We start from the raw sequence: 57,671 nt of genomic DNA on the forward strand, positions 1-57,671 counted from the left end.
TCTTTTTCAATTGTGCTGCATAAGCGTACAATTCTCTGATATCGGCATGCGCATCATCCGTTTCCAAAAAAAGCTGTTCAAGAGGAGTCGCTACAAGCGTTTCATCTAACTTTCCCGTGAGAATTGATGAACCAAACGAAAGGTAATATCCTTTTTTAAGCAATTGCTCAGCAAGTTTTTGATTCTTATTAAATCCATGAAAAATGATGTGACCTGTGAAATTTTCACTTTTTAAAACTTGCTGTACTTCGTCAAAAGCACGGACACAATGAATGATCAATGGCTTACCGTATTCTTTTGCTAAGCTAACTTGTTTTTGAAAAACGTCTTGCTGCACATTTAAGGGCACAGATATTACTTTATCCATACCACATTCCCCGACAGCTAGAATTTCATGATCACGAAGCAATTCTTGCAGGATCGATATGCCTTTAAAAGGGTCACTTTCATTGATGTGCCATGGGTGTAACCCCGCGGTTACTGGCGGTAAATAATGATCATCTGGATCAGCATTCAGTATAAGATTAAATACGTCAAAGCGTTCAGTCTCTGACGAGTGATGCTGATGGGTATGGATATCAATGTATATCTGTGTCATAATCAGGCGCAAATTTCAGAAAAAAAAATGATGTTTGAGAATTTTATCTACTAAAGATATAGATATTTATTGAATATGTGTATCAAGAACTTGCAACATACCATTTGCTTTTAACAAGCATTCTTGATATTCGTCTTCAGCATTTGCCTGAACGGTAATAGCACCGCCTGTCTGAAAAGACAGATATTTACTTTGTGCATTGTATAAAATGGTCCGGATCACAACATTGAAATCAAAATCACCTTCAGGACCGAAATAACCGATGGATCCTGCATATAACGAGCGTCTTGTTGCTTCAACTTGATCACAGATCTGCATGGCAGCAATTTTAGGAGCACCGGTCATTGAACCAGCAGGGAAGGTATTTTTAATAACTTCAACATCCGCTACTTTTTCATCGATTTCACAGGTAATGGTCGAAATCATCTGATGAACGAGTTTAAATGTCTGAATTTCGAACAGACGATCTGCTTTGACAGATTTTGGTACTGCGCTTTTCGTTAGATCATTGCGAACTAAATCTACAATCATCACATTTTCAGCAATTTCTTTTGTAGAGTTTAACATGCCTTGGACGATCTTTTGATCTTCTTCAGCAGTTTTTCCTCGTTTTGCAGTTCCTTTTATAGGTTGGGAAATGAGCTGTTGATTCCTTTTCGCCAGAAATCTTTCTGGAGATGCGGAAAGGATGTAATTCTTGTTGAATTTAAAAAATGCCGCAAACGGCGTAGGGGAGATGCTGTTCAATTTTTCAAATGCCGCTACGGGATTTAAGTTGACCTGGTCAGCATAAAACTCCTGGCAGAGGTTGACTTCGTAAATATCTCCTCTTTGGATATGATCTTGCATTTTATTAAATGCAAGCATGTATTCAGCCTTAGACCATCTGGTCTGTATCTGGCCATCAAAACCCACAGAAGCGGTCTGCCATGTAAAATCTAAAATGGTTTGATAGATTTGAGCAGGATTTTCAGCTGTTATCCAAACGGTATTTCCAATTGTTTTGATCGTAACTGCAGGAACAAAGAAATAGGCTAATGGAAATCCTAAAGGATCATCATGATGTGTTTCCAGTTCTTCGATTTCATTTTTCAGATCGTACGAAAAAAAACCAGGAATATAAGTATCTGGATATGTGTCTATAAATTTTTGAACATCCTGAAGTGTATTACCGGAAGTCGAGGTGTAAGAGGAAGTTGCTTTTACTGCAATTAAGCAGTCAAATGCACTCCACTGATCGCTATGTCCATTGGAATGGAGATAAGCTACTTCATCAAATTGCGCTGCCCATTGCAGCGCTTTTTGATGAAAATTATTCGTTGAATCTATAACAAAATTGTCTTCGACCCGCATTAACTATTTAGTCAATTTTAATGTTTGTTTACGATCTGGACCAACAGATAGGAACGTGATAGGCACTTCTAGTGCTTTCTCTAGATACGTAATGTAATTTTGTAATGCTGCAGGGATTTCACTTTGTTGAGTGATACCAGTCAGATCTTGATTCCAGCCGTCGATTTCTTCAAGAATAGGCTCAGCCTCGTTCGTGATAATCTCATATGGCATGTAATCGATTACTTTTCCTTCATGTTTGTAGTGTGTACAAACTTTGATTTTTTCGAAAGTATCCAACACATCAGCTTTCATCATGATCAATTCGGTAACACCGTTTAACATGATGGCATATTTTAAAGCAGGAATATCAATCCAACCAGTACGACGTGCGCGACCTGTTGTTGCGCCAAATTCATGACCTAATTTACGTAAGTTTTCACCTACTTCATCATGTAATTCAGTCGGGAATGGGCCTCCACCTACGCGAGTAGCATAAGCTTTGAAGATACCATATACTGCACCAATTTTATTTGGAGCAATACCTAAACCTGTACATGCGCCCGCTGTAGTTGTATTTGAAGATGTAACGAATGGATAAGAACCAAAGTCAACATCTAACAAAGTACCTTGAGCACCTTCTGCCAATACTTTTTTACCATCCTTTAAATATTGATTCACTAAATGTTCTGAATCAACATGTGGAATAGTTTTAATGAATTCGATAGCAGCTAAGAAAGCTTCTTCTTTTTCAGAGAAATCAGGGATTTCACCGTAGTGTGATAAAATAGAAAGGTGTTTTTCTCTCAATTTTTCGTAACGCTCTTTGAAATCTGGCAATGTAGTATCACCCACACGTAGGCCATTACGACCTGTTTTATCCATATAGGTAGGACCAATACCTTTTAAGGTAGAACCAATTTTACCGTCACCCATTTTAGATTCTGAAGCAGCATCTAGTAACTGGTGAGTAGGAAGGATTAAATGCGCTTTACGAGCTAACACTAAATTTCCTTTACCTACTGGATCAAATCCAGCAGTTTTCAAATTGTCTAGTTCTCTCTTTAAGATAATCGGGTCGATAACAACACCATTTCCGATTAGGTTAAGAGTTCCTTCATTGAAGATACCCGAAGGGATCGTGTTTAAAACGAATTTTTTGTTATCAAACTCCAATGTGTGTCCGGCGTTAGGGCCGCCTTGGAAACGAGCAATTAAATCGTATTGTGGACAAAATACATCAACGATTTTACCTTTACCTTCGTCTCCCCATTGTAAGCCCAAAAGCACATCAACTTGCATAGCTTTTAAAGTATTGTGATTAAGAATTTATGTTAATTTTTTGAATTATCTAAAAACAAAATGTTCAGAAAAATGAGCAAATCATTTTCTGAACAAATGTACTATTATATTTTGCCAATCCTGAGATTAATTTGAAATAACCTCTTCTTTTGCTTTTGAGGCAGCGATTTTTTGTTGACAATCATTACAAACACCATACAGATTTAACGAGTGATGTTTGATATCGAATTTTAATAAATCACCCATTAAGCTTTGAATCTGGTTGATACGTGGGTCACAAAATTCCACCACGATATTACATTCAATACAAATGACGTGATCGTGTTGTTTAAAGCCATAGGATTTTTCAAATTGAGCCATATTGCGCCCAAATTGATGTTTAGTAACTAAGTCACAGGATACCAACAATTCTAACGTGTTGTATACAGTGGCACGGCTAACTCGGTATTTTTTATTCTTCATATGGATGTACAATGATTCTACATCAAAGTGATCTGTACGGGAATAAATTTCTTCTAAAATAGCATAACGCTCTGGAGTTTTTCTTAGATTTTTATTTTCTAAGTAAGCTTCAAAGATCTTTTTTACTGTTGCGTAATTTTCAGCTGCGTTCATATTAATCAATAAGATTCTTTACAAATTTACCAATTTTGATTCAATTATTGTAGTATTAAAAAAATGTGATATTCAGCTGATGTTTAACTCTCAGATTCATATCGTGAAACAGTGGTAATGCCGCGCACTTGTTTAAGCGTTTTCATTAGATTTTCCAATTGTTCTGTATCATTTACAAAGACCATAATATGCCCTTCAAAGATTCCCTCGTTACTGGTAATACTTAAGGAGCGAATATTAACTTTAAACTCCTGAGATATGACGGTGGTGATCTTATTGACCAAACCAACATCATCGATACCGACAATACGTAATCCGGTCAAGAAAGATACATCTGTTTGGGATGTCCACTTAGCCTTCATAATGCGGTAACCGTAGTTCGCCATTAATTTGGATGCATTTGGACAGCTGGTACGGTGTATTTTTATACCATCGTTTACAGTTAAAAATCCAAATACATCATCTCCAGGTATTGGGTTACAACAAGGAGCAAGGGTGTAATCGATTTTCTGCAAATCATCACCTAACAAGAGGGTATCCTGATCTTTTTTACTGAATTTCTCTACTAAACCACCAATATGTGTATTAAATTGGGTGTTTTGGGTACTCAGTGTCGCATCGTTGTTTTTTTCGTGCGCCACAAATTCGCGCAATTGTTTAATATCAACGAGTCCTTTGGCTACATTATAAAACAGATCCTGCGAACTTGGAAATTTAAGGAAATTCGCAATTTTATTAATATTATCAGTGTTATAGGTAATCTTTAACGTTTTCAGCTTACGCTCCAGAATTTCTTTACCATCTTCCGCCACACGACGTCTTTCTTCTTTCAGTGAAGAACGGATTTTGGATTTTGCTTTTGCTGTCACGACAAAATTCAACCAGTCTTCTTTTGGTGTCTGTTTGCTCGATGTTATGATCTCTACTTGATCACCATTTTGCAAAACATGACTTAAAGGCACCAATTTATGGTTGACTTTTGCACCGATACAGGTTGCTCCGATATCCGAGTGGATTTCAAAGGCAAAATCTAATGCAGTGGCTTCATGTGGCAATTGAATAAGGGCTCCTTTTGGCGTGAAAATAAAGATCTCATCGGAGAACAAATTCATTTTAAAGTCGTCCACAAAGTCCAGTGCATTCTGTTCCGGATTGCTCAGTACATCTCTAATTTTTTTGATCCACTGGTCTAACCCACTGTCCGAATTGGATTCTTTATATTTCCAGTGTGCCGCAAAACCTTTCTCCGCAATTTCATTCATGCGGCTGGTTCTAATCTGAACTTCAACCCATTGACCACGAGGTCCCATAACCGTGGTATGCAGGGATTCATATCCATTACCTTTAGGTGATGATACCCAGTCTCTTAGGCGGTCGGGGTTTGGTCGGTACAGGTCGGTTACAATAGAATACACTTTCCAACACTCTGTTTTTTCACGCTCATCATCGGTATCGATGACAATACGGATCGCAAATAAATCGTAAACCTCTTCGAAAGGAATCGATTTTTTACGCATCTTGGTCCAGATGGAATGAATGGATTTGGGTCTGCCGAAAATTTGCGCCGTTATACCTTGTTCCTGTAATATTTCTTGCACAGGCTGAATAAAGTCGGAGATAAATTTCTCTCTTTCCGCCTTTTTTTCGTTAAGTTTTCGAGCGATAAACTTGTAGGTGTCGGGATCTGTGAACTTCATGGATAAGTCTTCCAGTTCAGACTTGATCGCATATAAACCCAGTCTATGTGCCAATGGCGCATATAAATAACTGGTTTCTGAAGCAATTTTCAATTGCTTATCACGTGCCATAAATTCCATGGTACGCATGTTATGCAGGCGATCCGCTAGTTTGATCAATATAACACGGACATCATCTGCCAATGTTAATAACATCTTACGGAAATTTTCTGCCTGCATGGAACTGTTCGGATCAAAAATTCCTGAAATTTTTGTCAGTCCATCAATAATACGACGCACTTTTTTACCAAACATCTGCTCGATCTCATCGAGTGTAATGTTGGTATCTTCAACCACATCGTGTAAGAGGGCACAAACTATTGAAGTTGTACCTAAACCAATTTCTTCTGCAGCAATCTGAGCTACGGCAATCGGGTGGAAAATATAAGGTTCGCCAGATTTTCGACGCATTTCTTTGTGACTTTCTAATGCGAGATCAAATGCTTTTCTGATCATCTGCTTGTCACCTCGTTGCATCGTTGGTTTACATGCGCGTAGTAATGCTCGGTATCTTTTACGTATTTCTTTATTTTCTGCTTCTATATCAATCACATAATCTTTCATAAACTTGCAGTTGCATTATGATTTTAAAAATACATTTCTTAAATTAGTTATTGTTAATTTAAAGGAATAAATAGTAAACCCGATTTATTTTTATTAAATGTAATAATTTTTTAATACTATTGACAAAAAAAGACAATTTTTAAATTGTAATGATCAGAATAAACTTACGCTGGATACTATCTTTACTTGCTTTTATCCCTTTTTTGGGGATGTCTCAAGCACTGACAGTACCGCTCTACGGGGAGGGGCAGCAACAAGTAATTGAAGAGTATAATATGACCACATTAGAGAGTGGCGAGCGGCTTCCTTGGTTCTTAATTCCAGAGGTCAAAATATCAAAACCAAGAATATGGACTTCGGAAGATGCTAAAAAACAGTACCTAAGGCTAAGACGAAATGTGTTAAGGGTATTGCCTTATGCTATTTTTGCTCAAAAAAGATATGATCAGTTGGACCGGGAACTTGCATTGGTTTCTGATAAAAAAGAACAGAAAAAGCTGATCGAAACATGTGAGAATGAAGTGAAGTCGATGTTTAATCGGGAAATTAAAAATATGAGTATTACACAGGGGAAAATTCTCATTAAACTTATAGACCGACAAACAGGACATTCGAGCTATGAAATGGTGAAACAGATGAAAGGTGGGTTATCTGCTTTTTTATACCAAGGGGTAGCTAAAATATTTGGACATAACCTAAAAAGTACTTACGAACCGAGAGAAGATTTTGAAATAGAAAATATCATTAGAGAATTTCAAAAAACGAGAAGAGATCCACAGTATTTTTAAAAATTATTAATTTATGAAGACAGTTTATGATTTTAAAGCCCTACAGTTCAATGGTCAAGAAAAATCATTAGCTGACTATAAGGGAAAAGTATTGCTCATTGTAAATACGGCCAGCCAATGCCTGTTTACGAGCCAATTTAAATCCTTAGAAAAACTTTACCAGACCTATAAAAATGATGGTTTTGAAATTCTTGCTTTCCCATCTAATAATTTTGGAAAACAGGAACCACTAACTGGTTATACGTTAGAGACTTTTTGTAAAATTAACCAACAAGTTCATTTTTCTGTTTTTAAACGTACACATGTGATTGGCGAATATGCCTCGCCCTTGTATCGTTATCTTGCTCAAAAGGAGGAAAATGGACATGTTTCGAGTAAACCACTATGGAATTTTCACAAATATCTGATCAATAAAAATGGAGAGGTAGTCGACTATTTTTACTCAACAACCTCACCAACGGCGTCTAGAATCAAAAAACGTGTTGAGCAATTATTATCTGAAGGGTAGAAAGAACGAAATGTTTACTACTTTTGTCTATATTTAGTTGGTTAAACATTGAAAATAGACTCGCATGATAAAACTTGATTTATTAGTAATTACTGTGCATCCGGATGATGCAGAATTAGGGGCCGGAGGTACAATAGCAAAATATGTTGCTGCGGGTAAAAAAGTAGGTATTGTAGATCTTACGAGAGGGGAACTTGGTACTCGCGGTACTGCTGAAACCAGAGATCGTGAAGCAAACGATGCAGCAGCAATATTGGGCTTAACGGTAAGAGATAACTTAGCGCTACGTGATGGTTTTTTCAATAATAGTGAAGAAGATAAGCTTGCTGTCATTCAGGCGATCCGTAAATATCAACCAGAAATTATAATCACAAATGCCATTACTGACCGCCATCCTGATCATGGCAGAGCAGGTCACATGGTGAATGAAGCATGCTTTTTGGCAGGTCTAAGGAAAATAGAAACGATAGCAGACGGAATTTTACAAGAAGCTCACCGTCCTAGATTGGTGCTGCAGATGATTCAGGATTATTATATTAAACCTGATATTGTACTGGATATTACGGATTATTATACGATTAAGGAAAAATCAATATTAGCGTATAAAACACAGTTTTATACAGGCGAAGAAACGAATCTCGACGAACCGCAGACCTATATTTCGAATCCCGATTTTATGGAATCTACAGCTGCAAGGGCGCGAGAATTTGGTAGATCGATACAGGTAAAATATGCTGAAGGGTTTACGGCAAAGAAAATATTAGGTGTTGATGATATATTTCATCTGATTTAATTTAAAATAATCAAATAAAAGCCGTTTCTTTATTATATTAAGAAACGGCTTTTGCTTTTACAGCATATATTACATGAAAAATCAACAATTCTCGCTACAGGATCGAATAAAAAGTTTTGCATATGCATTCAATGGTTTCAAAATACTGTTGATAGAAGAACATAATGCGCGTATTCATGTAGCGGCAACTATTGTGACCATTGTTGCTGGAATTTACTTTGATATCGCTGCGATTGAATGGATGATCATCTTACTCTGTATTGGTGCTGTTTTTGCGCTTGAAATAATTAATTCCGCTATTGAAAATCTTGCGGATCTGGTTTGTCAGGAAAAGAATGATTTTGTAAAAAAAGCGAAAGATCTAGCAGCTGCCGCAGTATTAACAGCAGCGATCGTTTCTGTGGTTATAGCAATGTTCATTTTTGTTCCAAAAATAATGGCGATATGGTTTTAATTAGGGCTTATGAGCTACGGGATCGGGATGTCGTACTCAATATTATGCAAGAAAATATTCCAGCTTACTTTGCTCAGGATGAAAAAGAGGATTTGAAGTATTATCTGGATTTTGAGATGCAGCAGTTTTTTGTTCTTGAAGTAGAAAATAGAGTGGTGGCATGCAGTGGCATTACCGTAGAGCCGGAAGAGCATAGGGCTGTAATCTGTTGGGATATGGTCCTTCCTGCAGAACAGGGTAAGGGATATGGCAAAAAGTTGCTGGAACACCGCATAGCAATTTTAAAAGAGCTGAAAACGATCGACCGCATCATTGTCCGTACTTCGCAACGTACTTATCTATTTTATCAGAAAAATGGCTTTGTTTTAAACCAGATTGTAAAAGATTATTGGGCGAAAGATTTTGACTTATACAGTATGGAATTGCTCTCTTAATCAAGTAAATTAAATAAAAAAGAGATCAATATAAAAAGAGGGATAATTAGAGCGGCAATGATATTGAATCTGAATTTTGGAATTTCGTTTTTACGGTATAAGAAAACAGATTCTACTATTAAATAGATAATCCATAGCAGCAAAAAGATTCCCATATAAAAAATTATAGCTAAGCTATCGGCTGTACCGCAACGTCTATTTGGATCTAACTGGGACAAACCGATGGGAATGGCCATAAATAAAAGAATGATCAATGCGACTATTCTGATTAGAACGTGTTTTGTCATACAATCTTTTTTTATTAATACACATACATAAAAAAAGGTAACCTTTCTAGTTACCTTTAGCTGTTTTTTACAATCTAAATTTTTATTTCTTTTTGTCAATTTTGTAAAGACGTCCTAAATCTGTAATGGCATAAAGCGCTCCATCTTTACCTTGTGTGATATCTCTGAAGCGTTGTCCTTCTTTTGCTAATAACCTTTCTTCGCCTACGACTTTATTATCTTTAATAACTAGACGGGCAATATGCGTACTGCTTAGTCCACTGATGAATAGATTGTTTTTCCATTCAGGAATGGCATCTCCTGTATAGAATGTAATACCGCTAGGTGATAATACGGGATCCCAGTAATAAACCGGTTGCTCTAATCCTTCTTTTTGTTGGATAGGTTCTCCAATTTTTTCACCACTGTATTCTAAACCGTAAGTAATGATTGGCCAGCCGTAGTTTTTGCCAGGCTCGATACGGTTTAGTTCATCTCCACCGCGAGGACCAAATTCTGTCTCCCATAAATCACCCGTTTCAGGATGAAGTGCCAATCCTTGAACATTTCTATGTCCATAACTGTAAATTTCTGGTCTTACATCTGCTTTCCCTGCAAACGGATTACCCGCTGCTGGAGCGCCATCTGTTGTTATTCTAACAATCTTGCCTAATCCTGATTTTAGATCTTGTGCCTGAGGTCTGGTGGCTAAATCTGAACGTTCACCCGTACTTACAATTAAATTGCCAGATTTATCAAATAGGATACGCCCACCATAATGTAGTTTACCTTTGTACTTTGGTGTAGCGCGGTAAATAACTGCGACATTTTCAACTGTCTTCTCATCTGCGGCTAATTTTCCTTTACCGACAGCTGTTAGGTTTCCTTCAGCACTTGGCTCAGAAAAAACAAAATAGATCATTCGGTTTGTTTCAAAATTAGGATCTATCGTTAGTCCCAATAAACCACCTTGACCATCTGTATCCACTTTAGGTAGACCTGTTATCGGTTCAGAAACTTTACCGTCAGCAGTTGCTATTCTAAAGGTTCCTTCTTTTTCGGTAATGAGTAAACGTCCGTCCGGCAAAGACGCAATTCCCCAAGGAGACTTCAATGTTGTATTGAGTACAACTCCTTCAAATGGTGTAGTGGTTTTTACACCGGCGATACGGGTCTGGCCTTCAAAGGCAGGTTTATATTTTGTATTTGCCGCATTCGTTTCTACAGCAGGATATATACTATCTACCGTATTATTGTTCGTTTCAGCACCTGTAGTACCGTTAGAACAAGAATATAATGCGAAAGAACTAATCAGGATTGTGGCTAATTTACTTTTCATAGACAAATTGAATTGTTTCATATCATATAAAAATATAAATAATTTATTTAAAAATTACATGCAAAGCATTTTATCATGAAATAAAGCCTTTTACATACTGACGTGTAATTTCATGTTTGGGATTTAACAGTACTTCTTCTGTTTTTCCAAATTCAAGAATTTCGCCGCCATAAACAAAAATGATATAATCCGAAACACGGCGTGCTTGTCTCAGAATATGCGTAACCAACACAATGGTATAATCTTTCTTGAGTTCAATAAGTAGATTTTCGATCGTCTGCGTCGATATTGGATCTAATGCAGAGGTTGATTCATCGCCTAATATAATCTCAGGCTTGACGGCAAGCCCACGTGCCAGGCATAGACGCTGCTGCTGCCCAATGGAAAGTCGTGTCGCGGATTGATCCAGCCGATCTTTCACCTCTTCCCAAAGTCCGACATTCTTCAACTGTGTTTCTACGATCTCATTTAATTCCTTTTTTCCTCTTGTCCCATGGATACGAGGGCCATAAGCGACATTGTCATATATCGACATCGGCAACGGAAATGGTTTTTGAGAAAGTAGGCCCATTTTTTTTCGAATATGTGTTACTTCGGCATTTGGGGCATATATATCTTCGCCATTGACAAATACAGAGCCTGAAACCTGAACTCCTTTCGTATCATCAATAAGTCGGTTTAAGGTTTTCAGTAACGTCGTTTTCCCACAACCAGAAGGACCGATGATCGAGGTAATGCTGTTATTCGGCAATGACAAATTGATGTTTTTCAAAATATGATGACCGTCAATATGAATATTCAAATCCTGTATCTGAATATGCGGTTGAATAGCCGGTCTTACAATTTGTGTTTGTTCTGTTTCGATGATAGGATGTGCGTGCATATGACAATAATTAGAATAATAAAAGTTAAGATAAGTGCTGATGCGTAAGCACGGCCTTGAACTTCTGGAATAGGACTGCTCAACTGGAAGAAGATCGCTAATGGCAATGTTGCGGCGGGTTCGTCAATATAACGGGGTAAATTGTCGCTAAATCCTGTTGTTAACAAAACTCCGGCAACATCTCCGATAGATCTTCCAAATGCAAGTAAGATTGCTGTAAATATTCCTTGTTTAATGTGTAAAATAAAAACTTTTGCGACTTCCCATTTGGTCGCACCTAAAGATAAAGTAACATGTTTTAAGTCTGTGGGAACTGTTTTGATGATTTCATCGACTGTTCGCACCACAATTGGTATTGTTAGCAGTGTAATGGTAATAATTCCACCTAAAAGGGATGCGCGGATGCCAAAATAAACCATAATGGTAAATCCTACAGCTCCGTATACGATAGAAGGAATTCCGTACAGGATATCAAACATTAATTTCGAGTACTGCGCTAGTCTCGATGATGTTTTGATGTATATATTTAAATATAAGGCGATCGGCACACCGATTAAGGTTGCCAATATAGTTGCTACACCTGCAAGGTAAAGAGATCCTAATATCGCATTTAAAATACCACCTTCTTTACCCATGTAAAAGCCGCCCTTTGGTAATTGACTCACCATTTCCCAAGATAGATAAGGTAACCCTTTATATAGGATGGTGCCGATTATAAAAAAAAGTGAACCGGTGACCAACATTCCGGAAAGATGCATAAAACCTTTTGCAACTTTCTCTTTAAAAAGTCTTGTTTTAAGATTATCCATTATGCTTGCCCTCCAATCTGTTTAATATGATGCGTGAAATGAGATTGAATCCGAAAATAATAACAAAAAGGAGTAAGGCTGAAAACATCAGTGCCGAATCGTATAATGGTATTGACATCATTTCCCCAAAATTGTTTGCAATGAGTGCGGGAATAGGATAACCAGCATCAAATATGGATGTCGGTATTTTAGGAACATTACCGCAGACCATCAAAACTGCAATTGTTTCGCCGAATGCTCTGGAGATCGCCAATACAATTGCGGCTATTATACCAGGTTTTGCTCTTCTAAGTATGACTTTTTGGGCAGTTTCCCATTTGGTAGCGCCCAAAGACAATGATGCTGCTTTAAGTTCTGCCGGTACCGTTTTTAAAACCTCGACCATAATACTGATCATGATCGGGAAAATCATCACTGCGAGTACGATTCCTCCAGCTAAAACAGTGTAACCCGAAGTAGAAACCGCAAAAATGGGCGCAATATAAGATTGTATTGCAGGTACGATAAATAATACACCCCAAACCCCGTATAACACAGGAGGAATGGCTGCCAGAACATTGATAAGCGGTAATATGACATTTTTCAAGGTGTCTGACGCATACTCTGTTAAGTAAATAGAGGTTAAGATACAAAGTGGGCATGAAATCAATAGCGCAACCAATGTGACACTGAGTGTGCCCATAATAAAGGGTAGGAAACCAAAACTTCCTTTCATAGGTGCCCACACATGATTTGTCAATAGTTCAAGAATGTTAAACGATTCAAATAAGGGTACTGATTTAAAAGTCAGTCCGATACCGATTATAATGACCACTGAAAGTGAAATGAGCAACAAAACAAAACTGACCTGTTTTGCGATTGCATTTTTTAATAACCTTGTTTTTAGCATATTACAGTTTAATCAGTTCTTTATTAATTAACGACTCTGTTAATGGCACATATCCATTTTCCAATAAATAACTCTGCGATTTTTTCTTTAGCACAAATGAAATGAATTCTTTAACGAGCAAATTATCAGGCTTCCCTTTTGTGATAAACGAAAGATCTCTGGCTGGTGGGCTAGGGTAATGGTTGTTACTGACAGCATCCGTTAAATCATCTATGGTACTATAAAAATCTTCGTTTTCACTGATCTGCCCATCTGCATTTAGATCGATTGGCAAGACATCAATTTTATCCATTACTTTTTTTGTTTTTAAGTCATAGACGTAATTGATGTTGTTAAATCCTATGGCATTTTTATCGTCTTTAATTGCCTGTGCAATTCCTGGATCACCAAAGATTCCCACGCCTTTTAAATCCTCCTGCTTACTTTTAAAGAAATTGGCCCAAGTTTCGGCGGCACCGGCGGCATCAGCACGTGTGTACACGATCACCGGATCTTTTGAAAATCGCGCGTCGATCTCGTTCCAGGTTTTATATTTTTTATTGATAAATATATTTTTGAGTTCCGCATGGGTCAAACCACGTTCTTTAAGTAAGGTATAATTTGGATTTTCAGCATTAATGGTACAGATCACAGCATCTTTAGCAACATGGATAGGAAAGGCGCCTTTTGCTATTTCCTGTGGATGAAGATCGCGGGAAATAAGTCCGATGTCGACCATACCGGTCAATGCATCTGCAATTCCTTTGCCTGCTCCGCCAGCTGAAATATTAAAACGCACATGTGGATGTTCCTTTTTAAACTCTTCACTCCATAAGACTACTAAAGGATAGAGTGCAAACGCTCCAGATAAGGAAATATTACCTTCAAATCCTCTTTCTTTTGTATAGCCATTCTCTATTTTAGGAGCACACGCGTTATTCGTAAGTAACAACAATAAGCTTAATATAAGTATATTACGGTTGTTTTTTTTCATTTTATCTATCTCTATAGGATTGGTCTACAATAATATTTTTGACAAATATATATTAATTTAATAGATTTTATAGATTATATAGTTTTTTTTTCTACTTTTGAACCAAATAGAAGAGAATACAGACCAATAAATAGAATTTCAGCATATGCAAAGTTTCCGTACAGAGCTTGAAAACCCTGTGGTTGAGCAAGAGATTATTGATTTAGAAAAGAAAATTAGACTTTTTCAGGAAGGGAAAATTACGGATGAAAAATTTCGTTCATTGCGCCTTGCAAGAGGGGTTTACGGTCAACGTCAACCTGGAGTGCAAATGGTGCGTATTAAATTACCTTTTGGAAAAGCAACTTTCAAACAAGTGATTAAAATATCTGATGTATCGGATGAATATGCGATTCGCAATCTGCATATCACGACCCGTCAGGATATTCAGATACACTTTGTTAGTCTAGATCGCACACCAGAGTTATGGGCCAAATTGGCAGAGGATGATATTACTTTACGTGAAGCCTGTGGTAATACTGTGCGTAACGTAACGGCATCACCTACAGCCGGAATAGACCCAAAAGAACCTTTTGATGTTTCTCCGTATGCGCAGGCCGTTTTCGAATTTTGTTTAAGAAACCCGATCTGTGCGGAAATGGGTCGTAAATTTAAGATGTCATTTTCTTCATCAGATGATGATACTGCTTTTTCATATATCCATGATCTTGGCTTTATTCCTAAAATACAGGTTATTGATGGTAAAGAAGAACGTGGTTTTAAAGTTCTGTTAGGTGGTGGATTGGGTTCTCAACCTTTTCTAGCGCACTTGGTACATGAATTTTTACATGAAGATCAGTTGATTCCGTTTGTTGAGTCTTCTTTACGTGTATTTGACCGCTATGGCGAGCGTAATAATAGAAATAAAGCACGCTTTAAATACCTGATCCAAAAATTGGGTATTGATGAAGTGTTAAGATTAATTGCTGAGGAACGCGTTGCTAATAATGTAAAATCTTTTCAGATCAACCGCGATACGATCACGCAACCGACTCCACCGGATACGGATGCCGTGGAAAGTTTATCTTTGGATTTAGATCCGGATTACCTGATCTGGAAGTCAACAAATACTTTTGAGCAAAAGCAGCAAGGTTTTTATGGTGTATTTGCTAAAATATCTACTGGTGATCTTCCAACTGAAAAAGCACGAGTTTTGGTTGCTGGACTGGAAGGTCTGGTTGCCGATGAAATTCGTTTCACTCAGAATCAGGGATTGTTGCTTAAGTATGCTACCGAGAAAACGCTTCCTCATATTTTTAAATTATTGACGAAGCTTGAGTTGGCTTCTCCTGGATTTGAAAGCACGTCTGATGTGACGACCTGCCCAGGTACGGACACATGTAATCTGGGTATTTCAAACAGTACAGAGATGGCACGGGTTATTGAGTCATACATTCGTGATTTTTACGCAGATTTTGTTTACAACCGTGAACTGAAGATCAAAATTTCAGGCTGTATGAACTCTTGTGGACAGCATGGATTGGCGCATCTGGGTTTTCATGGAAGTTCTGTAAAAGCAAACGGTAAAGTCGTTCCTGCTGCACAGGTCATGATCGGTGGTGGTACTGTTGGTGATGGTGTAGGTCGTGTGGCCGAAAGAATTATCAAAGTACCTACCAAAAGAGTACTGCACGTGGTTGACCTGGTTTTAACGGATTATAAAAAGAATGTTCAGGAAGGTGAAAACTTTCATGCTTACTATGACCGTCAGACTAAAAACTATTTCTACACCTTATTGAAACCTCTTGCTGATCTAACAACACTATCTGATGATGAATATATTGATTGGGGTCATCAGGAGACTTTTGAAACAGCGATCGGTGTGGGTGAATGTGCGGGTGTCATGATTGACCTTGTTGCTACTTTGATCTTTGAAGCTGAAGAAAAAAGAGCTTGGGCGGTTTCTGCTCTTGAGGAGAAAAAGTATGCGGATGCTATTTATCATGCCTACAGTACTTTTATAGGTTGTGCTAAAGCATTATTATTGGATAAAGGTGTTAATGTGAGTTCACAGCATGCTGTGATCCAGGAGTTCCAAGCGCAATTTGTGGAACAACATATTTTTGAATTGGAAACTACGTTCCCAGAACTGGTTTTGCAAATAAATAAGAATGAGCCTACTCCAGAGTTTGCTGAAAACTACCTTGAGAGCTTGAATACATTCTTTAACGCTGTGTATGAGTATAGAAATGCGGTGAAAGTTAATTAATGAGGAGGATAGAAGATGAATATTAAACCAAAAGTAACTTTGGTCGGAGCGGGTCCTGGTGATCCTGAATTGATCAGCTTAAAAGGTATAAAAGCGATAAAGGCAGCGGATGTAATTTTATACGATGCTTTAGTGGATGAGAGTTTATTGGATTTTGCCAGTGCAAACTGCACGAAGGTATATGTTGGGAAAAGAGCGGAACAGCTTTCTACTTCACAGGATCAGATCAACCAGTTACTGGTCGATTATGCGCTGACTCATGGTCATGTGGTGCGATTAAAAGGCGGAGATCCATTTGTATTTGGACGTGGTGGTGAAGAACTTGATTTTATTAATCAATATGATATCGAAACAGCGGTTATTCCGGGTATTTCCTCTAGTATCGGATTAACGGGCCTCCAAAAGATTCCTTTAACTTATCGCGGTATAAGTGAAAGTTTTTGGGTGATAACTGGCTCTACAACTGAAGGAAAACTCTCAGAGGACTTATATGCAGCTGTTAAAACAAATGCAACAGTAGTGGTGCTGATGGGATTTGGTAAGCTAACAGAAATAGTCGCATTATACAAACAGCATGGTAAAGAAAATCTGCCTATTGCATTGATTCAAAATGGCTCTATGCCAAATGAAAAAATTATTATCGGTACGATTGACGATATACTGGACGAAACTCAGGAAAAACGCATTGGTGTACCGGCTATTATTGTTTTGGGCGAAGTTGTTTCTAAGCATCCGAATTTTAAACATATTATTGAAAAATACGCAACTGTTTAAATGAATACGCTATTTCCAATTTTTGTCAAGCCAGATCAGATTCACATTTTATTAGTGGGAGGTGGACCGATCGGGTTAGAGAAATTTCAAGCAATCATTCAGAATAATGATAAAGCACATATAACAGTAATTGCGACTAAAATATGTCATGAATTTAAAATCATCATGACGCAATATAAGCATATCGTTTTTGAAGAGCGTGATTTTGTGGAATCGGATCTTGATGAAAAACATCTCGTGATGCTGGCAACAAACAATCATGAACTTAATGATCAAATAAGAGCGTTAGCGAGTTCAAAACATATTTTGCTAAATGCGGCAGATAAACCGGAACTATGTGACTTCTATCTTGGATCGATCGTTAAAAAAGGTAATTTGAAAATTGCGATTTCAACGAACGGTAAATCCCCGACAATTGCAAAAAGAGTAAAGGAGTTTTTACAGGAAATGCTTCCTGAGGAGATTGATGAAACATTGGAATTGATGAGCCAGTTGCGGAATCAATTAAAAGGTGATTTTCAGTCAAAAGTCACGGCGCTGAATAAACATACAAAATCATTAATTGAGAGAGATGGAAATTAGTGGAATTAAAGAACTTTTATCAGGAAAACAGGGAGCGGATCTGCTTCAGGTTATTACTGAACAATATCCTAATCAGGTTGTATTTTCGACATCTTTCGGTATCGAAGATCAGATTATTACAGATTGGATAGGAAAGAGCAAAGTGAATATCAGGGTTTTTACTTTGGATACGGGAAGACTTTTTAAGGAGACTTATTCGTTATGGAGCAGAACTGCTGAGCGCTATGCGCTAAAAATTGATACGTACTACCCGAATACCGAAAAGGTTCAGGAATTTGTTTCTGAAAAGGGGCCGAACTCATTTTATGAGTCTGTTGAAAATAGAAAATCTTGTTGCTACATACGCAAAATAGAGCCTTTACAGCGGGCTTTGCGAGGTGCCAAAATTTGGATAACAGGAATTAGAGCGGAGCAATCGGCGAATCGTCACGATATGGAGTATATCGAGTATGATGAGGGAAATAATATTATCAAAATTCATCCGCTATTTGACTGGACTTTTGAGATGGTTACCAATTATATTAAAAGCGAGCGTATACCTTACAATATACTGCACGATAAGGGCTTTCCGAGCATCGGATGTGAGCCCTGTACCCGGGCTGTTCAGGAGGGTGAAGATTTTCGCGCCGGCCGATGGTGGTGGGAAGATCAGAGTAAAAAAGAGTGTGGATTACATGTGACAACAAAATAAAGCAAGATTAAATGGATTATTTAGATCAACTAGAAGCAGAATCAATCTATATATTACGTGAAGTGGCCGGGCAATTTGAAAATCCTGCGCTCTTATTTTCTGGTGGAAAAGATTCGATTACTTTGGTTCATTTGGCATTAAAAGCATTTAGACCGGGTAAATTTCCTTTTCCACTGGTGCATATTGATACAGGTCACAATTTTCCAGAAACCATTGCATACCGCGATTGGTTAGTAGAACAGATCGGTGAAAAACTGATCGTAGGACATGTGCAAGATAGTATTGACGCAGGTAAAGTTGTTGAGCAAAAGGGGAAAAATGCCAGCAGAAATGCTTTACAGACGGTGACTTTACTGGATACAATTGCTGAAAATGGTTTTGACGCCTGTATTGGCGGGGCACGTCGTGATGAGGAGAAAGCAAGGGCTAAAGAGCGTGTATTCTCTGTTCGTGATGAATTTGGACAGTGGGATCCGAAGCGCCAACGTCCTGAATTATGGAATATCTTTAACGGAAAAATCAATAAGGGCGAAAATGTCCGCGTATTTCCAATATCAAACTGGACGGAACTGGATGTTTGGAATTACATCAAACGGGAGAATATTAAACTTCCAAGTATTTACTTCAGTCACGAGCGTGAAGTGATCACCCGGAATGGCCAATTAATGGCAGCTGCGTCTTTCTTAAACATCGATGAAGAGGATGTTGTGGAAACAAAATCAGTCCGATTCAGAACAGTCGGTGATATGACCTGTACTGCAGCTGTGGACTCGCAGGCTACTGCCTTAGATGATATCATTGCAGAAATAAAAGCCTCTACAGTAAGTGAGCGTGGTGCCCGTATGGATGATAAAGTTTCTGAAGCGGCAATGGAAGACCGAAAAAAACAGGGATACTTCTAAGGAGCAATGCAATAAGGTTTGGTGACTAATACAAAAATCTAGAAAATGAAAATTTTAAAATTTATAACGGCTGGTTCTGTTGATGATGGTAAAAGCACATTGATCGGCCGTTTATTATATGATACAGATTCGATACTGGACGATCAACTGGAAGCGATAAAAAAGGCTAACCGCAAAAATAATGATGGGACTGTGGATCTAGCAATTTTGACCGACGGATTGAAAGCTGAACGTGAACAGGGAATTACGATCGATGTTGCTTATAAATACTTTCAAACAGAGCACCGCAAATTTATCATTGCTGATGCACCGGGACACATACAGTACACACGCAATATGATAACAGGGGCTTCTAACTCCGATCTCATCATTATATTGGTCGATGCGCGTAAAGGGGTTATTGAGCAAACAAAACGTCATTCTTTTTTAGCAAAACTACTTGAACTTAAAAAAGTTTTAGTGTGTATCAATAAAATGGATATGGTGGATTATAGCCAGGAAGTGTTTGAAAACATTAAAGCTGATTATCAGACCTTAGCGGAACGTTTAAAATTGACTGATGTTGATTTTATGCCGGTTTCTGCACTAAAAGGTGACAATATTGTGCATTCTTCGGAACATTTGACTTGGTATGAGGGACCTTCTTTATTGTCTTATCTCGAGACGATAGAATTTAAAGAGGCAGATCAGCAAGCTTGGCGTTTACCGGTGCAATGGGTGGTAAGGCCACAGACCGAGGAGTTACATGACTACAGGGGATATGCTGGACGTGTTGTTGGTCATGGTCTAAAAGTAGGAGATGATGTGCTAATTTTACCTTCTTCTATTAAAAGTAGCATCAAAAGTATTGAACTGGCTGGAGTAGATTTGCAGGAAGCGGAAGATGGCCAGTCGGTTATTGTCCATCTTGCAGATCATGTTGATATCAGCCGTGGTGATACCATTGTAACGGCTCAAAATTCGGGTCTGGTGGAACGTAATTTTGAAGCGAATATCTGCTGGTTTGACAACAAGGCTCTGGATACGAATCAAATTTATTTGTTTCAGAATTTCGGTAGAACGACAAAAGTGAAAATAAATGAAATCATTCATAAAGTGGATATCAAGAACCAGGAATATAAGTATGGTGAAGGGATAGCTCTTAATGATATAGGCCGTGTACAGATTAAGGCCGCTGAAGATATCTCGTTTGATCTTTACCAGGATCACCAGGCAACCGGCAGGGGCATTATCATTGACCCGCGCACTAACTTAACAGTTGCGGCTGTTATGATTGAAAGCGTTGCTTAGCAGGCGAGGGGGATAGAAAGTCAAGTAAATTACTTTTTAATTAACATGAAAAAGGGTGGCCTTATTGGCCACCCTTTTATCATTAACATTTTTTTATTCTTATTTCCAACCTCCACCTAAGGCTTTGTATAACACTAATTGATTTAAGATCTTTTCTTCTAGAATATTGACCTGCTCAATTTGAGCAGCAAGGGATTCTCTTTGACTGGTGATGATCTCTAAATAATTGATACGGCCTGCCAAAAATAAATCATGAGCGGAATTTACGGATGATTCTAAAGCAACGACTTGTTCATTTTTGTGCTGAAAGCGTTCAATAATATGATCTTCTGTCAGCAAGGCATTGGATACTTCGTTATAAGCCTGTAAAACAATCTTCTCGTAATTCAAGAATGAAATACCATAATTTCCTTTGTACTGTTCATACTGCGTCTTTAATTCTCTTTGATTAAAAATCGGAGCTGTAATGCCACCGAATAAACCGTAAGTTGCCGATTTATTGATGTCAATCAGTTTATCGAAGCTAAATGAATTTAAGCCGATAAAAGGAGATAAGACTATTGCGGGTAAAAAAGCAGCTTTCGCAGCATGAACTTCATGCATGGCCGAAACCATCTGATGAGAGGCTTCGCGGATATCTGGTCTCAATGCAAGCATTAATGCGGGATCTCCAGAAGCCAATTTATCAAACAGGTGTACTTCTTCCAGCTGAATTGCAGTACGTTCAATAGGCTGATTCACACGTCCAATAAGGAAATTGATGTGATTTTCGAGAATACTGATTTCTTGCTTCGTCTTAGCACGATCTGACTTGGAGTTTGCTAGAATAGCTTTAAACTGCTGAACAGCTAATTCGGTCGCTCGACCCGCTTCTTTTTGTACTTCAATAATAGCTAAGGCTTTTTCCTGCAGTTTTAGATTTCTTTCAAAGACTGCTAACTGATTATCCAGACTGATGAGCTGATAGTAGGCAGAACCAATATTGGTCACCAATTCGGTCGCAATCAATTGCTTTGCTTCAAGCTGTGCTAGATAATTCTCGTACGATGACTGTCTCAGATTTTTTAATTTGCCCCATACATCGATTTCCCAAGAACTGCGCAGTCCTACAAAATAATCTGGAATAGCAGGTGATGGAATCTTTTCGTCTGATTTTAAGTTTTCTGAAAAGTTACTATCGTAGTTACCAATGCCTTCTTCGGTATAAAAGCCATACTTTGTCAAACCTGCGCCAACTTCAGCATTTACTTTTGGAAATAGCGCAGCTTTTTTCTGTTTGAAGCTTGCTTGAGCAATCTCAATACGCTTTATCGCCATTTGTAAATCATAGTTATACAGTAATGCTGAATCCACAAGGGCAATCAGTTTTTTATCTTCAAATACTTTTCTCCAAGAAATCTGACCTATCGAACTATCGGTTTGCACATTTGCCGGCGAAAATTTTTCGGGCAATGCTGTCGCTTGCATCGGTGTCAGCTTTTTAGGAACAGAACAGCTCGATATTAAAATAACAGCAAGCACTACAGAAACTACTGTTGCTAATTTCTTCTTCTTAACTTTTGCTGTTCTTTTTGAACAGAGAACATAAAGTGCCGGTATAATCAAAACACCGATTATGGTTCCGATCAACATACCTCCAACGGAAGCGGTACCAATTGTTCTGTTACCGATAGCACTTGCTCCAGAGGAGAACATCAATGGAATAAGTCCCGCCACAAAGGCAAATGATGTCATTAAAATTGGTCTTAGACGTGCTATCGCACCGTCGATCGCGGCCTCCACAATGGACATGCCCTGTTTGTTTTTGAGTACTGCATATTCGACAATCAAAATGGCATTTTTTCCTAAAAGCCCAATCAGCATGACGAGTGCCACCTGTGCATAAATGTTGTTTTCTAATCCCAATAACTTTAAAAATAGAAACGCTCCGAACATACCGGCGGGAATACATAAGATAACAGGTAAGGGCAAGAAGAAACTTTCATACTGCGCCGCCAATAGTAAGTAAACAAACAATAGTACTAAGGCGAAAATGTAAATAGTCTGATCGCCAGAAGCAATCTGCTCTTTAGTCATACCTGACCATTCAATACTATAGCCTTGCGGTAAGCTCTTCGCAATCTCCTGAATGGTTTCAATTGCTTGTCCGGTACTGAATCCAGATGCCGGCTGCCCATTGATCATGGCGCTTGTAAACATGTTATAGCGTGTAATCTGTTCCGGTCCAAATACGCGCTTCATGGTAATAAAGGCTGAATAAGGAACCATTTCGCCATTATCGGTTTTCACAAAAAGATTTAAAACATCTTCGGGCTGTTTCCGATAATGTGCGTCTGCTTGCACCATTACTTTATACATCTGTCCATAACGAATGAAATTGGTGGCGTAGAAGCTACCCATAAGTGTTTGCAATGTATTCATTGCATTATCCACAGATATTCCTTTCTTGGCCGCTAAATCGTAGTCAATTTCCAACATATACTGCGGAAAGTTAACGTCAAATCCTGAAGAAACGCTTTCTATAGCTTCGCTGGCGTTTAGTTTATTCATGAATTCTTCCAATACAACAGCCGTTTTATTGAGATCTTCAGTTCCTGTTTTATCCAGTAAACGAACCTCAAAACCTGCGGCATTACCAAAACCGGGAACGGTAGGCGGAGGGAAGAACTCGATCTGTGCATCTGCGATATGTGCTGTTTTTTCTTTGAGTTCATTCATCACATCATCAACTGTCTGCGCACGGTCTTCCCAAGCTTTTAAATTGATCATTCCCATACCGTAAGATGAACCTGATACTTCTGTCAAAATACTATATCCGGCAAGAGTTGATACCGTTTCTACGGACTCTAAACTTCTTGATATACGATCTACTTCATCTAACGCTTTCTCTGTTCTATCAACTGTGGCTCCTGGAGGTGTTGTGACACTGACATAGACCATACCTTGATCTTCCGTGGGAATAAAACCGGATGGTAGGATCGCACTTGTTCCCCAAGTTGCTACAAAAGATAATACCAGAACAAGTACTGTAAGTCCGCGACGGCTTACGGTTTTCGATAAAAATCCACGGTATTTTCCAGCTAATTTGTCGTAAGCTTGATTGAATTTTTTAAAGAAACGTGTCATCCAGTTATTTTTCTCTTTCTGATCGTGCGGATTTTTTAACATGATCGCGCAAAGTGCGGGTGTTAGTGTCAGGGCATTGATACCGGAGATAATAATAGCTGAGGCCAATGTGAGCGAAAACTGTCGATAAAAAATACCGACGGGTCCATCAAGGAAGGCCACGGGTATAAATACGGCTGACATGACCAAAGTGATCGCAATTACAGCAGTACCCACTTCTTTCATTGCCGCTAACGTAGCTTCCATAGGTGGAAGATTTTCCTCTTCCATTTTGGCAAATACGGCCTCGACGACGACAATACCATTGTCAATTACAATTCCGATCGCTAATACGAGTGCAAATAGTGTCAATAAGTTGATTGAGAATCCGAGCATCTGCATACAGAATAGTGAACCGATCAAACTCACCGGAACAGCTAAGATCGGGATCAATGTCGCTCTAAAATTCTGTAAGAATATAAATACGACAATAAACACCAATAAGAATGCCTCAAGCAGGGTTTTGATAACACTGGATATCGATGCATCTAAAAAGCGGGAAACATCATAACCCATTGTATATTTCATACCTGCCGGGAATGTGGCTTTTTGTAATTCCGCCATTCTATCTTTAACACGTTTGATAACATCTTGTGCATTGGATCCCGGCAATTGCTTTAACATGATGGAAGCCGAAGGTCTACCATCAGTTTTAGAAACCATTTCGTAATCTAATGAGCCGAATTCGATCTCAGCAACGTCTTTTATACGGATAATAGAACCATCTGCATTTGCCCGAATAGGTACATTGGCATATTCTTCCGGTTCCGAGAATTTTCCCGGATAACGAAGTACATACTGTTGCATATTGACCATTTTATCCGAACTGATACCGGTCTGACCAGGGGCAGCTTCGATATTTTGTTTACGAAGGGAAGCAATTAGTTCGTCGGTTGAGATGTTGTAAGCCGCTAACCGATCAGGTTTAACCCAAACACGCATCGCGTAATCACGCATACCCATAATTTGAGCAAAACCAACGCCTTCAATACGCTTTAGTTCCTTTAAAACATTGATATCTGTAAAATTGTAAATAAAGCGTTCATCAGCAGTTTCATCTTCAGTATACAGATTGAGATACATCAACATACTGTTTACCTCTTTTTCTGTGGTAACACCTGCGCGTGTCACTTCCTCGGGAAGCTCATCTAATACTGTTGTTACCCGATTCTGCACATTTACTGCGGCAATATCGGGATCAATTCCAACTTTAAAAACGACTTGAATGAGTGTTGTTCCATTGTTAGTGGAAACGGTATTCATCGAGGTCATACCTGCAACACCGTTGATCGCACGTTCCAGCGGAATGGCAACAGCATTGGTACTGACTTCCGCATTTGCTCCTGTGTAATTTGCGGTAACAACGACCGACGGAGGTACAATATCTGGAAACTGGGTAACAGGTAGTGTAAATAAGGCCAATAATCCTAGTAACGTTATAAATAATGAAATTACCAACGATAGGATAGGCCTTTTTATATAAACATCAAACATAAAATATTTTTAAAACAAAGTTTTTATAACTTAACAGGGATTACTTCCACCTTCATACCATCCTTCAAGGATTGTACACCTTCGTATACGATCTGATCTGTATCAGACAAACCTCCATTCACGATATAGTAATGCCCGACACGTTGGCCAGCTTCAAAAGATTTCATCGAAACAGTTTTATCTTTATTTAAGATATAGACGTAAGTTTTATCCTGAATTTCAAAAACAGATTTTTGATGTACAAATTTGGTGTCGCCGGTCTGTATTGGAACAGAGATTTTACCTGAAGCACCATGCTTTAACATGCCCTGCGGATTTGAAAACCTAGCCCGTAAAGATATTGATCCTGTGTTCTTCTCAAATTCACTTTCAACAATGGATGCCTTTCCAGGATATGGGTACGGATTACCGTCAGCGAGGATCAGTTTTACATCTTTGTTAAAAGAATCTTTGTTAAACGATGAGTCAGATACAATACTTAAGTACTCATTTTCAGAAATGTCAAAGTATACATTTACTTCGTTAAGTGAGGAAACGGTCGTTAGTAAAGAACCTTGCTCTAAGAGTGATCCTTCTTTTAGGGGAATACGATCAATCTTACCATCAAAAGGAGCACGTACTAATGTGAAATTCAACTGCGTTTTAGCTTGTTGCATGATCGATCTTGCTTCTTCGACCTTTGACTCCGCAGCTGTATATTGTAATTTAAGTAATTCGACTTCTGTTTTACTTACGATGTTTTTCGCGGCTAGATCTTTTGTACGTTCTAACTCAAGAACCACTTTTTTGACATCTGTAAGTGCTGCATTAAAGTTGGCTTTTGCGCGCGCATAATCGGCTTTATATTCTTCATCACTGAGTCTGAACAATACTTGACCTTTCTTTACTGCGGCACCTTCATCCACATAGATGTGTTCTAAAAAGCCACTTAAACGTGATCGAAGTTCGATATTTTTGACTGATTGTATATCAGCAATATAGTCTTTGTAAATTGTGGTATCCATAACAACTAAATTGGATACAGGTACTTTTTTAGGAGCTGTACTTACCTGTTTATCATTGCTTTTGGCTGTGCAGGCAGATAAAATCGCTAGGCATGACAATGCATACCAAGACATGGAACGTGTTTTCATATAAAAAATAAAATGTTAACGAATAGAATAAATCAATATAAAATATTGATTATTAGAAAATTAGACTCTTAAAATCTAATTTAAAATTAAAAAATAGGGCAGGGGGTAAACTAGAATAAACTGTATCGGTAGAGATACTGATAGTAACCTGATAAGCAGGCATTTTTCTTACTGTAAAGCGGGTGCTTTTTCTGTTTTAAAATTGATAATGCAGAATAAACAAGTCCCAGAACGAAAATAAAAACGGATAAAATCTGAGGATTAAAATTGAAAATACGATAATCGTCAAACTGAACTTCAGAATCTTTTTCAGGAACTTCAATGGGAATATCCAACACATCGTCAAGAACAAATTCAAGTAATGAATCTCCGGTAAAATATTGTGTGGAAATATTTGATGCACGCGTATTGGTATTGACGCCAGCCTGATAAAAAAGGATGTTCAAGTAACCAAATAATGCCAAGAAGTGAAATATTTTAATCCACATAAAAAACAAATATATAAAATCAAATAGTTATGCTGGAACAACCACATAAATATTACAAAAGAAAAACATTGTCTTAATATTTGATGCAGCTGTATTTTATCAAAATTCCTAATCGCTGAGATTTCAATAAAAAAAAATGAACGGATAATTGTCCAGATAATCAAAATCTCAGAGATGGTTTTTTAGAATATAATTTCGCTGTTTTATTTTTCATTTCGATTATTGATCGATCCATTTCGACGGGAAATTTGTGAACAGTTTTATTTAGAGTTCATCTGGTTTGAATTGTATTGAAATTAGCCACATAAGATGAACAGTAATATGCAGGTGGTATTTTGATTAAGTCATACAGATCAATATTGATTGATTCTTTAGCACAATAAGCCTTTGGTGGTTATATCACATGAACAAAGTCTTATAAATAAAATATTTCCAAGTATAAATGAAACTACCGCCATTATATGGAACCCTTGTAAATGAGCATATTAATAAGTCATATAATTTATATTATGTTAAATAGAAATTATATGATCATCCCCTCATACATTTATATCTAAAATTTGTTTACCAAAAATGACTATTTCGCAACATCGTATTTAAGTTCATCTAGGTGTTTTTTAACAAATTATTACTGCGCTATATCAAGCTACTACAGTACAATTTATAATCTTCAGAATCTTTTGAAGAATGGTTTTATACGGGATTTTGATTCATCTATGACAGCTAGGTATATCGATGTCGATTGTTTTAAATTTCATTTCTCTACTGCTATCAGATTGATTCTTTTCGATTCATAATACCGTTATATGCTATTGAATATCATGCTTTTATTTTGTAAATTAGATCATCAATGTATCTGTAAATGTGTAAATCGTATGAAAAAATCAAAATGGATTATAGACTCTGCCCACTCCTCGGTACAATTTCGTATTACTTATTTGGTAATAGCCTCTATTAGAGGAAGTTTTAACACTTTTAACGGTTTCGCTGAATGGGGTGAGCATTTTAAAGAAGCCTCTATACAATTTAATATTGATGCAAACAGTATCAATACAAATGTGGAAGAAAGAGATAAACATTTGAAAAGTGCTGATTTCTTTGATACAGCACAATACCCGACAATTTCATTTAAATCCACTAGTTTTAAAAAGATTAAGGGTGAGAAATTTCGATTGGAAGGCCATTTAACCATGCATGGTCATACAAAATTGGTGGAGCTACAAGTGGAATATAATGGTAAAATAATTGATCCACAAGGTCAGGAAAAAATTTCATTTGAGGTGACCGGAAAAGTGAGCCGATGGGAATTTGATATGAAATATAATTCAGTTTTAGAGGCCAATAGTCTCTTGATTGATGAAGATATTGATATTTCAATTCAATTGTTACTCAATAAAGAGCAATAAATTTATTATTTTGCGTGTGTAAATTAAATACTGTATCAAAATGGCACACGAACTTTTGGCAAAACTGGCGAATAAAGAAATTATTTTTTCAGATGTTTTGAACTACATAGCAGCTCGTTATGAGCACACCCCTACTGCATTTACGAATGGAAATCAAGTAAATCAAGAGACGGAAAATCAAGGCAGTGCAAAGATTCTTGCTTTTGCTAGTTTAAACAATTTAGATAAAGATCAGACTCTTGCCCTATTTGCGGAGCATTATGAGGCTGTTTTAAATGATCCTGATGGTGATAATCATCAAAACATACGTCAATTTATGATTAGTGGCTGGGATGGCGTATCGTTTAGCGGTGTTGTTTTAACGCTGAAATTAGAGGCCTGATAATAAAAAAGCCGTTATTTTCATAACGGCTTTTTTTATGCAATAAAACTTGGAACTTGTCATTGATTAATGCGAATGTTCTCCGGAATTAGTCATTTTGGCTAATAAAAAGAATGCCCCTTTTTGAACAATCTTCGTATGTTCATCTAATTCTTTTATAGGAGTAATTGCGGTATATCCTCTTGAGGAAACTCCTTTAACAACCGGAACTCTTTCATATTCGTTACCTACTTCTCCATGGTTGTGGTCCGCATGATCTTCGTGACTATGGGTATCAGCTTCTTTTGGTTCTGATCCATGTGCTTTATGGTCTTCCTTTAATATGAAAATGTAATCTTTACCTTCGGCACTTACAATACAATCTGTGGGAACAGCAAGTGATTTTTCATCTCCAATAACAACTGTACCTTGAACTTGCATGCCATTAATAAGTCCTTCTTTGTTGCCTAAAACCTGGGCATGAACTGCGATTGCATTGGTCTCTTTTTCAAAAGCCTGTCCGAGCTGATCTATTTTTGCTTCATATGAAGCATTAGCGTTGTTAACGGGAGAAAATAGAATTTTTTGCCCTTTTTTCACTTTTGAGAAATCTTTTTCATATACATACATATCCACATGCAATGCATCATTATTGACAATTTCTAAAATTGGTGAAGACGCCTCGATACGTGTTCCAATCAATCCTTGAATCGAAGCCACCACTCCCGAGATTGGCGCCTTAATCGTAATTTGTGAAGAAATGTGCAAAGACCCTCCTCCGGATGACAGCTGTCGTGACAAACTGTTCTTTTGAGCTTTCAAATTGGCCAGTTCGACCTCAACTTGCTGTAGCTTTTTTAAAGGTGCGGCGTTTCCTTCTACCAATTCCTTCTGACGGTTGACTTCAATCTGAGTTAATGAAATCTGATTGTTAATCAGTTGTAATTGCTCTTGCATTTTAATCAGATCTGGATTGAGCACTTTTCCTAAAATCTGTCCTTTCTTAACAAAATCTCCCGGTCTAGCGTAAAGTTCTTCCAAGACTCCACCATATACAGATGTCACGTAGGCTTTTTTATCATTCGGCACATCAAGCACACCATTGAGTACTAAACCATTACTTAGCATCTGATAGGATAAATTTGTATAGGTTAATCCTACCTGCTTTTCTTGGGCTGCTGTCAATGTAAGCGCCTCTTCCTCATGCTCTTGCTCCCCTTTCTCTTCTGTTTGCTGTTTTTCAGTTGAAGTATTGGTTTGACATCCTAGAGCGATTACGCTACTAGCAAAAAATAAACTATATCGAATTAAAAACTTTAGTTTCATGATACTTAATTTGAATGGTAATATTGATATTGAATCACACTTTGATTGTACGCATTCAAAGCTGTTAGGTAATTTATTTTTATATCAATGGACTGTGATAGAAATTGGATAAGATCTGCGTAACTGATTTCACCACTTTGATAGGCTAAATTGGCAGCTTTCATAATGCCCTCGGATTGCTTTAATCCTGATTGTTCATAAAACTGCAATTGCTTCTCATTTTTGGTGATTTCCTTCTTTGCATTACCTTGTTGCGCTGTAAGGCTAATTTTCAGCTGCTCCAATTCTTGTCTTTCTATTGCCGTCTCCAATTCAGCTATTTTAACTTTATTATGGTAATATTTATTAGAGAATAAAGGCATATTCATCGTTAGTGATATGCCGGTAACAGGATTCCGTTGTCCCCAAAGTTTTTGGGAGAAAGCTCTACCAGAAAAATCTGGCAACTTGGTTTTTTGCTCCATTTTGGTATTTGCTTCAGCCATCTCTATTGATTTCTGCTGTATTTTAAGCAAAGGATGATCACCTATTGAATCTGGCAATTGAAAAGCACTTATTTTTTGCAGCGCACTCTTGATCGGTAAAATCAAGTTGTTGTTATTTAATAAAACGCTGAAGTTTTGTGCGGCAATGGCTAAATCCTGCTCATTTTGTAGCATAATGGTTTTATTTTCTTGCCATTTTGTTTCTGCCGCCATCTGCTCCAAACCGGCCGCTTCCCCTGTTTTTACCCGAAGTTTTGCGGATTCAAATAATTTTTGATGGGTACTGTCCAGCTGTAGAAAGAAAGCTTGTCTAGCTTCTAGATAAATAAGCTGATAGTAATTTAAAGATACATCCCTTATCAGTTGTTTTTTCGCATCTTCTCTTTGCTCCAAAACCATTTGGGCATTCTTTTTTAAAAATTCTTTTCTAGCCTTATAAAACCCTGGCCAGGCGAAATCTTGACTTAACCCAACTTTCCATAATCCATTTGGCTCTAAAGGGGAGAAATCTTCATTCTCTACAAAAATTCCTGTTTTGCCATCGAAAGATTTCTGTTGGTCAATCTGTGATTTTTCAAGTTCTAATGCCGTGTTTTTAAAATTGAGATTGGCGTCCAAAGCTTGTGCTATAGCTTCTTCCAATTGAATCCTTTTTGGATTTTCTTGCGCTAAACTTATTGTAGAAAGTGATAAGAAAGCCAGCACTAATGATGTTATGATTGTCGATTTCCCTATTTTCATTTTCTTAGTATTAAAAAATAAGACATATAAACAAGGTAATACAAAAAGTGTCAAAAAGGTTGCAGACAACAAACCTCCTATGACAACTGTTGCCAACGGTTTTTGTACTTCTGCTCCAGCTCCCGTACTTAGAGCCATTGGTAAAAACCCTAATGAAGCCACTGTCGCCGTCATCAACACTGGTCTGAGTCGAATTTTTGTCCCTTCCCATACCCGCTCAAATACATCGGAAATTCCTTCCTTCTCCAATTGATTAAATGTGGAAATTAAAACAATACCATTCAGTACAGCTACTCCAAATAATGCTATAAACCCTACACCTGCGGAAATACTAAAAGGCATATCGCGGATTAATAGTGCAAATACTCCACCTATTGCACTCATAGGTATGGCTGTGAAAATTAGTAAGGATTCTTTAATTGACCTAAAAGTCAGGTAAAGTAATATAAAGATAAGCAACAATGCGCCCGGGACTGCCAGTGCTAATCTTTTAGAAGCTGCATTTAGATTTTCAAATGTCCCACCGAAAGTATAGTAGTAACCTGTTGGCATCACATCCATCTTTGTCAGTTTTTCCTGAATCTCATTTACTACTGAAGTAACATCGCGCTCTTTTATATTAAATCCGATCACGACAAGTCTCTTCCCTGATTCTCTGCTGATCTGTGCAGGGCCATCTTTTATACTAATGGTTGCCAGTTGGCTCAATGGAATCTGATCTCCATCCCCAGTTAAGACTGGTAGGTTTTCAACATCGGCCATTGACGTTTTATATGCGCTATCTAAACGAACAACAAGGTCGAATTTCCTTTCATTCTCATATATCGATCCTGTGCTTGTGCCAGCGAAAGACATAGCAATAACTTTATTTAAGTCCTTGACTGTTACGTTGTGCAGCGCTAACTGTGTTCTGTTGTAAACAATCGAGATCTGTGGTAGCCCTGTTGTACGTTCAATCTGTGGTGCTGAAGCTCCTTCAACACTTTGTACAACTTGACCTACACGACTTGCAATCGTTGCAAGTGAGTCTATATTTTCACCAAATATTTTTATGGCAACGTCCTGTCTCACACCTGTCATCAATTCATTAAATCGCATCTGAATAGGCTGCGATGCTTCAAAGAATACACCTGGAATGACGGAAAGTGAATCAAGCATGCGCTCTGCTAGTCCCGTATATGTATCCCCGGATTTCCATTCTGACATTGGTTTCAAGGTGATAATCATATCTGTTGCCTCGGGCGGCATTGGATCTGTCGGGATTTCGGCACTACCTGTTTTGCCTACAACAATTTTTACTTCGGGAAATTTTTTAATAATTTTCGCAGCCTGCATGGATGTTTCTATACTCTGTGAGAGTGAAGATCCTTGTGGTAAAATACAATGAAATGCATAATCTCCTTCTTGTAATTGCGGTATAAATTCACTGCCCATTTTACTAAATAGGAAGCCGGAAAAACCTAAGAGTGCTACTGTTAATAATAATAGTGTTCTTCTTATGCGGACAGCCTTTTGAACTAATGGTGCATACCATTGTTGCAATTTGGCCATCATCTTATCGGCGAAAGTAATTTTGTGGTGAGGCTTTTTGGATAAAAACAGTGCACTCATCATCGGTATATAGGTGAGTGATAATAATAGCGCTCCTATAATGGCAAAGCTAACGGTTTGCGCCATAGGGCCAAACATTTTCCCTTCGACCCCTACCAGTGTTAATATGGGTATATAGACAATGAGGATAATAATTTCACCAAATGCGGCGCTATTTCTGATTTTTGAAGATGATTGGTATACTTCCTCATCCATCTCAGCCTGATTCAGGACATGCTTACTTTTTCTAAGCCCCAGATGATGCATAGTTGCCTCCACGACAATTAAGGAGCCATCGACAATTAAACCGAAATCGATAGCGCCCAGACTCATAAGGTTGGCACTTACCCCAAATAAACGCATCATTCCTAATGCAAACAACATTGATAATGGAATTGCCGAAGCTACAATTAAGCCTGCTCTCAGGTTTCCTAGAAAAATGACTAAAACAAAAATGACGATCAGGGCACCTTCAATCAAATTTTTCTCAACCGTTCCAATAGCACGATTAACCAGATCTGTTCGGTCTGAAAAAGCTTCAACTACAACATCTTGAGGTAGAGATTGTTTAATTCTTTCGAGTTTTTCCTTTACTGCTGCGACTACTTCTGCGGAGTTCTGGCCTTTTAGCATCATAACAATGCCGCCTACGGCTTCTTTTTCTCCATTATAAGTCAGTGCACCATAGCGTACTGCAGCACCTTCACATACTTCTGCGACATCCCTAATATAAATAGGGAAGCCATTTTTATTTTTTACGGCAACATTGCCGATATCTTCCATGGATGTCAAAAGACCAATACCCCGTATAAAATAAGCACTGGGTTTTTTATCTATATATGCGCCACCTGTGTTTTGATTATTTTCTTCCAGGGCTGCAAATATTTCATTGATTCCGACACCGGTAGCTTTTAATTTATAAGGATTAACAGCAACTTCATACTGTTTTAGTTTTCCACCAAAACTATTGACTTCAGCAACACCAGGCGTTCCATATAGTTGTCTGGCGATAATCCAGTCTTGCATTGTTCTGAGATCTGTGGCAGTATACTTTGATTCAGCCCCTTTTGCAGGATGAATAACATACTGATAAATTTCACCAAGTCCCGTACTAATCGGCGCTAATTCTGGACTTCCGAGACCTTCCGGTATATTTTCCTTTGCTTCCTGCAGTTTTTCGCTGATCAATTGCCTTGCAAAATAAATATTGACATCATCGTCAAAAACTGCGGTAACAACTGAAAGTCCAAATCTGGATATCGAACGTAATTCTACCAGATCCGGTAGATTTGTTAATTTTTGTTCGATCGGATATGTGACGAATTGCTCCACCTCTTGCGTTGCTAAGGCCGGAGAACTTGTAATTATTTGTACTTGATTATTGGTAATATCTGGATTAGCATCTATGGGAATGTGCAATGCACTCCATAGTCCCCAGATGATCCATATCAGTGTAAAGAGTCCGATAATAATTTTATTACGGATACTGAACCTGATGATTGCGTTCAACATAATATTTTACTTAAAATAGCTATACAAAATGCTCATCATGAAGATAAGCGAATGAAAAGTAGTCAACTAAGACTTTATCGTAAAATTATGCGAGCTGGGGCGGTTGCCAAATACTAGAGTAATCAAACGAATATAAATTGGTTTCGTACGCAATTTTTCGTTTTGATTCTAGTAATACTATGATAAAGGAAATGGTATTTGTTTGTTCGATATTCAATACAGTAGAACAACAAGAGCAGATGCAAAAAGGTGAGCAATAGTCCTGATGTTCATCAGAATGACCCTTATCTTGCGTTCCGGTTATGTGTATAGCGGTGGCCTCCTGCACTTGGTCTGCACAAGGAACCATCGTTAACCCGATGAAGTATAAGCATAATATATAGACGAATATCTTCAAATTTATCGATTGAATCTACTACAAAAATAATAAATTAATCAAGAATATGAAATTAAACGGCTATTTTTAATTTTCACACATAACTGCAAGTTTTTATAAAAAAAATGTAATGAAATAAGATTAATTTTTATATATTAGCAATTCAAAAGGGAAAATTTACTATAATACATGTCAAACACTTTTAACGAATTCATAAATTACGTTGAGAAACGCAATCCGAATGAACCAGAATTTCTACAAGCTGTACAAGAAGTTACAGAGGATTTAATTCCATTTATTTCTAAAAGTCATCCAGAATTACTTAAGCTGAAAATTTTAGAAAGATTAGTTGAACCTGAGCGCGTTATTTCTTTTCGCGTTGCTTGGTTAAATGACAAGAACGAGGTTGAAATCAATAGAGGTTACCGCGTGCAGATGAGTAGCTCTATAGGTCCATATAAAGGTGGATTACGTTTTGCTCCTTCTGTCAACTTAAGTATCTTAAAATTTTTAGCTTTTGAACAGGTGTTCAAAAATAGTTTAACAGGTTTACCTATAGGTGGCGGTAAAGGCGGTGCAGATTTTAATCCGAAAGGTAAGTCAGATGCTGAAATCATGCGTTTCTGTCAAAGCTTTATGACCGAGCTGTTTAGACATATCGGTCCGGATACAGATGTACCAGCTGGAGATATCGGCGTTGGAACACGAGAAATTGGCTATTTATTTGGCCAGTATAAAAGATTGCAAAATGCATTTACAGGCGTATTAACAGGTAAAGGAAGTTCTTGGGGTGGATCTTACACGAGACCGGAGGCTACTGGTTATGGTTTACTTTATTTTGTTGAATGCATCTATGATTTCAATAATCAGGATTTAAAAGACAAAATCGTTGCTATTTCAGGTGCTGGAAATGTAGCGTATTACGCTGCTGAGAAATCAATCCAATTAGGTGCTACGGTAATTACGCTATCAAATAGTCAAGGAACAATCTATGATGAAGAAGGAATTACTTCTGAAAAATTAGCGTACATCGGAACTATCGGACGTGATTTAGATCAATATGTGGTTAAATATCCGAATGCAAAATATTTTACAGACAAAAAGCCTTGGGCGTTTAAATGTGATATTGCGCTACCTTGTGCTACTCAAAATGAGCTAACAAAAGAGGATGCGTTAACATTAATTGCTAATGGCTGTCAATGTGTAGCTGAAGGTGCTAATATGCCTTCAACAGCAGAAGCTATCAAAGTCTTCCACGATGCGAAAATTAGTTTTGCACCAGGGAAAGCTGCTAATGCAGGCGGTGTAGCTGTATCTGGCTTAGAAATGTCGCAAAATTCTATTCGCCAACAATGGACTAAAGAAGAAGTCGATTGTAAACTAAAAGATATCATGGTTAATATTCACAAAACTTGTGTTAAATATGGTCATGACAAAAATTACATCAATTATTTAAAAGGTGCAAATATTGGGGGATTCCTGAAAGTTGCCCGAGCAATGACTGAACAAGGCATCGTTTAATTTAACGTTGTATTTTTTCCATATAAACGGTTAATCCCTAAGTGGGATTAACCGTTTTTTTATTTACTTTGTAAAAAATAGCAACATGAGAATATTAGCAGAATTACCACATCCTGATTGTAAGATATCCATCTTTGGTATGAATCAAAAGTTCATCATTAAGTTTGAACAAGGGACATTGGAACAGTCATATAAGATTGCAGAAACCGATATCGTAGGCGGTGTGAATGGTGTCTTCGAATTACTGGATGAAACCTTTATCGCGGAAGTGTTAAACCACTTCAGTATCATGCGTAAATCCTTTATTGTTGCCTTTGATCGATATGATTCATAGGTTAATAAATTTGATACAAATTACTTATTATCAATTCATTAGAAATTGATAACATCTAAAACAAAATTAAATTTGGTCATAAGGTATGCGTATTTCAGCATTTTCTACAACATAGCTAATTTAGTTGTACCTTGAGTATATGTAATCTGTGTAAAGTATTGTAAAACAAAGAGCTACATAAGTCCGCAGAATATAATTTGGTTTAATAAATAAGTGCTTTTAACAAAAAAAAGGATATCCGACTGGATATCCTTTTTTTTTACGTTAGCTATTTATTTTTCAAAAAATCATCTATTTCGGGCGGAACCATTTGAGCAATGGAGCCCTTATTTTTCCAGACATCCCGAACGATAGTCGAAGAGATATGGGCAAGTCCACTCCTGCTCATCAAGAAATAAGTTTCGATCTGCGGAGCTAACAATAAATTGTTTTGTGCAATGCTATTTTCAAATTCAAAGTCAGCAGTATTGCGAAGTCCTCTTAGCAAGAAATTCGCGCCGACCTTTTTACAGAAATTAATCGTTAACCCTTCAAATGAAACGATTTCAATTGCCGGATGATCTTTGAAAACAGCCTGGATCGTATATAACTTGTCTTCTACAGTTAATAAGCCTTGTTTGGCACTATTTACTCCAACTGCGATATAAATCTTATCAAAAAGAGGTAAAGCACGCTCCACTAAGTCTTGATGTGCTAATGTAAAAGGATCAAAGGATCCTGCAAAAACCGCAATCTTCATAATTTAAATAGTATAAAATGAAAATGATGAATATCCATACTTCCGTTTTTCAATAAAATTTGAATGTGGATCCATTTCCCGGGTGGAAGGATGTTCAATAATCAATAAGCCTTCTTTATCCAAAAGTCCGCTATCTAAAATAAGGTGTGCCAGCTGCGGCAGTTTTGGAATATCATATGGTGGATCAGCAAAGATAAAATCAAACTTACCTTTGGCTGTTTGAATATACTTGAATACATCTGCTTTTTTAGCTTTTATAGTGGATATGTTCATTTTCTTTGCTGTATCCGTAATATATTGAACGCATTTAAAATGCAGGTCTACTGATTCAACTGAAGCTGCGTATCGAGAAGCTAATTCAAAACTGATATTACCAGTACCTGCAAATAAATCTAAACAATTCAGTTCATCAAAATCCAGTCGGTTTTGTAGAATATTAAACAAAGCCTCTTTTGCGATGTCTGTAGTTGGTCTTACTGGTAAGTTTGTGGGTGGATTAAGACGTATACCACCATATTGCCCTCCTATTATTCGCATAGTATCGCGTCAAATAATGTATTATATTTTTTAAAATTGATTCCTTCGATATCCTTATTGATATGAGCCTTACTTTTAGATTCTAAATGCGCTATGGTTGTCGAATATCTTTCTAAACATTTACGATAGGTATCATTAGGTATTTCGCCTGATACCAATACTTTAGAAACTTGATCAGTTAGTGAAAATTGTTGTATAATATTTAAAATGTAGTAATTTAAATCATCTGCAAAATGCACATCAAAAGAATTATACAACATGAATTGCCCATTTTGAAACAAGTATAAATCTACCAAATGATCGGATACAAAATGTACACCTAAAACGGAACCTCTAATTGGAACAAGATCTTGGGCCTGATCTAATATAATGCAGAACTCAGGGAAAATTTCTGCATCAGGGAAAAGCGCTTTCCATCTATTATATAAGATGAGATCGTATTCAAACACGGCAACAATTCCCAAATTTTTCATTTCATAGGTGTGAATATGATTGGGAACATGTTCTACCAAGTATGGTGCATATTCGCTTAATCGATCTTCTTGAAAAACCTCCTTAGGAATGAATGTTAAACTTTGATGAGGAATGACCACCTTAACATATCGAAAAGGTAAACTTAGGATTTGAGTAGCATCCAATTTTGGGTTTTCGGCGTCATATTCTAGCAACAGATTCAGATTTAACTGCTTGTCCGTAACTGCAATTACATCTTTGCTAAAACCCGCTTTCGCAGATAAGGTGTATTCTGGCAAAAAATGGATATTAAACTTCTCCGATATATAATTCATATTTATGCTTTCCAAATTCAATTATTAAATTGTACAACCTAACAAAATTAACTTTTCTAAACGATAAGACAAACCTTTTAGATAACTTTGATGGTGCTTATTAAAGATTTATTGATCCAACGCTTTCCTTGGACAGCGACTCCGCAACAAAATTCTGTTTTTGAACTGTTAGCTCAATTTCTGAGTTCTTTTCATACGCAAGATTGTTTTGTATTAAAGGGCTATGCCGGAACAGGTAAAACAACGATCATTTCCGCTCTAGTGAAAACCCTTCCTTATATCAAGAAGAAAGCGGTCTTGCTTGCTCCTACGGGTCGAGCTGCAAAAGTAATGAGTTTCTATTCGGGTAGACCTGCACTGACCATCCACAAGAAAATATACCGTAAGAAAAATGCGGTTTCTTTTCAGCTGGATTTCACATTAGCTGAAAACCTGCATGAAGATACATTATTTATTATCGATGAATCTTCCATGATATCGAATGAAAGCGTCAACATGTTTTCGAAAAGCTTATTGGACGATCTTGTGAAATATGTACGAAGCGGTAAAAACTGTTCGATCATGTTTGTGGGTGATACCGCCCAGCTACCGCCGGTGGGTCTGTGGGAAAGCCCTGCTCTTAATCCGGCTTATTTAGAGCATGAATTTTATTTTCACCCTTATACCTTCGAATTGACAGATGTTGTTCGGCAACAGAAAAGTTCTGGAATTCTTTTTAATGCGACAAAGATCCGTCAGGAAATAAATCTTGAAGAGCTGGAAAGCACCTACCCTTTCCCTAAATTCATAACAAATGGATTTAAAGATATTTACCGAATGACAGGTGAACGTTTAATTGAGGGAATTAATTATGCATATGATAAGTTCGGAATCGAAAATACAATGATAATCTGTCGTTCCAATAAGTCTGCTAACTTATACAATCAGCATATCCGTAACCAGATTCTATTTCGAGACGAGGAGATTACAGGTGGGGATCATATCATGGTCGTACGCAATAATTATTTTTGGCTTCAAGATAATGGGATTGAAAATGGCTTTATTGCTAATGGTGATATGGCGAAAATAAGAAAAGTAAGCAACGTGCATGAGCAACATGGATTTCGGTTTGCGGATATTACTCTTGAATTTATGGATACTCAAAATCAAGAACCAATAACCTGCCGTGTAATTCTGGATAGTCTCTATACAGACAGCCCTAATCTTCCTTATGAGGAACAGAAAAAACTGTACGAGGCAGTGGCGCTGGATTACGAAGATATTTTCTTAAAACAGGATCGACTGGAAGCGATTAAGAAAGATCCCTATTATAATGCGTTACAGATAAAATTTGCTTTTGCGATTACCTGTCACAAGGCTCAGGGTGGACAATGGCCAGCTGTTTTTGTCGACCAAGGCTATTTGACAGATGAAATGTTGACTACCGAGTTTTTAAGGTGGCTATATACTGGAATTACCCGGGCTACAGAAGAGCTCTTTTTAGTCAATTTTAATGAAAAGTTCTACTCTTAGGGCTCTTTAACTAAAATTTTACAAGACTTGCTTCTTTCTCATGTGATTACTTAATACTTTTGATTTATAAATTTCACATAAAACTAAAGAATGAATAAGATTTACTTATTCTTAGGACTGTTGCTATCATGTTTTTATGCTACAGCCCAAGAATCAACCTCACCACCTAAAGCAAACTACCTGTTAGCGTCAAAATTTTCGCCAGATAGGCTTAAGAAAATGATTTTTTCTACTACGGTTAAACCAAATTGGATAAACTTTTCTGATCGCTTCTGGTACGATTTCACTACACCTCAAGGAAAAAACTGGTACCTAGTGGATCCTGCTGCCAATAAAAAAGAAACACTTTTCGATAATGAAAAATTAGCGGCACAAATTACGAAGATTGTAAAAAATCCATTTGATGCTCAACATCTGTCTCTTCAGAATTTAAGATTTACAAAAGATGAGAAGAAAATCAGATTTGAGGTTGCCAGTACGAAAGATACAGTAAAGTCCAAAGAAGAGATTGAGAAGCTGAAAGTGAAAACTGACACGATAAAAAAGAAGCTTTTCTATCTGGAATATGATCTGGCAACACAGAAAGTCATTGAGATAAGCGATAAATCAAAAGAGAAACAGCCTCTATCATGGGCAACCTTCTCTCCTGATACCAATACCGTCTACTTTGCTAAGGACTTTAATTTGTACTGGATGGATCGCGCCAATTATGAAAAAGCGGTTAAGAATGAAAAAGATTCAACAATTGTAGAACATCAGATCACTAAAGATGGCGTACAATATTATGCTTGGGCGGGTGATGAATATAGCACCACTACAGGCGACGATAAGAAAGATGAAGATCTTGTGAAGCGCAAGCGTGTATGGATGAACTGGTCTCCTGATGGTAAGCATTTTGTTATTACACGTAAAGATAACAGAAGTTTAAATCCGTTATGGGTGATTAATAACGTAGGAAGTAAACGTCCTACTTTAGAGACCTATAAATACCAGATGCCAGGTGAAGTAGATTCTACGGAAACTCAAATGTTCATCTTCAAGGCTTCTGATAAAACTTACAAACAGATAAAAGTTGATGCTTTTAAAAATCAAACGATAAGTAATTGGTCTAAAACCACAGATAAAAATAGCTACAAGGGTGATTATTTTATCAATTACTGGTTAGGGTCAAATGAAGCATTTTACATCGCACGTTCTAGCCGTGATTTGAAACGTATCGATTTGGTTAAGGCTAATATAGACGGATCAATTAAAGTGTTAGTTGAAGAGAGATCTAACGTTTATCAGGATATCAAAAAGCCTTTATTAATTAATAATGGTGCTGAGTTTATCCATTGGTCACAACGTGATGGCTGGGGACATTTTTACCTGTATGATAATCAAGGTAATTTGAAACAGCAGTTGACAAGTGGATCTTTCAATTGTGAAGAAATTACAGGATCTGATATGGCAACAAGAACGTTGTATTTCACGGCTAATGGTCGAGAAAAAAATGAAGATCCGTATTATTTACATCACTACAGTGTGGGCTTTAATGGTGGAAATCTAAAATTATTAAACCCAGGAAACTTTGATCATCAGGTTGATGTCAGTGAAAGTTCTCGTTACTTTGTTAATAATTTTTCTAGGGTAAATACAATTCCAGAAATCGCTTTATACCATACAAATGGTAAGAAATTAATGACCTTAGAAAAGGCGGATCTATCTTTACTTTTTGCTGCTGGTTATAAGTTTCCGCAACCATTTAAAGTAAAAGCTGGTGACGGTATTACTGATCTATATGGTGTTATGTATAAACCATTTGATTTTGATAGCACCAGAACTTATCCCATTGTGGAATATATCTATCCTGGACCACAAACGGAGGCTGTAAATCAGTCTTTTGGTAGAAGCATGGATAGAATTGACCGATTAGCACAATTTGGCATGATTGTCATTACAGTAGGTAACCGTGGTGGTCATCCTGCTCGATCACAATGGTACCATACATTTGGCTATGGTAACTTAAGGGATTATGGATTGGAAGATAAAAAGGCCGCTGCTGAACAATTGGCAGACCGCTACAAGTTTATTGATATCAACCGTGTTGGTATTACAGGACATTCGGGTGGTGGATTTATGTCAACTGCAGCAATGTTGGTATATCCTGATTTCTTCAAAGTAGCTGTTTCTGGTGCTGGAAATCATGAAAATAACATCTACAACAGATGGTGGAGTGAAAGACATCATGGTGTAACGGAGAAAATTAGTGCCAAAGGCGATACTACATTTGCTTATCAGATCGATAAAAATACAGACTTAGCAAAAAATCTTAAAGGTAAGCTTCTGATTGCAACTGGTGATATTGATAATAATGTACACCCGGCTAATTCTATTAGAATGGTGAACGCTTTAATCAAAGCAAATAAGCGTTTTGACTTCTTGCTTTTACCTGGTCAACGTCACGGATTTGGTGATATGACAGAATATTTTTTCTGGAAAATGGGTGACTATTTTGCAGAATACCTAATCGGTGATTCAAAAATTGAAGAAGTCAATATGATTGAAATGAATAGAGAAATACCGTTGAGTAGATAATCAATGATTACAAAACAAAAATTAGAAATTTTTTCCGCTATCTATACTCAGTATCAGGTAGCGGATTTTTCTTTGGATATTTTACAAGGATTATCTTTACTTGATCTTTTAGTGCTGTCTACATATGAAGCGGATAAGCAACTTGCCTTTAGAAGCGCCTGGATGTTCGAGACCATTGTTTTAAAAGATAAAGCCTTGCTTGACAAGCGTAACTACCAAATGCTGATTAAAAATCTGACAGATTTAAATAATTGGAGCTGCGCTAGAAGTTATAGCAAAGTATTAATGTACATCACCTCTCCAAAAGTAAATCATATCCGCTTGTCTGATGAAGAATATGATTGTATAATTGACGTCTCTTTCAAATGGTTAACTGATCCAAGTTGTCCGGTTGCTGTAGCTGCAAATTGCATGGATATTTTAGATCAAATGAGTAAAAAATATTCGTGGGTTAAAGAAGAACTTTATGCACAGGTCGAATATTTATTGAGAATAAACCCTACTCCAGCGATTAAAAGCAGGAGTTTGAAAATTTTGAAAAAGTAAATCAAATAGGTTAAACTAAAATGCTATGACTTGCTTTCGCTCTCTTATCTTCAAGATTTAAGAGATGTCCACCATCATCATAGCATTTAATTACTATTTTTAAGATAACTCTAGCACTAAAATAGTGTATTACCTTTATGTGAATATGCTCGCCCTAGGTGTCTAAAAGCAGCTTCAGTACATTCTCTCCCTCTCGAAGTTCGCATTAAATAACCTTCTTGAATAAGAAAAGGTTCATAAACTTCTTCAATTGTACCTTCATCTTCTCCTACGGCAGTAGCAATGGTTTTTAAACCAACAGGACCTCCTTTAAATTTATCTATGATGGTGGTCAGAATACGATTATCCATTTCATCTAAACCATTTTCATCCACGTTTAGGGCATTAAGTGCATATTTTGCTATCTCTCGCTCAATAGAACCTGTTCCTTTTATTTGTGCAAAATCCCGTGTTCTTCTCAACAGGGCATTGGCTATACGCGGTGTTCCTCTGCTTCTTCTTGCAATTTCATAGGCACCTTCATCTGTAATGGGTGTTTTTAGGATATCTGCAGATCTCAGTACTATGGTGGTCAATAACTTAACGTCGTAATATTGTAATCGCGCATTAATCCCAAATCGCGCACGTAATGGAGATGTTAATAGTCCTGAACGTGTTGTTGCTCCAATTAAGGTGAATGGGTTAAGCGATATTTGCACAGATCGTGCATTTGGTCCGGTCTCCAACATGATATCGATCTTGAAGTCTTCCATTGCTGAATAGAGATATTCTTCAACAATCGGGCTTAACCGGTGGATTTCATCTATAAATAAGACGTCACCCTCTTCCAGATTGGTCAGTAATCCCGCCAGGTCACCGGGTTTATCCAGAACGGGTCCTGAAGTAATTTTAATACCTACGCCCATCTCATTGGCGATAATATTGGAAAGTGTCGTTTTACCCAATCCTGGGGGGCCATGAAGTAATACATGATCCAAAGACTCGCCTCTTAATTTTGCAGCCTTAACAAAAATATTAAGATTCTCTAAAATTTTCTCCTGTCCCGTAAAGTCCTCAAAAGCCTGAGGTCGCAATACACGTTCAATGTCTCTGTCTGTATGACTTAAGTTTTCCGCATTTGGATCTAAGTGTTCATTCATTTACGCTTTCCTTTCTTCAATTTAATTATACTTTCTCGTCCAACTTGAAATCTTTAGTTGAATAACACCAAAAAAAGCTTCTTTAAAAATACTGGTACTCATTTTTGAAGTACCTTCTGTCCGGTCTGTAAAAATAATCGGTACTTCGACCACATTAAACTTATATTGTATCGCCGTAAATTTCATTTCTATCTGAAAGGCATAGCCCACAAATCGAATTTTATCAAGCGGTATACGCTCAAGAACTTTCCGTCTAAAACACACAAAACCGGCTGTAGCATCTTGGATATTGATTCCGGTGATAAACCGTACATAAACAGATGCGAAATAGGACATCAAAACCCTATTCATCGGCCAATTAACGACATTGACCCCTTTGATATAACGAGATCCGATACTCATATCTGCACCATCTAAGCAACTTTGTCTTAAACGAATTAGATCTTCAGGATTATGGCTAAAATCTGCGTCCATTTCAAAAATAAACTCATATTCTCGTGCTAATGCCCATTTAAAACCATGGATATAAGCAGTGCCAAGTCCTAATTTCCCTTTGCGTTCCTCCATGAACAAACGTCCTCTGAATTCCGCTTCAAGCGATTTTACGATTTGTGCAGTCCCATCTGGAGAACCATCATCAACGATTAAAATATGAAAAGGTACTGAGAGTGAGCATACTTTGCGAATTATTTTTTCAATATTCTCTTTCTCGTTATATGTAGGTATGATAACTAAACTATCGGCCACTTTAAAAACATTTTGTGTGTGGTAAAGTTACTAATTTTATTGGGATTTTGACGTGCGTTTAATTGGTATAATGAGGTGCTCTGCAAAATAAAAAAGTCCACTATTTTGCAATAGCAGACTTTTATTAACCAATTATAAACTTAAATTATGAGACTACAAATATAGGATAAAGGAATGGTAAACCAAACTAATTTGCGGGTTGATGCGTCTTGATAACACAAAAATTACAAATACAGCGATTAGCGATCGACTTCGCCTAATACGATGTCCATAGAACCCAATATAGCGATCAGATCCGCAATTAAGGTTCCTTTTCCTAATTCAGGTAAAACGGAAAGATTGTTAAAACTCGGACCTCTTGCTTTCACACGCTTAGGAATGTCTGTCTTTTCTTGTGTTACAAAGTAAAATCCTAATTCACCTTTCGGATTTTCAGCTCTTACATAATAGTCCTGTGCTTTTAAATTCACCTTTTTAGGTACAAGTGCTCTTGGGTCAAATGTATCTGTACGCGGAAATTCTTTTAATAGTCTTTCCAAACATTGTTCGATAATCTTAACAGATTCTTTTACTTCATCGACCCGGATTTTGTATCGGTCCCAGCAATCTCCGAGCGCTCCCATCTCTCCTTTTCCAACAGGGATTTCGAAATCAATTTCTGGATAAACAGAATAACCGTCAATTCTTCTCAGATCCCATTTGATTCCTGAAGCTCTTAACATCGGACCAGAAACACCATAATTGATCGCGACATCTGCAGGCAACACACCAATATTTGCTGTTCGGGATATGAAAATCTGGTTCTCGGTCAACAGTTCATCGAGTTCGACCAATTTTGGTTTAAAATAAGTTACAAATTCAGCACACCTTTCTTCAAAACCTACTGGTAAATCGTAAAATAAGCCTCCAACCCAAATGTAATTATAGAGCATGCGTGAACCGGATACCCATTCAAGCATATTCATAATATGCTCCCGATCTCTAAAACACCACATAAACGGCGTAAATGCACCTATATCAATTCCATAGGTACCGATACCAATTAAGTGCGATGCTATTCTATTTAATTCGCAGACCAGTACACGTATATATTCAACTCTTTTTGGTATTTTATCGTCGATACCGAGCATGCGCTCTACCCCCATTACAAATGCATGGCTATTATTCATCGATGATAAATAGTCCAGACGATCTGTAAATGGAATACTTTTACCATAATTCATTGATTCCGCATGTTTATCAAAACAGCGATGCAAATAGCCTAAATGTGGAATGACTTCTTTTACAAGCTCTCCATCTGTAATCAATTGAAGCCGAAGCACGCCATGGGTAGATGGATGTTGCGGGCCCATATTAATAATCATTTCTTGAGAGCCAATGCTATCTAAATGTTGTTGGTATTTTTCTAAAGCTGCAGTATACTTCGTATGCGACATATTTTTGGTTATCCAGTTCTTATTTTATTTAATTGCTATGCCATGATAACTTTCAGGGTCTTGATAATCCTTTCTTAAGGGGTATCCTTCCCAGTCATCAGGGAGTAGAATACGTCTAAGATCAGGATGATTCGTGAAAAATATACCCATGAGATCAAAAGCTTCCCTTTCATGCCAATCTGCAGTTTTCCACACTGCGGCTAATGATGGTACTTCGGGTAATTGCTGTAAATCACGATCATTTGCAACGGCAACTTTTAACACCAAAGTGTGTTGGTATGGTATAGAGGTCATATGATAAGTTACCAAAAATCCAGCATCACCTAAATCAACTGCCGCAATATTATTTAAAAAATCAAAATAGAAGCCTTCTTGATCCCTCAGGTAATAACAGATTTGTTCTAAAAATGCTTTATTAACAAATAAAGCAGACTGCAAACCCGATTCCTCAATTTTTTCGATAGCCTCTTCCCCGAACTGCGCAGTTATTGATTTTGAAATTTCGTGTATATTCATATACTATGGTGCTAAACGGGTTATTTTCCATGAATCTGAAACTTTCTGAAAAGCAATCCGATCATGCAGGCGGCTTGAACGCCCTTGCCAGAACTCCATATATAGTGGTTTAATTAAGTATCCTCCCCAAAATTCGGGACGAGGTACTTGCTCCTGGTCTTTAAATTCTTCTGTTAGACCTGCCACTCTTTCTTCTAAAAAAGTACGGTTTGGAATGGTATCACTTTGAGGTGAAGCAATAGCGCCAATACGGCTTCCTTTTGGTCTTGACTGAAAATATTCATCAGAGTCTTCTACTGGTAATTTTTCTATCAATCCCTCAATACGTACCTGACGTTGCAATTCTGGCCAGAAAAATAGTACGGCAACATGAGGATTAGCATCCATTTCTGTTCCTTTACGGCTATTAAAATTTGTAAAAAAACTAAAACCGTTCTCTTTAAGATCTTTAAGCAAAACAATTCTGGAAGAAGGTAGGGAAAACTCTCCTACGGTTGATAAGACCATTGCATTGGGTTCAAGAACCTCACTATGAACAGCTTCGTTAAACCATCTTTCAAATTGCACTAAAGGATCATTGCTTACTTCGCTTTCACACAGATTACCTAATGCATAATCTTGTCGAATAGCGGCAATATCTTTATGTTCGATTGCCATGACTTTGATTTTTTGTATGTCACAAACATACTAAATTCACTTATTTTTATCGACTAATCTAGTATAAATTAATCTGCAAAATGACTTTGGCATTAATTTTATTGTATAATAAGTCTAATATGTATCGCAATGTTTAACGAACTTGACCCAAAGGCTGGCTGTTTATTAATATCTGAACCTTTTATGCTCGACCCGCACTTCGAAAGATCTGTGATTTTATTGTGTAATCATAATGAAAAAGAAGGTACTTTAGGATTTATTCTAAATCATAAGGTTGTGGGCTGTATCGGTGATTTGGTTGAAAAAATAGCGAATTGCACATTTCCACTACATATTGGTGGACCTGTAGCACAAAATGAGGTATTCTTTATCCACTCAAGATTTGACTTATTGTTAAGTGGTGACGAAATTCGTGAAAATATCTATTTCGGCGGAGATCCAGAATTGCTATTTTCACTTATTAATGATCATAAGATAAAAGAAGATGAAGTCAAGTTTTTCTTAGGGTATTCGGGCTGGCAACCAGAGCAGTTAGATAAAGAAATTAAGGAAAATAGCTGGGCTGTACAGAACAAGTTTTCAACGGGATTGGTGTTTGAAAAAGACACAGAACTACTTTGGAAACAATCTGTTATGAGTCTGGGACCCAAGTATGCTCATGTGGTTAATTTTCCGCAGTCTCCTAGTCTAAATTAAATTGTAATTTTTATGAATAATATATAATATTCACTATTTTTTAGTATATTTGTGTCATTAAGCAGAGTCCTTACGTTTTAAAACATATCAATTTTATCTTAATTCGAGATATGGCTTTCACCTTTGAATTTATTTAATGCGCTGACTTTTGTTTACTTAAACTGCTATAAATTGAGTAGTTTAATATGGTTTAATATTAATTTTAAATAAATAAATGAGTAGTTCAGAAAGTTTTAGCAAAAAAGAAAAAGAGAAGAAAAAGTTAAAAAAGAAACAAGATAAGGAACAAAAGAAAGAAGAACGAAAAAACAATACCGATAAAGGTAAAAGTTTAGAAGAAATGTTTGTTTATGTCGATGAATATGGAAATATAACTTCTACTCCTCCTGATCCAACAAAAAAAACAAAAATTAACGTAGAAGATATCGCGATATCAACTGCTAAATATGAAGCAAACCCTGAGGATTTAATCAAATCTGGTATTGTGAACTTTTACAATACAGATAAAGGTTTTGGTTTCATTCGTGATCTCAAGACTCAGGATAAAATATTTTTCCACGTTAATGGTCTGATTGATGCTGTTAAAGAAAACGACAAAGTAACTTTTGAAACTGAAAAAGGATTGAAAGGTATGAATGCCGTAAATGTTAAATTGCAAAAATAACATTCAAGGTTAACGATATTAAAAAAGGGATTTAATTCATTAAATCCCTTTTTTAATATCGTTATTTTAACAATTTTACTTCATAAAGATCCTTTCGTCGATCCTTCATCACCTTGACGGTTCCATATTCATGCAGGTCACGAAGTGCATATAAATCGACATCTGCAATTAGCACCATCTCGGTGTTTGGCGTAGCCTCTGCTTTTATCGCATTATTTGGAAAGGCAAAATCCGAAGGTGTAAATACGGCCGATTGTGAATATTGTATATCCATATTATTGACCCGAGGTAAATTTCCTACAGATCCGGCAATAGCCACATAACATTCATTCTCAATTGCGCGAGCCTGTGCACAGGTTCTAACACGGATGTAGCCATTCTGTGTGTCTGTCATAAAGGGTACAAATAAGATCTGCATTCCTTGATCGGCTAGAATACGGCTCAATTCTGGAAACTCAACATCATAACAAATCAGTAAACCTACTTTCCCACAATCTGTATCAAATACTTTCACTTCATTACCTCCGGTCATTCCATAATATTTACTTTCATTGGGAGTAATGTGAATCTTTTTAAATGAATCCAGTTTACCGTTCCGGTGACAGAGGTAAGATATATTATATAGTTTCTTGTTTTCCATAATGGGCATGGAGCCAGCAATGATATTGACATTATAGGAAACAGCAAATTGTTGGATTTTATCAATAATTTCTGATGTTTTCTCTGCTAGTTTTTCCATTGCCAACCTTTCAGGCAATTCATTATACGGACTCATTAACGGTGAATTGAAAAATTCTGGAAACATAATAAAATCTGTTCCATAATCGCTCACGGTATCAACAAAAAATTCAATTTGATCAAAAAAAGCATCAATATTGTCAAATAAACGCATTTGCCACTGTACTAAACCTAATCGAATGGTTTGTTTGGTGGTAGAAATAGAACGTGTTTCTGATTCGTAATAGATATTATTCCACTCCAATAGGGTTGCAAACTCCATCGATTCTGAATCTTCGGGAAGGTAATGCTTCAATATCTTTTTGACATGAAAATCATTGGACAATTGAAAGGTTAACGTTGGATCGAAAATTTCTTTACGTTTCACTTTTTCAATATATGTCCTTGGACTCATTTTATCTGAATAATTGTGATAATTGGGGATCCTTCCTCCTGCTACGATAGATTTTAAATTCATCTGCTCACACAGTTCTTTACGTGCATCATATAAGCGCCTTCCTAATCTTAATGCACGATGATCTGGATGTACAAAGACTTCTATACCATAGAGTGTGTCGCCATCGCTGGTATGTTTTGAAAATTTTCCGTCATCAATAATTTCATAATAACTATCGTATATATTACTTTTTTTTGAGTTTAAAATGATGGAAAGTGCGCAAGCTACAACATGACCGTCGATTTCTACACATAATTGTCCTTCAGGAAACATATCGATTAAATCGACAATATTTTCTCTTGTCCAGACATCTCCTACTCCTTGGTAAGCTTCGGTCATTGACCTTCTCAAATCAACATAATCTTTCTTCGTCAAGTTCCTGACTTGAATATCCATATAATATAATTTTAGTTATCTAAATTTAAACAAAATTCAAGCCTAAAAGCACAGTTCATGCGATATAAAAGAAAAAGAGCTAAAACCTACGGCTTTAGCTCTTTTGTAGAAGCTTATTTATTGCATTTTACAATGCGAAAAATTACGCTTGACCAGTTGTTCCACCAAATGGGAACGCAACAGTTGGATCACCACCGATTACTTCTGCATCAGCAGTTTGGTTTCCAGCAGCAATAGCGTCAAAGCGAATAACATTATCTTGTAATGCACCTAACAAACGTTTAGCATGTTCTGGTGTCAAAACGATTCTAGATTTTACTTTAGCTTTCGGCACACCTGGCATTACACGTACGAAGTCAATCACAAACTCTGTGTTTGAATGTGTAATGATCGCTAGATTTGAGTAGATTCCTTCTGCTACTTCTTCTGTCAACTCGATACTCAATTCGTTTTGATTTTGATTATTTTCCATAAAATTTATTATAAGTATTTAATATATGTTATTCTTATTATTTGCTAAAAGTTCTAAAGTCTTGTCCTGCTTCAATATTCAATAATGTTTCATAGATCAGGCGGATGACATTGTCGACATCTTCTTTGTGCACCATCTCTACAGTAGTATGCATGTAGCGTAAAGGTAGTGAAATCAATGCAGATGGCACACCTCCATTACTGTATGCAAACGCATCGGTATCGGTACCTGTAGAACGTGATGATGCTTGACGTTGGAAAGGAATTGCATTTTTTTCTGCTACCTGAACCAATAATTTGTTTAAATTAATCTGAACTGCCGGAGCATAAGATAATACAGGTCCTCCTCCAGATGATAAATCACCCTGTGTAATCTTGTTAATCATTGGAGTCTGAGTATCATGTGTCACATCTGTAACGATTGCAACATTTGGTTTAATACGCTGTGCAATCATTTCAGCTCCACGTAGACCGATTTCCTCTTGAACAGAGTTTACGATATATAAACCAAATGGTAATTTCTTTTTATTTTCTTTGAGTAAACGCGCTACTTCAGCTATCATAAAACCACCAGCACGGTTGTCCATAGCACGACCTAGATAATAGCGATCGTTGAGGATGCTGAACTCATCTTCATAAGTAATAACACAACCTACATGAATACCCAAAGCTTCTACTTCGTCTTTGGAAATACAACCACAATCTAAAAAGATATTTTTTAATGTAGGTGCTTCTTCTTTCTCTCCGGAACGTGTATGAATTGCTGGCCAACCGAATACCGCCTTTACAATACCTTTATCAGTATGGATATTCACTTTTTTAGATGGTGCGATCTGGTGGTCGGAACCACCATTGCGAATCACATAAATTAAACCGTCCTTCGTGATATAGTTAACGAACCAGGAGATCTCATCAGCATGTGCTTCTATAACAACTTTATAGTCAGCTTCTGGGTTGATAACTCCTACAGCAGTACCATAGTTATCTGTGAATGTTTCGTCCACATATGGCTTTAAATAATCTAACCATAAGCGCTGTCCCTCCCATTCAAATCCAGTTGGTGACGGATTATTAATATATTTTTCAAAAAAAGAAATCGAGTCCTTTGTTACTATTGAAATATGTTTATTTTCTTTCTTCTTCTTGTCTGCCATGCTCCTAATTTTATTTCCGATGTCAAATTATGAAAAATTATAGTAACCACAAAAGTAAAAATTGAATTTATTTCATCTGTGCCGATATTGGGCACTTTTCTTGCTTTTTTAGCTTTATTCCGATGCAATCATGAGCTGAAAATGATTTTAAACATTATATTTACGCTTGTAAAAAAATTAATAGACAATATGGAGAATTTATTCAGCGTCATACATTGGAATTTAGATCCTGAAATATTTAAAATTGGCACTTTTGGTCTTCGTTACTATGCTTTATGCTGGTTAGCGGCATTTGCGGTATCGTATATGATCATGCTTAAAATATTCAGAAATGAAAATAAGAGTCAAGAATTATTGGATCAATTGAGTATTTATATCTTTCTAGGAACTTTAATTGGCGCCAGATTAGGACATTGTCTATTTTATGAATTTGATTATTATAAAGATCATTTATGGGAAATGGTGTTACCATTTAAATTTGTAAATGGTCAATTTCAAATGACCGGATTTGCAGGTTTAGCGAGTCATGGTGGCGCAATTGGTATATTGGTCGCATTATACTTATTCTGCAGAAAAACGAAAACAAACTTTCTTTGGCTTGCAGATCGCCTTGTAGTGGTTGTACCAATTGCAGGAGCCTTCATCCGTTTGGGTAACTTTTTCAATTCGGAGATTATTGGTACGCCTACCGATAAACCATGGGCGATTGTTTTTGATCATGTAGATCAAGTGCCTCGTCACCCAGGACAACTTTATGAAGCTATTGCCTATATCATCATCTTCTTTATTATTGTTTACTTATTCAAAAATAAAAAGTTGCAAAAACCTGGTGCATTAATGGGACTCTTTTTTGTCTTACTTTTTTCTGCTCGACTTTACCTCGAAAGTTTCAAAATTGACCAGGAAGAATTTGAACAAGGAATGGCTTTGAATATGGGACAGCTCCTAAGTATTCCTTTTATATTAGGAGGACTCTATTTTATGTTTAGAAAGCCTAAAGAAGTAAAACGTTAATAAGAGGATCTTTAAATTTGATATAAAAAAGCTTAGCATAATAGGATGTGCTAAGCTTTTTTTATGTGAAATTACTTAAATAGAACTAATTCTAGCGATAATGAGTGGATGGGTAGATTGGTCGAGATCCAGATTTTTCGAGAAAATAAATATCACCCCATTCCCGATCAATATAGTCTTTCCCATAAGTACTAAAGCTGTTCTGTCCGGCTGGAATAAGAATACTTTGTTTATAGGTTCTCTCAATATCTGGGACTCTATTTATAATTTGCTCACTATAATTTTCAATTACAACAGGCACAGGATACTGTTTAATGTAAGGTATAGTCTTTGCTTTGTCAGCATAGAATGTGAATGTACAAATCACTTCGTTTTCATAAGACCCTGAAAGTCCATCCTCAAAGATCTTATTATAAGTTACAGTATAATCCAGATATGGTTTCTCATTTCCGTAAAGCATATTGATCCCGAGTAAGTCAGTTGTTGTTGGATACGAATTGGGAGAAATTACTATATTAGAGTTATTAGCTGTAATTATATTTTGATTAATATTTTTAGCAAACGAAGCATCACTAGTTTTAGAAGGATACATCATTATCGAGCGGCTATCAAATATTCCGACATCTACGCTCGCTAATACGCCTACTTTATTAAAGTTATGCATTTTATTGGAATAAATATTTGAAGTATTGATCGTCACATAATTATCTCTATCATTTCTTCCCATTTCATGGTGAATACCACAGGCATGTAGTATTTCGTGAATTGCAGTAGAGACAGATGCATCCGAAGTTAAATTTATCAGTTGTTCTCCACCAGTCATTCCAATTAATGAATTATTTCCAGTGGATGAATTAAACTTTACAAAATTAGAATTTGATGAACTTTTAACAGCGAAAGTTAATGGAGTGTTTGTCGACAGCCAGTTTATGGCAGAATTTATATTAGCGCTGAGATTAGCAGAAACGTTATTGTTAATTGTATAATAGATTTTACCATTGGGCCATAACTTAGCGAAATCAGTCATAATTAAGCTTTTAGGTTTTTTTTCTGCATTATAATATGATAAATAATTAAATTGATCTTTCGTGAGAATGACGTCATCAGATAAAAAGTACTTGCTATTTACTTCCAAAACTCTTATATCTTCATTTTCTATCTTAAAGGTGTGCCAAATTGAGTCTTTTCCTGACGGTTTAGAATCTATTATAAAATCATTATTCTTGCAAGAGATTAGAACTAAAAATAGCATCACTGGGAGAAGAATTTTCATTTTTTTCATAATTTTTCAAATTTATAGTACAATTAAATATTTAATATTTTTTTCACAAAAACAGATATTTAGCACCTAGTGTTACTGTTTGGTTATTAAATTTTTCAAGATTTAATTCATGAATATTTCCATCTGTCAAAAATGTTCTTTCTTTACCTCTTATTAAATAACCGCTACTATATGAGATATTTAAAGAAACATTAGAAGAAATTTCAATAAGGCTACCAAATCCTAGATCATATGTAAATGATGAATGATCAAAGCTTTTGGGCTGTTTTAAAGATTCTATTTTATTCCAAGTGGCAATCGCATAATTATACCCTATTCCACCCTTTGCACCTACCTCAACAATTGTGTTTAAAACATTTAAAGAATAATTATAATTTAGTCCAAGATTACTTTTTCTAATTACATACCTACTGTTTAAATCAAAGACTGTTTTAGAATGTAGTTTTAGGTTATCTTTATTTAATTGCAGTAAAAATCCCCACTTCTCTTGTCGATTCTTAATTATGTGTGCCCCTAACCGTAAATTGATAAACATACTTTCATCACTTTGAAATTCAGTTTTTATCTCAGCTCCCGAACTAAATATATCAATATCTGTTCCTTTACCAGAAATAGTCCGTGCTATACCTATATCTGAAAAAAAAATCTTATTTGAAATCGACCTTTGGTATCCAAAACTAACGCCTGTTTTAATATTATTACTCCATGTCAATTTTGAAGTAAAGTCATATCCCCGAACTACCCATTTTAAACTATAAAACTCCATTTGAGGAGTAATATAGAATATTGATTTATTATTAACCTTTTTATCAATTTCTTGCGCCAAGGATATAATTACATTTCCTGAAAAAAGAATTAGTAGAATTAATTTTATCATTATTGGTTATAGGATAATAAAACATCACTATAAATATATGTAAAATAGTATATAAAATAAAAGTAGATTAACATAGTTAATAAAATATTAAAAATAAATTAACACAGATGCATTTTAAAGTTCATTTTTGTTAATTTATTTTTAAGAGATAGCTAGATGCTGAATGTAAAATCTTTGCTATTCGATTTGTTCACATTACAGGCTTCAACACGCAAATACAGCTTGTAACGACTGCCTGTATACAGCTGAAAATGAACCATACCCTGTACAAATAATTATTCTTACTGTGGGATTGTGAAGGTATCGATCCTAACACCATCAGTAACAGTAAAGTCAGTGTTACTTAGAATGTTAATTTTGGCAATCGCTGTACAAGACTATCAATGACACATCTCTTACATCTCCTTGCTCCTAAGTATTTCTTTTAAATTGGTTGGACTTTATTTTATGTTTAGAAAGCCTAAAGAAGTAAAACGTTAATAAGAGGATCTTTAGGATTGATATAAAAAAGCTTAGCATATGATGTGCTAAACTTTTTTATGTGAAAGGTATAATGGGTATTCGAAGGATGTAAATGAATTCTCAAACAGTTTTGCGGTTAATACCTCCTAACATTATAAAAAAGGGAGTCTATTTAGTGAAAACTAAACAAACTCCCTCTTAGAACATTCTGTTATATTTTATTTAAAAAATATATCTAACCCCTAACTGCATTTGCCAAGTTGTACTTAATGTACTGACATTTTGGAAAGGATTAGTTGGTAATTCACCGTTGATCACATTCATATTGAATTCGGGTATTCCATTTGCTGGAGTTGCGGCAGCGTTTAATACTGGTTTTCCTCCACTTACTCCTGGAACCATTTTATTTCCATACAATAATTGGGCGTTGTTTAGACGGCTCTGAACTCCGGCATTCTTACTTAATAGATTTCCGAAATTGATCACATCTAAACTTAGCTGTAAAGTATTTCTACGACCACCAATATTAGTGAAGATATCTTGTAAAACGCGGACGTCAAAACGATTTAACCAAGGCATTAAAAAGCCATTTCTAGGTAAATACTTACCACTATATTTTTCTAAACCATTCTCTTTAACAAAGGTAGCTAAAGCATCTCTTTGTTGTTTTTCAGTATATAATACTGTTCCATCAGCATTTAGACGATCTACAAAAGTTAATGTGTTTAGATCTTTTGGTAAGTAAATCAAATCAGAATTTATACCATCACGATTAATATCGGAATTATAAGTATAAGAGAAACGACCTTGAGAAGCTCCGTTATAATATACACCAACAGTAGTTGCTAGTCGATTTGCATATTCAATTCTGTAACTAACATTTGCCATTAAGCGGTGAGGAATTGCGAATGCTGAAGGGTGTAAGATTTGATCGTTAGGACCATTCACTGTTGCCGATCCGCCCCAAGCAGAACTTGCACTAGATCCAGCATTTGCAGATACTTCTTTTGCATTCGAGTACGTGTAGAAAACACTTCCATTAAAACCTTTGTAATTAGGAACCGTTACTCCAAGAGTGGCACTTGTGGCAAACCCTTTAACACTAGTGTTCGTTAACACAGTCGCACTGTTAGCACCGACCTTACTATTATAGGCGCTCGCATTGACACCAGTTGGATAAAATGCTCTGTTATCACCATAATCACCGGCTTCTCCTGAAGAACCATAATTCAAGAATGTATTTGGTGTTCTTCTATTAGCTCCAAGTTGAAAAATTGCATTTACATCTTTTGTATACATGAAATCTCCAGTCAATACTAAAGGTGTATTGGGAATTTTGTAATCTGCACCAATACTGGTACGCCACACCATTGGCATTTTGAAATCCCTATCAACAAGAGCGAATGAAGAGGGTGCGCCATCTTTTGGTGTCTTAATAAAAACATCCTCGGCTCCTTTGGGAACATTGTTTAAGTGGTAATATGGATCTGTATTGAATTTTACATTATTGATCCATCCAGCTACGGCACTATATCCTCCTGGTTCGATTGTATTTTGTAAAACTCCTGCATTCGTTGGCATATTC

Annotated in this window: 52 protein-coding genes (2 of these 52 cut by a window edge); 21 read left to right on the forward strand and 31 right to left on the reverse strand. The window is 36.7% G+C overall.

Annotated features, from left to right (window positions below; genetic code table 11):
• From JAZ75_RS20065 to JAZ75_RS20085, 5 genes are all read right to left on the reverse strand, one after another.
• A protein-coding gene (locus JAZ75_RS20065; protein ID WP_208697979.1) for a TatD family hydrolase crosses the window boundary here: on the reverse strand, positions 1 to 598 show its 5' portion. Its footprint begins 59 nt before the window's first position; 598 of the gene's 657 nt are visible here — the first part of the coding sequence; the start codon lies at positions 596 to 598; its stop codon lies beyond the left edge, outside the window.
• 66 nt (positions 599 to 664) lie between these two features.
• Positions 665 to 1,951: an anthranilate synthase component I family protein gene (locus JAZ75_RS20070; RefSeq protein WP_208697981.1), complete on the reverse strand. Its 1,287-nt coding sequence runs from the start codon at positions 1,949 to 1,951 to the stop codon at positions 665 to 667.
• A 3-nt stretch (positions 1,952 to 1,954) separates the two neighbouring features.
• On the reverse strand, positions 1,955 to 3,232 hold the full coding sequence (locus JAZ75_RS20075; RefSeq protein WP_132768196.1) for an adenylosuccinate synthase: 1,278 nt from the start codon (positions 3,230 to 3,232) through the stop codon (positions 1,955 to 1,957).
• Between the two features lie 126 nt (positions 3,233 to 3,358).
• A complete protein-coding gene (locus tag JAZ75_RS20080; protein WP_021190674.1) occupies positions 3,359 to 3,847 on the reverse strand; it encodes a Fur family transcriptional regulator in 489 nt (162 codons plus the stop codon).
• Positions 3,848 to 3,930: 83 nt separating this feature from the next.
• On the reverse strand, positions 3,931 to 6,147 hold the full coding sequence (locus tag JAZ75_RS20085; protein ID WP_132768198.1) for a RelA/SpoT family protein: 2,217 nt from the start codon (positions 6,145 to 6,147) through the stop codon (positions 3,931 to 3,933).
• A gap of 149 nt (positions 6,148 to 6,296) precedes the next feature.
• Here JAZ75_RS20085 and JAZ75_RS20090 point away from each other — a divergent pair, with 149 nt between their 5' ends.
• The 5 genes from JAZ75_RS20090 to JAZ75_RS20110 all read left to right on the forward strand — a co-directional run bounded on the left by JAZ75_RS20090 (position 6,297) and on the right by JAZ75_RS20110 (position 9,124).
• Positions 6,297 to 6,935 carry a DUF4294 domain-containing protein gene (locus JAZ75_RS20090; protein WP_232789278.1) on the forward strand — a complete coding sequence of 213 codons (639 nt, stop codon included), beginning with the start codon at positions 6,297 to 6,299 and terminating at the stop codon, positions 6,933 to 6,935.
• A 13-nt stretch (positions 6,936 to 6,948) separates the two neighbouring features.
• Positions 6,949 to 7,443 carry a glutathione peroxidase gene (locus JAZ75_RS20095; RefSeq protein WP_021188193.1) on the forward strand — a complete coding sequence of 165 codons (495 nt, stop codon included), beginning with the start codon at positions 6,949 to 6,951 and terminating at the stop codon, positions 7,441 to 7,443.
• A 67-nt stretch (positions 7,444 to 7,510) separates the two neighbouring features.
• The gene (gene bshB1 / locus JAZ75_RS20100) at positions 7,511 to 8,236 is read left to right on the forward strand and encodes a bacillithiol biosynthesis deacetylase BshB1 (protein WP_168127053.1); all 726 of its coding nucleotides are present in this window, start codon (positions 7,511 to 7,513) and stop codon (positions 8,234 to 8,236) included.
• A 73-nt stretch (positions 8,237 to 8,309) separates the two neighbouring features.
• A complete protein-coding gene (locus tag JAZ75_RS20105) occupies positions 8,310 to 8,690 on the forward strand; it encodes a diacylglycerol kinase family protein (RefSeq protein WP_021188194.1) in 381 nt (126 codons plus the stop codon).
• On the forward strand, positions 8,681 to 9,124 hold the full coding sequence (locus JAZ75_RS20110) for a GNAT family N-acetyltransferase (protein ID WP_208697983.1): 444 nt from the start codon (positions 8,681 to 8,683) through the stop codon (positions 9,122 to 9,124). The genes JAZ75_RS20105 and JAZ75_RS20110 overlap by 10 nt, the downstream gene beginning before the upstream one ends.
• Here the strand turns inward: JAZ75_RS20110 and JAZ75_RS20115 are convergent.
• The 6 genes from JAZ75_RS20115 to JAZ75_RS20140 all read right to left on the reverse strand — a co-directional run bounded on the left by JAZ75_RS20115 (position 9,121) and on the right by JAZ75_RS20140 (position 14,283).
• Positions 9,121 to 9,411 (reverse strand): hypothetical protein, encoded by a 291-nt coding sequence (locus tag JAZ75_RS20115; protein ID WP_132768202.1) that lies wholly within the window; start codon positions 9,409 to 9,411, stop codon positions 9,121 to 9,123. The two genes, JAZ75_RS20110 and JAZ75_RS20115, sit on opposite strands and share 4 nt — an antisense overlap.
• An 82-nt stretch (positions 9,412 to 9,493) precedes the next feature.
• Complete coding sequence (locus tag JAZ75_RS20120; protein ID WP_132768204.1) at positions 9,494 to 10,729, reverse strand: PQQ-dependent sugar dehydrogenase; 1,236 nt, start codon at positions 10,727 to 10,729, stop codon at positions 9,494 to 9,496.
• Positions 10,730 to 10,802: 73 nt separating this feature from the next.
• On the reverse strand, positions 10,803 to 11,612 hold the full coding sequence (locus JAZ75_RS20125; protein ID WP_132768206.1) for a phosphate ABC transporter ATP-binding protein: 810 nt from the start codon (positions 11,610 to 11,612) through the stop codon (positions 10,803 to 10,805).
• Positions 11,567 to 12,421 carry a PstA family ABC transporter permease gene (locus JAZ75_RS20130; RefSeq protein WP_132768208.1) on the reverse strand — a complete coding sequence of 285 codons (855 nt, stop codon included), beginning with the start codon at positions 12,419 to 12,421 and terminating at the stop codon, positions 11,567 to 11,569. The genes JAZ75_RS20125 and JAZ75_RS20130 overlap by 46 nt, the downstream gene beginning before the upstream one ends.
• Positions 12,414 to 13,310, reverse strand: a complete 897-nt coding sequence (gene pstC, locus JAZ75_RS20135; protein ID WP_021188200.1) for a phosphate ABC transporter permease subunit PstC — start codon at positions 13,308 to 13,310, stop codon at positions 12,414 to 12,416. Before pstC ends, JAZ75_RS20130 begins: the two co-directional genes overlap by 8 nt.
• Position 13,311: 1 nt before the next feature.
• Positions 13,312 to 14,283 carry a PstS family phosphate ABC transporter substrate-binding protein gene (locus JAZ75_RS20140; protein WP_168126589.1) on the reverse strand — a complete coding sequence of 324 codons (972 nt, stop codon included), beginning with the start codon at positions 14,281 to 14,283 and terminating at the stop codon, positions 13,312 to 13,314.
• Positions 14,284 to 14,428: 145 nt separating this feature from the next.
• Here JAZ75_RS20140 and JAZ75_RS20145 point away from each other — a divergent pair, with 145 nt between their 5' ends.
• From JAZ75_RS20145 to JAZ75_RS20170, 6 genes are read left to right on the forward strand one after another with little or no spacing between them, the layout of a single operon-like run.
• On the forward strand, positions 14,429 to 16,531 hold the full coding sequence (locus JAZ75_RS20145) for a HEPN domain-containing protein (protein ID WP_208697985.1): 2,103 nt from the start codon (positions 14,429 to 14,431) through the stop codon (positions 16,529 to 16,531).
• 15 nt (positions 16,532 to 16,546) lie between these two features.
• On the forward strand, positions 16,547 to 17,305 hold the full coding sequence (gene cobA / locus JAZ75_RS20150; protein ID WP_132768214.1) for a uroporphyrinogen-III C-methyltransferase: 759 nt from the start codon (positions 16,547 to 16,549) through the stop codon (positions 17,303 to 17,305).
• Positions 17,306 to 17,887, forward strand: coding sequence for a bifunctional precorrin-2 dehydrogenase/sirohydrochlorin ferrochelatase (locus JAZ75_RS20155; protein ID WP_132768216.1), 582 nt, complete (start codon positions 17,306 to 17,308; stop codon positions 17,885 to 17,887).
• Positions 17,877 to 18,578 carry a phosphoadenylyl-sulfate reductase gene (locus JAZ75_RS20160; RefSeq protein WP_208697987.1) on the forward strand — a complete coding sequence of 234 codons (702 nt, stop codon included), beginning with the start codon at positions 17,877 to 17,879 and terminating at the stop codon, positions 18,576 to 18,578. The genes JAZ75_RS20155 and JAZ75_RS20160 overlap by 11 nt, the downstream gene beginning before the upstream one ends.
• An 11-nt stretch (positions 18,579 to 18,589) precedes the next feature.
• Complete coding sequence (cysD, locus tag JAZ75_RS20165) at positions 18,590 to 19,480, forward strand: sulfate adenylyltransferase subunit CysD (protein ID WP_132768218.1); 891 nt, start codon at positions 18,590 to 18,592, stop codon at positions 19,478 to 19,480.
• A gap of 45 nt (positions 19,481 to 19,525) precedes the next feature.
• Positions 19,526 to 20,770 carry a sulfate adenylyltransferase subunit 1 gene (locus JAZ75_RS20170; RefSeq protein ID WP_208697989.1) on the forward strand — a complete coding sequence of 415 codons (1,245 nt, stop codon included), beginning with the start codon at positions 19,526 to 19,528 and terminating at the stop codon, positions 20,768 to 20,770.
• Between the two features lie 99 nt (positions 20,771 to 20,869).
• Here the strand turns inward: JAZ75_RS20170 and JAZ75_RS20175 are convergent, their stop codons facing one another.
• The 3 genes from JAZ75_RS20175 to JAZ75_RS20185 form a co-directional block, all read right to left on the reverse strand.
• Complete coding sequence (locus tag JAZ75_RS20175; RefSeq protein WP_208697991.1) at positions 20,870 to 25,429, reverse strand: efflux RND transporter permease subunit; 4,560 nt, start codon at positions 25,427 to 25,429, stop codon at positions 20,870 to 20,872.
• A gap of 23 nt (positions 25,430 to 25,452) precedes the next feature.
• Complete coding sequence (locus JAZ75_RS20180) at positions 25,453 to 26,562, reverse strand: efflux RND transporter periplasmic adaptor subunit (RefSeq protein WP_021188205.1); 1,110 nt, start codon at positions 26,560 to 26,562, stop codon at positions 25,453 to 25,455.
• A 110-nt stretch (positions 26,563 to 26,672) separates the two neighbouring features.
• Positions 26,673 to 27,050, reverse strand: coding sequence for a hypothetical protein (locus JAZ75_RS20185; RefSeq protein ID WP_132839778.1), 378 nt, complete (start codon positions 27,048 to 27,050; stop codon positions 26,673 to 26,675).
• Between the two features lie 875 nt (positions 27,051 to 27,925).
• Here JAZ75_RS20185 and JAZ75_RS20190 point away from each other — a divergent pair.
• Both JAZ75_RS20190 and JAZ75_RS20195 read left to right on the forward strand, forming a co-directional pair.
• Entirely contained in the window at positions 27,926 to 28,456 is a 531-nt protein-coding gene (locus JAZ75_RS20190; protein WP_031287132.1) for a YceI family protein, read from the forward strand.
• 40 nt (positions 28,457 to 28,496) lie between these two features.
• Entirely contained in the window at positions 28,497 to 28,838 is a 342-nt protein-coding gene (locus JAZ75_RS20195) for a HopJ type III effector protein (RefSeq protein WP_132768224.1), read from the forward strand.
• Positions 28,839 to 28,904: 66 nt separating this feature from the next.
• Here JAZ75_RS20195 and JAZ75_RS20200 read toward each other — a convergent pair whose 3' ends face one another.
• The 3 genes from JAZ75_RS20200 to JAZ75_RS26245 form a co-directional block, all read right to left on the reverse strand.
• The gene (locus JAZ75_RS20200; protein WP_208697993.1) at positions 28,905 to 30,143 is read right to left on the reverse strand and encodes an efflux RND transporter periplasmic adaptor subunit; all 1,239 of its coding nucleotides are present in this window, start codon (positions 30,141 to 30,143) and stop codon (positions 28,905 to 28,907) included.
• A gap of 5 nt (positions 30,144 to 30,148) precedes the next feature.
• The gene (locus JAZ75_RS20205; protein ID WP_208697995.1) at positions 30,149 to 34,471 is read right to left on the reverse strand and encodes a CusA/CzcA family heavy metal efflux RND transporter; all 4,323 of its coding nucleotides are present in this window, start codon (positions 34,469 to 34,471) and stop codon (positions 30,149 to 30,151) included.
• 85 nt (positions 34,472 to 34,556) lie between these two features.
• Positions 34,557 to 34,868 carry a DUF6660 family protein gene (locus JAZ75_RS26245; protein ID WP_409049524.1) on the reverse strand — a complete coding sequence of 104 codons (312 nt, stop codon included), beginning with the start codon at positions 34,866 to 34,868 and terminating at the stop codon, positions 34,557 to 34,559.
• 168 nt (positions 34,869 to 35,036) lie between these two features.
• Here JAZ75_RS26245 and gdhA point away from each other — a divergent pair, with 168 nt between their 5' ends.
• Together gdhA and JAZ75_RS20215 are read left to right on the forward strand one after the other, a co-directional pair.
• Positions 35,037 to 36,368 (forward strand): NADP-specific glutamate dehydrogenase, encoded by a 1,332-nt coding sequence (gene gdhA / locus JAZ75_RS20210; protein ID WP_021188209.1) that lies wholly within the window; start codon positions 35,037 to 35,039, stop codon positions 36,366 to 36,368.
• 85 nt (positions 36,369 to 36,453) lie between these two features.
• Positions 36,454 to 36,702: a hypothetical protein gene (locus tag JAZ75_RS20215; protein ID WP_021188210.1), complete on the forward strand. Its 249-nt coding sequence runs from the start codon at positions 36,454 to 36,456 to the stop codon at positions 36,700 to 36,702.
• A 268-nt stretch (positions 36,703 to 36,970) separates the two neighbouring features.
• Here JAZ75_RS20215 and coaD read toward each other — a convergent pair whose 3' ends face one another.
• The 3 genes from coaD to JAZ75_RS20230 are packed head-to-tail and all read right to left on the reverse strand — an operon-like array spanning position 36,971 to position 38,766.
• On the reverse strand, positions 36,971 to 37,441 hold the full coding sequence (gene coaD / locus JAZ75_RS20220; RefSeq protein ID WP_132768230.1) for a pantetheine-phosphate adenylyltransferase: 471 nt from the start codon (positions 37,439 to 37,441) through the stop codon (positions 36,971 to 36,973).
• A 3-nt stretch (positions 37,442 to 37,444) separates the two neighbouring features.
• Positions 37,445 to 37,978, reverse strand: coding sequence for a 16S rRNA (guanine(966)-N(2))-methyltransferase RsmD (gene rsmD / locus JAZ75_RS20225; RefSeq protein ID WP_208697997.1), 534 nt, complete (start codon positions 37,976 to 37,978; stop codon positions 37,445 to 37,447).
• Entirely contained in the window at positions 37,969 to 38,766 is a 798-nt protein-coding gene (locus JAZ75_RS20230; RefSeq protein ID WP_021188213.1) for a DUF3822 family protein, read from the reverse strand. The genes rsmD and JAZ75_RS20230 overlap by 10 nt, the downstream gene beginning before the upstream one ends.
• Positions 38,767 to 38,859: 93 nt before the next feature.
• On the opposite strand from JAZ75_RS20230, the gene JAZ75_RS20235 reads away from it, so the two are divergent.
• From JAZ75_RS20235 to JAZ75_RS20245, 3 genes are all read left to right on the forward strand, one after another.
• A complete protein-coding gene (locus JAZ75_RS20235; RefSeq protein ID WP_232789452.1) occupies positions 38,860 to 40,278 on the forward strand; it encodes an ATP-dependent RecD-like DNA helicase in 1,419 nt (472 codons plus the stop codon).
• Between the two features lie 90 nt (positions 40,279 to 40,368).
• On the forward strand, positions 40,369 to 42,855 hold the full coding sequence (locus JAZ75_RS20240) for a S9 family peptidase (RefSeq protein ID WP_208698001.1): 2,487 nt from the start codon (positions 40,369 to 40,371) through the stop codon (positions 42,853 to 42,855).
• A gap of 3 nt (positions 42,856 to 42,858) precedes the next feature.
• On the forward strand, positions 42,859 to 43,401 hold the full coding sequence (locus tag JAZ75_RS20245) for a hypothetical protein (RefSeq protein ID WP_208698003.1): 543 nt from the start codon (positions 42,859 to 42,861) through the stop codon (positions 43,399 to 43,401).
• 116 nt (positions 43,402 to 43,517) lie between these two features.
• Here the strand turns inward: JAZ75_RS20245 and ruvB are convergent, their stop codons facing one another.
• The 5 genes from ruvB to pdxH form a co-directional block, all read right to left on the reverse strand.
• A complete protein-coding gene (gene ruvB / locus JAZ75_RS20250) occupies positions 43,518 to 44,540 on the reverse strand; it encodes a Holliday junction branch migration DNA helicase RuvB (protein ID WP_021188218.1) in 1,023 nt (340 codons plus the stop codon).
• Positions 44,541 to 44,561: 21 nt separating this feature from the next.
• Positions 44,562 to 45,287: a polyprenol monophosphomannose synthase gene (locus tag JAZ75_RS20255; RefSeq protein ID WP_021188219.1), complete on the reverse strand. Its 726-nt coding sequence runs from the start codon at positions 45,285 to 45,287 to the stop codon at positions 44,562 to 44,564.
• 239 nt (positions 45,288 to 45,526) lie between these two features.
• Positions 45,527 to 46,723, reverse strand: coding sequence for an NADH-quinone oxidoreductase subunit D (locus tag JAZ75_RS20260; protein ID WP_132768242.1), 1,197 nt, complete (start codon positions 46,721 to 46,723; stop codon positions 45,527 to 45,529).
• A gap of 24 nt (positions 46,724 to 46,747) precedes the next feature.
• Positions 46,748 to 47,239, reverse strand: a complete 492-nt coding sequence (locus JAZ75_RS20265) for an NADH-quinone oxidoreductase subunit C (protein WP_132768244.1) — start codon at positions 47,237 to 47,239, stop codon at positions 46,748 to 46,750.
• A 3-nt stretch (positions 47,240 to 47,242) separates the two neighbouring features.
• Entirely contained in the window at positions 47,243 to 47,896 is a 654-nt protein-coding gene (pdxH, locus tag JAZ75_RS20270; protein ID WP_021188222.1) for a pyridoxamine 5'-phosphate oxidase, read from the reverse strand.
• Between the two features lie 129 nt (positions 47,897 to 48,025).
• On the opposite strand from pdxH, the gene JAZ75_RS20275 reads away from it, so the two are divergent.
• Complete coding sequence (locus tag JAZ75_RS20275) at positions 48,026 to 48,592, forward strand: YqgE/AlgH family protein (protein WP_021188223.1); 567 nt, start codon at positions 48,026 to 48,028, stop codon at positions 48,590 to 48,592.
• Positions 48,593 to 48,806: 214 nt separating this feature from the next.
• Entirely contained in the window at positions 48,807 to 49,256 is a 450-nt protein-coding gene (locus JAZ75_RS20280) for a cold-shock protein (RefSeq protein WP_021188224.1), read from the forward strand.
• 61 nt (positions 49,257 to 49,317) lie between these two features.
• On the opposite strand, the gene JAZ75_RS20285 is transcribed toward JAZ75_RS20280, so the two are convergent.
• From JAZ75_RS20285 to JAZ75_RS20295, 3 genes are all read right to left on the reverse strand, one after another.
• Complete coding sequence (locus JAZ75_RS20285) at positions 49,318 to 50,826, reverse strand: carbon-nitrogen hydrolase family protein (protein WP_132768247.1); 1,509 nt, start codon at positions 50,824 to 50,826, stop codon at positions 49,318 to 49,320.
• Between the two features lie 142 nt (positions 50,827 to 50,968).
• The gene (locus JAZ75_RS20290) at positions 50,969 to 51,298 is read right to left on the reverse strand and encodes a DUF3467 domain-containing protein (protein WP_021188225.1); all 330 of its coding nucleotides are present in this window, start codon (positions 51,296 to 51,298) and stop codon (positions 50,969 to 50,971) included.
• 37 nt (positions 51,299 to 51,335) lie between these two features.
• Positions 51,336 to 52,451, reverse strand: coding sequence for a M42 family metallopeptidase (locus tag JAZ75_RS20295; RefSeq protein ID WP_208698005.1), 1,116 nt, complete (start codon positions 52,449 to 52,451; stop codon positions 51,336 to 51,338).
• Positions 52,452 to 52,640: 189 nt separating this feature from the next.
• Between JAZ75_RS20295 and lgt the strand changes: the two genes are divergently transcribed.
• Positions 52,641 to 53,465 carry a prolipoprotein diacylglyceryl transferase gene (lgt, locus tag JAZ75_RS20300; RefSeq protein WP_208698007.1) on the forward strand — a complete coding sequence of 275 codons (825 nt, stop codon included), beginning with the start codon at positions 52,641 to 52,643 and terminating at the stop codon, positions 53,463 to 53,465.
• A 91-nt stretch (positions 53,466 to 53,556) separates the two neighbouring features.
• On the opposite strand, the gene JAZ75_RS20305 is transcribed toward lgt, so the two are convergent.
• The 3 genes from JAZ75_RS20305 to JAZ75_RS20315 form a co-directional block, all read right to left on the reverse strand.
• Positions 53,557 to 54,747: a M12 family metallopeptidase gene (locus JAZ75_RS20305; protein WP_208698009.1), complete on the reverse strand. Its 1,191-nt coding sequence runs from the start codon at positions 54,745 to 54,747 to the stop codon at positions 53,557 to 53,559.
• A 43-nt stretch (positions 54,748 to 54,790) separates the two neighbouring features.
• On the reverse strand, positions 54,791 to 55,624 hold the full coding sequence (locus JAZ75_RS20310; RefSeq protein ID WP_208698011.1) for an outer membrane beta-barrel protein: 834 nt from the start codon (positions 55,622 to 55,624) through the stop codon (positions 54,791 to 54,793).
• Between the two features lie 684 nt (positions 55,625 to 56,308).
• Positions 56,309 to 57,671, reverse strand: partial view of a carboxypeptidase regulatory-like domain-containing protein gene (locus JAZ75_RS20315; protein WP_208698013.1) — the end only. 2,021 nt of this gene lie beyond the right edge of the window; 1,363 of the gene's 3,384 nt are visible here — the last part of the coding sequence; the start codon falls outside the window, past its right edge; the stop codon is at positions 56,309 to 56,311.

The sequence above is a fragment of the Sphingobacterium sp. UDSM-2020 genome (assembly GCF_016132525.1).
Lineage (GTDB): Bacteria > Bacteroidota > Bacteroidia > Sphingobacteriales > Sphingobacteriaceae > Sphingobacterium > Sphingobacterium anhuiense.

What these genes read in the sequence shown, in the direction of transcription:
- JAZ75_RS20215 (WP_021188210.1), top strand. Translation starts at nt 36,454, where the DNA reads ATGAGAATATTAGCAGAATTACCACATCCTGATTGTAAGATATCCATC.
- cysD (WP_132768218.1), top strand. Translation starts at nt 18,590, where the DNA reads ATGGATTATTTAGATCAACTAGAAGCAGAATCAATCTATATATTACGT.
- JAZ75_RS20115 (WP_132768202.1), bottom strand. Translation starts at nt 9,411, where the DNA reads ATGACAAAACACGTTCTAATCAGAATAGTCGCATTGATCATTCTTTTA.
- JAZ75_RS20125 (WP_132768206.1), bottom strand. Translation starts at nt 11,612, where the DNA reads ATGCACGCACATCCTATCATCGAAACAGAACAAACACAAATTGTAAGA.
- JAZ75_RS20080 (WP_021190674.1), bottom strand. Translation starts at nt 3,847, where the DNA reads ATGAACGCAGCTGAAAATTACGCAACAGTAAAAAAGATCTTTGAAGCT.
- JAZ75_RS20310 (WP_208698011.1), bottom strand. Translation starts at nt 55,624, where the DNA reads ATGATAAAATTAATTCTACTAATTCTTTTTTCAGGAAATGTAATTATA.
- JAZ75_RS20190 (WP_031287132.1), top strand. Translation starts at nt 27,926, where the DNA reads ATGAAAAAATCAAAATGGATTATAGACTCTGCCCACTCCTCGGTACAA.
- JAZ75_RS20230 (WP_021188213.1), bottom strand. Translation starts at nt 38,766, where the DNA reads ATGAATTATATATCGGAGAAGTTTAATATCCATTTTTTGCCAGAATAC.
- JAZ75_RS20305 (WP_208698009.1), bottom strand. Translation starts at nt 54,747, where the DNA reads ATGAAAAAAATGAAAATTCTTCTCCCAGTGATGCTATTTTTAGTTCTA.
- JAZ75_RS20265 (WP_132768244.1), bottom strand. Translation starts at nt 47,239, where the DNA reads ATGAATATACACGAAATTTCAAAATCAATAACTGCGCAGTTCGGGGAA.
- JAZ75_RS20290 (WP_021188225.1), bottom strand. Translation starts at nt 51,298, where the DNA reads ATGGAAAATAATCAAAATCAAAACGAATTGAGTATCGAGTTGACAGAA.
- ruvB (WP_021188218.1), bottom strand. Translation starts at nt 44,540, where the DNA reads ATGAATGAACACTTAGATCCAAATGCGGAAAACTTAAGTCATACAGAC.
- lgt (WP_208698007.1), top strand. Translation starts at nt 52,641, where the DNA reads ATGGAGAATTTATTCAGCGTCATACATTGGAATTTAGATCCTGAAATA.
- JAZ75_RS20170 (WP_208697989.1), top strand. Translation starts at nt 19,526, where the DNA reads ATGAAAATTTTAAAATTTATAACGGCTGGTTCTGTTGATGATGGTAAA.
- JAZ75_RS20240 (WP_208698001.1), top strand. Translation starts at nt 40,369, where the DNA reads ATGAATAAGATTTACTTATTCTTAGGACTGTTGCTATCATGTTTTTAT.
- JAZ75_RS20160 (WP_208697987.1), top strand. Translation starts at nt 17,877, where the DNA reads ATGGAAATTAGTGGAATTAAAGAACTTTTATCAGGAAAACAGGGAGCG.
- JAZ75_RS20180 (WP_021188205.1), bottom strand. Translation starts at nt 26,562, where the DNA reads ATGAAAACACGTTCCATGTCTTGGTATGCATTGTCATGCCTAGCGATT.
- JAZ75_RS20095 (WP_021188193.1), top strand. Translation starts at nt 6,949, where the DNA reads ATGAAGACAGTTTATGATTTTAAAGCCCTACAGTTCAATGGTCAAGAA.
- JAZ75_RS20195 (WP_132768224.1), top strand. Translation starts at nt 28,497, where the DNA reads ATGGCACACGAACTTTTGGCAAAACTGGCGAATAAAGAAATTATTTTT.
- JAZ75_RS20140 (WP_168126589.1), bottom strand. Translation starts at nt 14,283, where the DNA reads ATGAAAAAAAACAACCGTAATATACTTATATTAAGCTTATTGTTGTTA.
- JAZ75_RS20205 (WP_208697995.1), bottom strand. Translation starts at nt 34,471, where the DNA reads ATGTTGAACGCAATCATCAGGTTCAGTATCCGTAATAAAATTATTATC.
- JAZ75_RS20145 (WP_208697985.1), top strand. Translation starts at nt 14,429, where the DNA reads ATGCAAAGTTTCCGTACAGAGCTTGAAAACCCTGTGGTTGAGCAAGAG.
- coaD (WP_132768230.1), bottom strand. Translation starts at nt 37,441, where the DNA reads ATGAAGATTGCGGTTTTTGCAGGATCCTTTGATCCTTTTACATTAGCA.
- JAZ75_RS20155 (WP_132768216.1), top strand. Translation starts at nt 17,306, where the DNA reads ATGAATACGCTATTTCCAATTTTTGTCAAGCCAGATCAGATTCACATT.
- JAZ75_RS20175 (WP_208697991.1), bottom strand. Translation starts at nt 25,429, where the DNA reads ATGTTTGATGTTTATATAAAAAGGCCTATCCTATCGTTGGTAATTTCA.
- cobA (WP_132768214.1), top strand. Translation starts at nt 16,547, where the DNA reads ATGAATATTAAACCAAAAGTAACTTTGGTCGGAGCGGGTCCTGGTGAT.
- pdxH (WP_021188222.1), bottom strand. Translation starts at nt 47,896, where the DNA reads ATGGCAATCGAACATAAAGATATTGCCGCTATTCGACAAGATTATGCA.
- JAZ75_RS20090 (WP_232789278.1), top strand. Translation starts at nt 6,297, where the DNA reads ATGATCAGAATAAACTTACGCTGGATACTATCTTTACTTGCTTTTATC.
- JAZ75_RS20200 (WP_208697993.1), bottom strand. Translation starts at nt 30,143, where the DNA reads ATGAAACTAAAGTTTTTAATTCGATATAGTTTATTTTTTGCTAGTAGC.
- JAZ75_RS20285 (WP_132768247.1), bottom strand. Translation starts at nt 50,826, where the DNA reads ATGGATATTCAAGTCAGGAACTTGACGAAGAAAGATTATGTTGATTTG.
- JAZ75_RS20275 (WP_021188223.1), top strand. Translation starts at nt 48,026, where the DNA reads ATGTTTAACGAACTTGACCCAAAGGCTGGCTGTTTATTAATATCTGAA.
- JAZ75_RS20120 (WP_132768204.1), bottom strand. Translation starts at nt 10,729, where the DNA reads ATGAAAAGTAAATTAGCCACAATCCTGATTAGTTCTTTCGCATTATAT.
- pstC (WP_021188200.1), bottom strand. Translation starts at nt 13,310, where the DNA reads ATGCTAAAAACAAGGTTATTAAAAAATGCAATCGCAAAACAGGTCAGT.
- JAZ75_RS20185 (WP_132839778.1), bottom strand. Translation starts at nt 27,050, where the DNA reads ATGTGGATTAAAATATTTCACTTCTTGGCATTATTTGGTTACTTGAAC.
- JAZ75_RS20260 (WP_132768242.1), bottom strand. Translation starts at nt 46,723, where the DNA reads ATGTCGCATACGAAGTATACTGCAGCTTTAGAAAAATACCAACAACAT.
- JAZ75_RS20280 (WP_021188224.1), top strand. Translation starts at nt 48,807, where the DNA reads ATGAGTAGTTCAGAAAGTTTTAGCAAAAAAGAAAAAGAGAAGAAAAAG.
- JAZ75_RS20105 (WP_021188194.1), top strand. Translation starts at nt 8,310, where the DNA reads ATGAAAAATCAACAATTCTCGCTACAGGATCGAATAAAAAGTTTTGCA.
- JAZ75_RS20245 (WP_208698003.1), top strand. Translation starts at nt 42,859, where the DNA reads ATGATTACAAAACAAAAATTAGAAATTTTTTCCGCTATCTATACTCAG.
- JAZ75_RS20295 (WP_208698005.1), bottom strand. Translation starts at nt 52,451, where the DNA reads ATGGCAGACAAGAAGAAGAAAGAAAATAAACATATTTCAATAGTAACA.
- JAZ75_RS20085 (WP_132768198.1), bottom strand. Translation starts at nt 6,147, where the DNA reads ATGAAAGATTATGTGATTGATATAGAAGCAGAAAATAAAGAAATACGT.
- rsmD (WP_208697997.1), bottom strand. Translation starts at nt 37,978, where the DNA reads ATGCGAATAATAGGAGGGCAATATGGTGGTATACGTCTTAATCCACCC.
- gdhA (WP_021188209.1), top strand. Translation starts at nt 35,037, where the DNA reads ATGTCAAACACTTTTAACGAATTCATAAATTACGTTGAGAAACGCAAT.
- JAZ75_RS20070 (WP_208697981.1), bottom strand. Translation starts at nt 1,951, where the DNA reads ATGCGGGTCGAAGACAATTTTGTTATAGATTCAACGAATAATTTTCAT.
- JAZ75_RS20075 (WP_132768196.1), bottom strand. Translation starts at nt 3,232, where the DNA reads ATGCAAGTTGATGTGCTTTTGGGCTTACAATGGGGAGACGAAGGTAAA.
- JAZ75_RS20110 (WP_208697983.1), top strand. Translation starts at nt 8,681, where the DNA reads ATGGTTTTAATTAGGGCTTATGAGCTACGGGATCGGGATGTCGTACTC.
- JAZ75_RS20130 (WP_132768208.1), bottom strand. Translation starts at nt 12,421, where the DNA reads ATGGATAATCTTAAAACAAGACTTTTTAAAGAGAAAGTTGCAAAAGGT.